The following is a 57671-nucleotide window of genomic DNA, read 5'->3' as shown; positions in this document are numbered from 1 at the left end:
ATCTCATTGGAGCTAAGACCGTTGAAGTCTATCGATGTACCTAAGTTTTCCACAACAATGATTTGCTGGACATTTGCATCCGTCGTAATGTTCAGAGAAACATTTTCTGTTGATGCGTCGTAATCGGCTTGAATGTGCGCAAGTAAATCATCAATACCTGCCGTTGGGTCATTCAAATCAGCGATCACGTCTTTGAGGTCAATGGTGTCCTCATTAACGCTAAAGTCAGTGATGGTGTCAATCGCACCATTATCCACCGTGTCTTCTGTCCATTTAAAGATATCGCTACCCGCACCACCAGTCAGAATATCAGAGCCTAGTCCGCCAATAAGCACGTCATCTCCATCTCCTCCTAGGATATAATCATCTCCCGTACCTGCTGCTAAAGTAATGCCTGCATCACTACCAATAAGATAGCTGTCTTCACTTTCAGCTGACTGATCAATATCTTGACTATTTAGTGTAACGTTTAGATTAATGTCTAATGGCGTTGAATACGCTTGGTCACCATTTGATGCAGTAGAAACCGCAGTCAATGTAATATCGTAATCTCCCGGGATCGCATTATTGATATGTAGCGTATCAATTTCATCTTCTGGAACAGTCCATGTTGTACCATCAAAGCTGATATTCGATGTTGTAGCTTCACTCGTGATAGTGGCTCCTCTTGGCACGCCAGTGAGCTCTAAGGCCAGTACTTCATCGACATCGGTCAACGCCGCCATAATACCCACTAGCGCGATGCCTTGACGGCTTGCACTTTGACTCGCACTAATTCTTTGAATGTAACTAAAGTTCTGATCAATGGCCAAGTTTGGTACGTCAGCGACAGGCGTTACGTTAATATCAAACGTTTCTGATGTTTGTAGTGAGGCACCCGTTAAGTTGTCATAGAAGATACCGTTGTCATCAGCGGTAACGGTAAGCGCAATAGAATTGCTGTTCACGTCACTGGCATCAATAAATACACCGACATCCGGATCCGTCGAAGCGAAAAGACTATTAAGCTGAGACAAAGTCCCCATCAGTACAGTTTCACCAGCTAAACCAACGCCTTGAGTAATGCCACTCCCCGCCGAGACAACGACACTTATATCACCCTCATCGATGCTGAGTGACACCGTCATGATTTCATTCTCATGAATACCTGCAAAATCAACATCGGTAATTTCGATACCTGAGATTTTTTGATCCGATGACTCCACAATCGTATTTGTGACCATTGAGCCATCAATCTCCGGAGCATCGTTAATCGCCTGCACTGTCATCACGGCTGAGCCACTGACGGTCTTCGGATCCGAGACGCCATTGGTCATGCCATCATCCGTAATATCGTAATTAAAGCTTACATCCCCGTAAAAATCAGGAGCAGGTTCAAAGCTCCACTCCGTTGAGCTCAGTTGAGTAAGCGTCCCTGCTGCAGGGTCGACAAGCGTAACATTGCTAACGGTTAAATTGTCCGACTCAATATCAACCGCATTAACCAGCAAGTCTGCTGCGGTCATAATAACAGCGCCGCTGTCTTCATCAATACTTGTCAAGGTCACTTCCGATGTTGTTGGCGCATCATTCACCTCTGTGACTTCAATTACAAATTGGCTGCTATTTGAATTGAGTGTTTCATCGACACCGCTAATCACAATCCCTTCGTTGCCTTGGTCATCGACAGAGATGTCGACATTGACGTTACCAAAGAAGTTAAGCGCTGGGTTAAACTCCACTAAACCATCAGCGATAGCGGCGTTAAGGTCAGATACGGTTCCTTTCAGTTCAATTGAACCCGTGCCGTCTCCAGAAACCGTCAATCCGTAATTGGCAATAATCGATGGATTGAGCGCCAAGTAACCGCTATCGACAGCAATATTCAAGACATACTCTGCGGTAGGATCATCAAGTACCGCATCCACATCCGAAATACCAAATGTATCCAGCAGGATAGCGTTGTCTTCTGGTGTTTCAACGTCAATGACATTCGCGAACTCCGGTCGATCATTCACCGCTTCAACATCAACAGCTACGTCAAACTCCTCGGCTGAACCTAAACTTTGGCGACCATCGAGCCCGGTATCAACCGCTTGCACTTTGAAATGCAGTGACCCACCCCATGAGTTATCGTTGCGATCACCAGAATTAAAGACCACTTGATCCAAATCTTGAGCATCGATTTCTAATACGAAGACGCCATTTCCTTGGTCAGTAAACAGCGTTCCATCAGGTAATGAAACACTCGCCCCATCAGGGACATTTGAAATCTCAACTCTCAGCGTCTCTGGATCATTTTCCTGGTAGGTTGCGCCATCTCCGATGGACTCTTTGTTATCAACCACCAACGCATTGACGTTGATAACAATATCTTCTCCCTCATTCCCCGCAGCTGAAGTATCAGGATTCACATCAACATCATCGCCAATAGGATTCACAACCAGCGTAAAGTTATTAGTTCGCTCAGTTGGTACTTGTAACAATTCTTCTTGGATGAACACGGTAATGCCAATCTCTGCCTCACCACTGAAGTTTTTCGGCGGTTTGATTTGGATGTCACTCAAATCAACGGATGTCTGAGTAAGGTCTTTTAGCTGAATACTCCATTCTCCTCCGCCGTTGTTCTTAACAACATAATCAGAGGAATTGGATTGCACGACAAAGTCATCAGGGATCCCTGTTAACTTGAGTGAAACGAAACTTTCAGAGCCATCATTATCGTTTAAGCTGATCGAAACCCCTGAGCCCGATTGATTCAACGAAATTAAAGTATCTTCGTCACCAACCACGGTAATTGGCTTCGTAGGATCGGCACCTGTAATCGTAATATCGTCCACCACTGGCGTAACTTCGAATGTCACGTCATCAGTAAAAGTTCTTATGTCGATATTATCGCCAAGGTTATTTAGGATAGACTGATCAAATACAGCCTCGTCCGTGATCTCTCCTTCGATATTAATCTTGACGGTGTTTTGTCCCCCACCTACGGGATAATTTTCTTTCGGCTTAAACAGAACATTATCAAGCGCACCCGCTAAAATCTCTGCTTCATTAAACTCAATACTTGTCCCTAAGCTATTGCCATTTGCGTCAACAAACTCCCCCAGTGTTGTGTCATCGAGCTCTAACTTGATATTCGTTAGCGTTTCCTGACCACCTTGGATATTGTTATAACGGTCGGCAAAATCGACATTCAGATTAAGTTGGATTAAACCATCTTCATAACCCACACCATCCGCCGTTGGTACATCGTTATTTAGGTCATCAACGGGTTGTTTGTTCGCGTCTAAACCGAGAGTACCTGTGATATCCACTGTCACATTTGGTGTAACATCACCATCTAGTGGCTGATCACCCGCCGAACTCGGAACATCTGCAATCGGTAAAACCTGAACTGGAATTCGCACGTTGTTTTCTTTTTCGTCGCCAGACTCTGTGTCTTTGGTGACAAACCTCACAGGCAATTCAAAATCACCAGCGTAATCTTCCGCCAAGTGCATCGTTAAACCGTCCAAACCTGTGATATTGCCACTAGCATCAATATCTGCTTGGAAAACGTATTTACCATTGACAAAATCGATATCAGTGCCTGTTATCACCAAGCCTGGAGGAATACCGGGTGCGGATGGATCAATAACAACAGTCAAAACATCTTCCACACCATCCGCATTAATCGCATCGACTTTCGACGTCAATTGAGTGCCAAGGTCGATCGCATTATCTTCCGATGCTTCAATTTGGACGTCATCAGCCACCTGAATTTCAGCTGCAACACTTGTTTGCGACGTGAGAACCGTCGGAAACTCAAGTGTCACGTCAGTTTCTCTTACTACTGTTGCGTCTTTTTCAACGGCATCTTCACCTAAATCGTTGACCTCGGCATAGATGGTTAACCCAATTTGAGATAGACCGCCGTTGTCACCATCATCGCTGTCGTTGTTTGGCGTTAAATCAAGACCTGAAGGTGCTTTAATCGAGAAGTTTTCTTCGTCAATGACTGTCCATCGACCGCCGCCTTCGTTCAATGCACCAACAATGACCAATTGATTGAGAATCTCAGGGTCGACATTGTGGAACTGAACAACAAGCTGAGTCACCACTTCATCTGAAGAGGCGTCAAACTCTTGGTATTTGATGATATTCGCACCAGACTCCCCACCCGTTGAAGTATTGATCGTAAAATCAATGTTCCCTTGACCGTCTGACTTCACGATGTCAGTGACAACGCCAGTGCTTTCAGTAACAAGCAAACGTGTCTGGGCGTCTAACGATCCTGTTGTATTTTCTGGCTCAACGATTGGATTGACTTGGACATGCACCATGCCATTGATGTTTTTTTCTGCAATTCCCTGTCCTGGATTAGAAGCATCGACATATTCGTGGTCTATCTCTTTCACCGTCACCGTAGTATTCAAATCAAAGTCAGTACTGGAGTCTTGCTCTAATTGCACCTGGACATAACCACTTTGAGAGATTCGAGCAGAGAAGTCTTGCTCCGACTCGTTCGCTAGTGGCGAAAGTGTTAATGTTCCAGAAACCAATGTTTGTGCTACGCCATCGACATAAACTGTGCTGCCTGGAGGAAATCCAGAAATCGTCACATCACTAAAGAACTCGTCTGTATCAGGGCTTTGAGCCAACGTTGGCTTCCAATCAATATTAAAGCGTGTATCTTCATCACCTTCTGATTGAACCGTGTAGTTATCTTGCGCATCAATGACAGGAGCGACAATAATTCGGATCTCACTCGATGAGGTTCGACTGTGACCATCATTCTCTGTGACGATCGTCGTCGCTGTAATATGAATGTTCTCCGTCGATGACGCTTCCGGTTTAATAACAATTCCAGAATTAATATTCGCCGTGGTGATATTGGCTTCATAGATTGGCTGATTTTGCGCGTCATAACCTACAAAGGTTAGATCGACGGATGCACCATCGCTATCAAATACCTCAACACCTGCCGGAATATTGGACAACAGAACCGTAACCGACTCTGAGTGATCATTCGGGTTATCTGGTAACTCGCCAGAGATGACACTAAAGCCCAACTCTACTTGACCATTCTCATCGATATTAGTCTCAATACCTCTTACATTGCCGTCATTAAACTCATGCCAGATCCCTGATTTATCATTCAGCTCAATAAATGGTATGTCAGCTACGCCTTTCACACCGACGATCACTGTTTTGCTGCCTAGTGACAAAATATCTTCGGCAACTCCATTAGATAACGATGCCGTGTCTTTGACGATACCTTCAACGTTGAAAGTAAAGTCATCATTGCTGTGCAACGGAGGAAGCACTTCGACGTTGGCTAACTCAGATTCTGGCACTTCGTAATAGAGTACATTGCCGCTTGAATCGGTCACTTCCACGATTTGGCTTGGGTTTGCTGAATCAAGCCACACTAACTTAACGCCATCAATTGAGAAGTCAGAAATACGCACAAACAGTGCTTCAGAACCATCTAAATCCGCAGACGGCTTCATGGTAATCACTTCACTTAACTGAAGTGGATCATGATCCGTGACAGGATTGACGGTGTCTTGAGTTCGAGCGTTATCCTCAAAGACATTGATTCGGTTGACCGTAAAACTACCTGGGTCCGCGATTGGGTTAACATCAATGATGATAGTTTCTGTCTCTGAACGTGCCGTTTCCTTCCCTGATAACGGATTATTGTTTTCTGTTGTAATCGCGGTTACATCAATCTTGATTTCGCCCGAGAAATTATCGATTGGATCAATTTGAACGTCACCAATTCGGCTGGCATCTACGAGATAAACACCACCAGATTTTAGTATCGCACTACCATCTGAATAGACTAACTCTGCGTTATCTTCCCCTTGTGTAAAGACGAGTTCGTACACAATTCCTTCAGGGTTACTAGTATCTTGAGTTTCAGCCGTGATGTTAAGTGCGACGTTGTTTCCGTCTTCATCGACAGAATAGTTAAACTCGCTGCTCGTCGTCCAAGTCGCAATATCTGCAACGGCAGCAACTTCAATGTCTAAACGACCATTAATCGTATGATCTGGCGTACCATTGTTAAGAATTTCCACACGGATACGAGGATCGATACCAGAAGCATCGGTTGATGTATGACGATCTGGTACGAAGTACAAGTTATCTAACGAGACAAACTCACCATTGAATGACTGCTCGACATTTGATGCGTCGAGAACAACCGTATTGCCCACAGATGTTAATTCAATGTAGTTGCCACTACCGTCTCGGTAGTAGAACGTACCGTTGTGAGTATCAGCATCTCGAATAGTGATGTCACCTAAGCTCTCGTTACGGTCGATATCATGTAAATTGATAACCAAGTCGACTTTCGCCGGCGTCACATCCAGCGTCGACAAGTTGTCCTGAGTATTTGCAGAGTCAACGCCCACAACGACACCATCACGCCCTTGGTCCTCGAACGCAGTAACGGTAGACGTGTCAATTTGCGCATTACGGTCTCTTATCGAGATATCCACATCGGCATCAGCAATGTCGCCATCACCATCGGTTGCAACAACGTTGATGGTGAAATCAATCGAATCTGTTTCTGTGTGGTCAAGATCGTCATTCGGACGGAAAGACACGCGGCCGTCAGTTCGTACAATCAAACGACCGATTTCGGTATCCACTCCGTCAAGAACCTTGTGAACGAACACAACTTGGTTGCTGCCGTTTAAATCAACAGAGTCCGAGTCAACACCGTTTTGCTTGAAGTAAATACCCGAATCATCAGCCGAGAATGACGTCACTTGTGCGCCGTCGGCACCAAGATCATCATCACCTTCTACAGGGTCTCGGAATAAGCGAACCGTGCGGTTTCCTTGTCCCTCAATGCGTGAAATAGACGCATCGTGTAGAGTCGGAACATCATCGGTAATCGTCACTGGTAAGTTAATATCGGCTGTATCGCCATCGACATCGGTCGCGAAGACTGGAAGATCGAGTATGAGTGTATCTTCGCCTTGGGTTGAGTGGTCTAGCGCACCCTCAAGCGTAAACTTGTAAGAGCCGTCAGCGTTCAAAACTAGCGTGAACACTGAGTTACCATCAGGTGTTTGACCTTGATAAGTAAAGTTGTTGTTGCTTACCGCGGTTTGAACTAACGTTACCGCGAGACCACCTGAAGTGACTCCTGGGATCGGGTTAGAAGTAAGATCCAACTGGTAAGAGACAACTGTATCTGCCCCTTCTACCGTATCGAAATTGCCTGTTGCTTCTAGGCTGTCTTTGTTGGTTGCCTGAGAGCCATTAGCGAGATCATCCTCGTCAACAGCCAAAGCATCTGCTGATGTAATTTCAGGAATGTCATCAACAATGGTGATTGGAAGGTTCAGTGATGATGACGTATCACCATCAAAATCTGTCACTGTAATTGGGATATCAATGACAAGGTTGTTTTCACCTTGAACAGCGTCATGGTCGATTGGTCCCAATAGTTCAAATTGGTAACTGTCGTTATTCGCATCAAGAGACAACGTGAAGATCTTAGTTGATGTGCCAGTAATGACCGCTTCGTAACTGGTTACACCACCAACCGAGCTCACCACATTCAACTCGATGCTGTTGCCGTTCGAAGTTAAGCCAGACACAACGGCATTGAGGTCAGAAACTTGGTAACTGACAATCTCATCCGCACCATCAACGACTTCAAATCCACCAGTTAATACCGTTGAATCGCTACTTGTCGTGTCTGAGCCACCAGCAAGATCATCTTCATCGACTGTTTGTTGGCTAGTGTCTGTCACTTTCACAATCGCAGGAACATCGTCCACCACTGTGATCGGCAAGGTGATATTATTTGAAACATCGCCATCAAAATCAGTCGCGTTGACTGGGAAGTTAATGACTAACAAGTTTTCATCGTTACCCGCAGGATGATCAAGTGCACCCAACAGTTCAAATTCATAACTGTCGGCTGAACCATTTAGCGTCAGTTTAAAGACGGTGTCCGTCGTACCTTGTACATAAGCTCGGTACTCAATCACACCGTTTGAATTTGAAAACTCAACCAACTCAAGCGGTTGACCACCTGAGGTAAGGCCAGAAACAGGCGATGTTAAACTATCCAACTGGAAGCTAACGATAGAATCGGCACCATCAGTAACGTCAAAGTTGCCACCAATGATATTGGATTCTGGCGTGTCGTCCGAACCTTGGCTTGGAATATCATCCTCATCCACAGACAAGGTACTACCAGAGCTAATAGCATCAATGGTTGGTTTGTCATCTACGATCGTCACTGGCAAGGTCGCAGTGATGGTATCGTTGTCGCCATCCGTGATCTTCACAGGTAGATTCAACAAAATCTCATCAGAGTTAACCGCGTGATCTAACTGACCAGATAACTCAAAGTCGTATTTACCATCTTGATGAAGTGTCAACGTGAAGACCGTCACTCCACCCGGAGTTTGTCCCACGTAAACAAGTGCGTCAGCAGTTGAAGCGCCAACGTCTTGAGAAAGTGTTACCTCTTCTCCACCCGATTTCAGATTCGGGATAGGATTTGAGCTTAGATCCAATTCGAAAGCATCAATACCATCTGCGCTAGTGACTTCGAACTCACCTGATACCGTTAATGGCTCTTTCGTTCCATCAGAACCAAGAGGTAAGTCATCTTCGTCGACACGTAGACTTTCAATATTGGTAACAACTGGAACATCGTCCACAACGGTAATTGGCAATGTGAAGGCTGGTGAAGTATCACCATCATTATCTGTCGCCGTCACAGGGAGGTTAATAACAATCTCGTTTTGCTGATTACCATCTGGATGATCAAGCGGCTTCTGTAAATCGAACTCGTAGGTGTTGTTCGTTGCATCCAACGTCAGTTCGAACACCACTTCAGCAGGATTGCCAGCGACACCTTGGTATACGTTCACGCCGTTTGCGCTAGAAGACAGAACTAAGGTGATAGCGTCACCATCTGAAGTCAGCGACGCAACAGGCGTGGTCAGGTCACTTAGCTGAATAGAAGCAACTTGGTCAGCACCTTCGGTGATATCAAAAGTACCCGAAATAACAGTACCTTCTGCACTTGCAGCATCCGTACCTGCTGGTAGATCATCTTCATCAACAGTCTGTTCACTGCCTGCTAGTAAACCATCAATGGTCGGAACATCATCCACAACCGTAATTGGTAAGGTGATGTTGTTCGACACGTCTCCATCAAAATCAGTCGCGTTTATCGGCAAATTGATGATTAGTTCATTTTGGCCATCAGCATTTGGATGATCGAGAGGAGCAAGCAAATCGAACGTGTAGCTATCATCAGAGGCATCGAGGGTCACACGGAATACTGGTGTCGTCGTGCCATCAATACGAGCTTCGTAAACAGAAACGCCACCCGCGTTTGATACTTCAACCATAACCAGAGATTGACCACCAGAGGTCAGGCCTTGTACTGGCGTCGTTAGGTCAGAAACGCCATACTCCACAATGCCATCAGAGCCATCAGTCGCGATGAAGTTACCTGCAATGCTGTTCGACTGCGTACCATCGGATCCGATTGTTGGGATATCGTCCTCATCAACCGTTTGCACACTTGTGGCTTCGATGCCACCAAGTGTCGGCTTGTCATCAACGATCTTGACAGGAATTGTCTCAGCAGAGGTATCGCCATCAAAGTCGGTCGCGATGATTGGGAAGTTGAGCGTTAACTCATCGCTATCAACAGCATGGTCGATTGGACCTTCAAGCGTGAAGTTATAAGAGCCATCGGTATTCACTGTCAGCGTAAAGACCGCTTCAGCCCCCGCTGTCGCTTCGTAAGTAAAGCTACCATCGCCGTTTCCGGTTTCCGTCAGTGTGACTGCCACGCCTTGTGATGTGAGTCCAGCTAGTGGTGTTGCAGAAGCATCGAGCTGATAGCTCACCACTCGGTCCGAGCCTTGTGTGGTGGTGAAGTTGCCATCGATTGAAATTGGGTCAGTTTGGTCTGAGCCAATCGTACCTAAATCATCCTCATCAACGGTAATCGCATCAACATCGGTAATGGTTGGCTTATCGTCCACGATGGTGACTGGGATCGTTTCTGTGGTGGTATCACCATCAAAATCCGTTGCGATGATTGGGAAGTTCAGCGTCAGCTCATCACTACCTGTTGCATGGTCAATTGGACCTTCAAGCGTGAAGTTGTAACTGCCGTCGCTGTTCACCGTCAAGGTAAATACGGCTTCTGATCCTGCGGTAGCGGTATAGGTGAAACTGCCATCCGCATTCGCGCTTTCCGTCATTGTCACCACTACCCCGTGTGAGGTTAAGCCATTAATAGGGTTAGAGGACGCGTCTAACTGATAACTCACAACATGATCTGAACCCATCGTGACAAAGTGACCATCAATCGACACGGACTCGTTTTGATCAGAGCCAATCGTAGCCAAGTCATCTTCATCCACGCTGATCGCATCAACATTAGTGATGCTTGGCTGATCATCAACAATAGTGACAGGCAGTATTTTAGTTGAAGTGTCGCCATCAAAGTCTGTTGCGATAATCGGGAAATCGATTTGTAGGCTGTCGCTATTCATCGCATGGTCTAGTGGACCTAGCAGAGTAAAGGTGTAGCTGCCATCTGGCTTCAGCACTAATTCAAATACGGCATTGCCATCCGCTGTAGCAGTGTAAGTAAAGCTACCATCACCGTTTGCCGTCTCAGCAAGCACGACAGATTCACCATGAGAGGTCAACCCTGCTACTGGATCTGCTGTTGCATCAAGCTGGTATTTAACAACACTGTCCGAACCTTCAGTTGTGCTGAAAGAACCCGACATAAACGCATCATCGTTTTGGTCTGAGCCAATTGAGGCGAGATCATCTTCGTCTACTGTCAGTGGAACAACGTTGTCGATGCTTGGAACGTCATCAGTAATGGTTACAGGAATGGTCGCAGTAGTCGTATCACCATCAAAATCCGTCGCAATGATTGGGAAGTTCAGAACTAATTCATCGCTGTTTAACGCATGGTCGACCGGCCCTTCCAGACGGAAGTTGTATGTACCGTCTGCATTCACATTCATGGTGAATACAGGGTTACCATCCGCGGTAGCAACGTAAGTAAAGCTGCCATCGGCATTCGCAGTCTCTACCAGAGTAACAGGCTCACCTTGAGAGGTTAAACCTGCAACAGGATCAGCCGTTGAATCAAGTTGGTAGCTCACCACACGGTCTGAGCCTTGAGTGGTCGTGAACGCACCTTCTACATAAACAGCGTCACTTTGGTCTGAGCCAATACCTGAGAGATCATCTTCATCCACAGCCAGCGGCACGACGTTATCGATGACTGGTGCATCATCCGTGATCGTGACTGGAATAGTTGCCGTGGCCGTATCACCATCAAAATCGGTGGCAATAATCGGGAAATCAATGGTTAGGCTGTCGCTGTTGGCCGCATGGTCGATTGGTCCTTGAAGCGTAAAATCGTACGTACCATCTATTGCGACGTTTAACGTGAAAACAGGATTGCCGTCAGCGGTCGCCACATAGGTAAAGCTGCCGTCACCATTAGCGGTTTCCACCAAGGTAATCGCCTCACCTTGAGATGTCAGCCCCGCAACAGGATCAGCGGTTGAATCCAGTTGATAGCTCACCACTCGGTCAGAGCCTTGAGTAGTTGTAAACGCGCCTTCAACAAACAGATCGCCGCCTGGGTCGGAACCCACACCGCTAAGGTCATCTTCATCGACACTCAACGCATCAACCGCTGTAATAGTCGGTACATCATCAACAATCGTGACTGGAATGGATTCAGTGACGGTGTCGCCATCAAAGTCGGTGGCTATAACTGGGAAGTTCAGTGTCAACTCATCACTATCAACCGCGTGATCAATTGGACCTTCTAACGTGAAGTTGTAAGAACCATCAGTGTTCACTGTCAGCGTAAAGACCGATTCAGTACCCGCTGTCGCCTCGTAAGTAAAGCTGCCATCACCATTTGCAGTTTCAGTTAGCGTGACCACTACACCTTGCGACGTTAAACCGTCAACTGGTGTTGATGAAGCATCGAGTTGGTAGCTCACCACACGGTCTGAGCCTTGCGTGGTGGTGAAGCTGCCATCAATAGAAATTGGATTGCTTTGGTCTGAACCGATTGATGCTAGATCATCTTCATCAACCGTAATGACATCTACGTCAGTGATAACTGGCTTATCGTCCACGATCGTCACAGGGATCGTGGCGTTTGTGGTATCACCATCAAAGTCGGTCGCGATGATTGGGAAGTTGAGCGTCAACTCGTCGCTATCGACAGCATGATCAATTGGCCCTTCTAGCGTAAAGTTATAGCTACCATCAGTATTCACTGTTAGCGTAAAGACCGCTTCAGTACCCGCTGTTGCTTTATAAGTAAAGCTGCCATCACCGTTTGCGGTTTCAGTCAGCGTGACTGCCACGCCTTGCGATGTAAGGCCGTCAACTGGTGTTGCAGAAGCATCAAGCTGATAGCTCATCACTCGATCAGAGCCTTGTGTGGTGGTGAAGTTGCCATCAATTGAAATCGGTTCAGTCTGGTCTGAGCCAATTGTTGCTAAGTCATCTTCATCAACGGTAATCGCATCAACATCGGTAATAGTCGGTTTATCATCCACGATGGTGACTGGCAACACGATTTGGCTTGTATCACCATCGAAGTCTGTCGCAATAACGCTAAAATCAAGGGTTAAGCTGTCGCGATCTGCCGCATGGTCGATTGGACCTTGCAGCTCAAAACTGTACGAGCCGTCGGTATTCAAAATTAATGTGAAGACTGCGCTGCCATTTGCCGTTGCGCTGTAGGTGTAGCTGCCGTCTGCATTTTGCGTTTCGGCGATGGAGACGGTTTGCCCTTGAGATTGTAGACCATTTAAAGGATCTGCATTTACATCCAACTGATACTGTACGACGCCATCAGAACCCTGAGTCGTCGTGAACTGACCTTCAACCAACGTTGGCTGTGATTGGTCAGAGCCTACCGAACTTAAGTCATCTTCATCGACGGTAAGAGCAACAACGTCGTTAATGGTTGGCACATCATCTGTAATGGTTACCGGTAGAACAAGTGAACTGGTGTCACCGTCAAAGTCCGTTGCGACAATAGTGAAGTCTAGAGTTAAGCTATCGCTACCCACAGCATGATCGATTGGACCTTCAAGAGTAAATGAATAAGAACCGTCAGAGTTCACTTGTAAGGTGAAGATAGCGTCCCCTTCTGCCGTTGCAGAATAGGTAAAGCTACCATCGGAGTTGACAGTTTCCGTCAGAGAGATAGATCGACCCTGTGATTCCAACCCATTGAGTGGATCAGTGCCGCTCTCTAATTGATAACTTACAACACGGTCTGAGCCCTGAGTCGTCGTGAAACTACCTTGCGCGAGCACAGAGTCGCTTTGATCAGAGCCGATACTTGATAAATCGTCTTCATCGACGGCTAGCGCATCAACGCCATCAATCGAAGGAACGTCATCTTGAACTTGAATGACAATTTGCGCTGCTTCTGGTGTGTTCGAACCGTCGGTAATCGAGGAGCGGTCACCATCCGCATCTACCGCGTAAACTGGCAGTGAGAAAGTAAGCGAGCCATCGTTAGCACCCGTATGGTCGAGTTGTTCATACAAGTTGAATTGGTATTCGCCCAATACAGGGGCATCAATCGCCACATCAAATACTGTGATACGCACGCCATCCAGCTCGATGAAACCCTCGTAAGTACGCACGCCGTTACTCTCGGACGCTAATTCTAGTTGAACAACCTGCCCTTGAGATTGGAGTTCTCCACCAACATTAAACTCTGTAGGTTCCAACTCATAATGGTCAATGATGTCACTACCGACCGCTGTCGTAATCGACCCAGAGCCACTTGTTACTACCGCGCCTTCCTGTGAACCTTGGTCAACACCCGCTTCGTCTAAAGACAATCCCGTCACGGTTTCAATCACTGGATTATCGCCATCAAGGATGTTTAACGTAAAGGTGTTGCTTGCCGTATCTTGGTCGAAATCGACGATTGTGGTTGGCAAAGAGAGCTCAATCGTATCTTCACCGTTTGTTTGTTCTAACGGCTTAAATTGCTCAAATTGGTAGGTACCATCAGTGTTAAGACTGATAGTTAAAACGGTTTCATTAGAGCCCGCAATGGACAAGGTGATAGTACTGCCGTCTTCAGAGAGTACCGCCTCTGTTGCCTGATTATCACTCAGTAGGCCATCGAACTGACTAAGCCCTTCTTGATTAAACGTGACCGTTGCCAATTGATCACTACCAATATCAACAAAGGTGCCAGTAATTGGTGTAGAAGAAGATTCAACGTTTTCAAAAGTAACGTTTTGCGGCGAAGGATCATCGCCATCAATAACGGTTGTCGTAAAATCAATAGGGGCTTGAATACTGTTACCACCAATATCTGCGCCTGTAATATCAAAAGCAATATTGATTTGATCACCGACGATCGATACTTGGCCATCAGCAACAGACGCGACATGGTCGATACCCTGGCTAATCGTGGTAACGACCTCTAACTCTAAATTACGGCCTAAAGATGTCGCTTCGATCTCTATACGAAGCACTTCGTTACCTTCTTGAGTGCCGATAATGGCATTTTGCGCTTCGTCATAAACGAACGCCACTGGCTGACCAGCAGAGGTAATATCACTATTTAGCTCGGTTAACAGAGACTCTAATGAGGACGTTTCAGGTACAAATGAAGCGGTATCAAGTGCGAGATCCCCTGCTTCAACCAGCACACTAGAAGAAATGGTTTTCGGATAGCTTGATAGAGAAATTGAGCCTTCTGTTACGCTAGATTGCAATGATTGTCCGCCATCGGCAAAAATAGTGACATCTAAATCATCAGCTTCATCGCGTTCTTCTACACCGCTACGAGTCGCTGACGTCTCAAAAAAGGTGGAGGCAAGTACTTCCGGATTATTATATTCAACCGTCACGTAGCCAGCATTAGCCGAGCCTTCAGCACCTGCGCCAGCAGCTGTTGCTTCTAAGATAGCGGTAGGGTCAGCTCCGTCTAAAATAGCTTGCTGGATAGCGGCAATATCGTTGGCGTCGAAGTCAGCACTTCCAATAGCCGTTGGGTCAAAAGTCACCAAGCCATTAACTGGAGATTGTACCAATACTGGTTCTAACGGTTCAGAAGAAGGCACAGGAAGACAAGCAAGACAATTTGCATCGACCAGATAAAGCTCATTATTTATCTGTACGTCGAGAGAAGCATTATTTTCTGTGATAACAATCTCGCCAGGTCTTAACTCATCCCCCGCTTTTATGACCTTAACGTTTCCATCCAGGCCCAAAACCAAAACGTCACCTTTGACAGCATTTACAATCGCGCTCTGCGGTACCGTGTGCATACTCATCTGACCTCCACTAATGGCTTACGTTTCCCATTAACCTTTTTAGATAATTTCTTATTAATTTAGTGCGGCATACTGCACACCTTTATACGATTAAACTAAGTATTGAATCATTAAACAATCGATAAATACCCTACTACCGAGCAACATAAGTAAAACTTACTCGTAGTCACAGAAATGTGACACATGTGCTGACGCGTAGATATCGAATAATTATATGAAATTGATACCTTATTCTGATTAAGTGTAGTTGTTTTAAGAAAAGAAGAGAGATGAAATCATTCAGCTAAACGCCAGACTGCCGGTTGCGATCAATAATGGAAGAAAAGCAATGAGAATGTTGTATACACCGGAGCGTGATGACAGCTTAATCAATATTGGTGACGAGAAAAACGTGACGATTAAATATTGAATGACATAAATCGTTGGACAAAATATAACCATGAAAATGTGGCTCACAATATGAATTACCGAGCACCACGAATTCGGCTTTGTCCTGATATACAGTAAAAAAAATACGAGCAAGCTAATAAGAAAATACATAAACATCACACTTGAAAATAATTATCATTTTCAATCATATGTAAATATTCCCCCACTTTCAATGATGTGAGAGCTATTAATACCATCGTTATTATCAATCAACACAATAAGTAAAATTATCAGTAATTCCCGACCTAAACGTTTGCGTAATCGCTAACCTTCTCTTAACCTTGATTTGAGGCTTTTATCACGGTTTTTCCATTGATATAGTGCGTCCATACAACAAAAAAAGACCATTCGAGGCATGGAGCTTCCTCATTAATCTCAAGATGAGAAGAATTGGTACCGACAAAATTCGGCAGATTTTAAGAGGGTCAAAAAATGGACATGAATATGGTTGAGATTTTAGGTTATGCAGCTTCAATCATGGTCGCTATTTCGCTAACTATGAAAGATATTGTTAAGCTTCGTATCCTTAACTTTATTGGTTGTGCGCTATTTACTGCTTACGGACTAATGATTGATTCTTGGCCTGTAGTATTAACTAACGGCTTTATTGCTTGCGTTAATATCTACTTCCTAGCAAAAATGCAACAGGAAAAAAAAAGCCTAGAATCTAGAGCCTAAAAAGCAATAGCATTCGAACAATAAAAGCCCGCGAATGATAAGATCGCGGGCTTTTTGCTTTTAATGCGCTCTCATTTTCTGCACATTCATCAATAGCTCTAGCGAACCCAGTTAAGTGCTAATGTTTCTCTACGAGAGAACATGTCTACATGCGATGAGATGATCGCCTTCACTTTGCCCAGTTTCTCTTCGGAATCCGCCTCACAAATAATGGTCAAGCTAGACTCACCAAGAGCAAACTCCGCTTTTCCCGTCGGAAATGTCACCAAACCGCTGTTTTCATTCCAAGTAGCAGGAACCTTTCGTCCAAAATGCCGACAAAGTGTCACTAAGTATTTGTCAGCGTGTTCGCTATCTATTCGGGTGCTTTCTTTAATCATGAATTTACTCGTGTTTTGAAGCGCCCCCTCTCGGGAGCCCTATTAGAATTGATAAGCAGCAGAAAGTTTGAAGTTGCGACCCGGCTCGTAGTCATCAAGCGTGAAGCCACGTGCCGTACCCGAACGAGACGCATGAGAGCTGTATAACTCGTCAAATACATTATCAATACCAAAGGTCACCGACAGTCCATCAATATTAGACGGCACCCATTGAGCATATAGATTATGTACATCATAACTTGCTTTCTTTGGCTGACCATCAAAGACGTTGTCTTCCTCTAGAACAAACATTGAGTTCCACCCGAAGATCGTTTCTAAAGCGTCTGACTGGTAATCCAAAGTTAGAGCAATACTATCACCCATATCAATGCTACGCCCATTACCCCCAGCAACAGGGCCACCGGTATTCTTGTTTTTGGTGTCCAACTTAGAGTAAGAAAGTTTGCTGTTAAACTTGTCGTAGCCATAAGAAGCACTTGCCTCAAAGCCTTTAATCTCGACATCACCTAAGTTGTAAATCAGGTAAGTTTGAGTCGCGTTTTGGTACTGGTCTGCAATGTAATCATCAATTTCCGTTTGGAATGCCGTAATATTCGCTCCAAAGAAATGCTTATCAAAGGTTTTATCAAAACGGACACCACCCTGTGTGTTCAACCCCGTTTCTGGCTTTAGTCCATCCTCTAAAAATGCAACGTCTTGGTAAGCAATAAAGGTTTCCATCAGCTCAGGGCCTTTGAATAGAGAGCGTGCGCTCGCAAACAGCGTCCAATCCTGAGTGACTGCCCATTCTGCCGCTAGGGCCCAGGTCACATCATCATAGTTACTCGTCCCCGTTTCAGCTTCACGTTTGTAATCATCAAAACGCATACCTGCGGTAACAAAGAAAGCATCAGAGAAGAAGAACTGGTCTTCTACAAACAGTGCGGTTGAAATGGCCGATTCATCCATGAACTTACGGCTACCGTAGTAACTTGAAGATGTCTTATCCATGTAGTCGAAACCATAGGTGATTCGATTATCAAACTCACCTAACATAACATCCGACTGGAACTTACCATTCAAACCAAAGTTTTGGTTTTTAGCGGTGTTCTTCGATAAACGGTTCGAAGGCCAGCGAGGAGCCATAACGCTCTCATCCCGTTTAATTTCCGTCTCGGTATTATAAAGTGTGACGTTACCTTGATGTTGTTCGCCTCGCAGCTCGTAACTCAAGGTAACGGTATCTCGGTCATAATCCGTAGGAATAAGTAACGTGCTCGATAAGCCATTGTTCGCACTCCCCGACATATCAGGACGCGGACTGTAATCACCACTGTCTCGGTACATGTCATAAGAGAGCTCAAAACGATGGATGTCGTTTAGTTCATACCCCAACTTAGCCAGAATGTTGTAAACATCACCCGCAGCGCCATAGGTTTTGTTGCCGTCACCATCTTCAAAGTCATCGCGCGCAACGTAATGGCCATAAACCATCGCATCAATGTTTTCGGACAAAAGCCCGTACAGTGTCAACGAGCCTTGTAGGTTGTCGTTGGATGCATAACCGCCATAAACACGAGCGCCAAACGTTTCATCGTAACGAAGTAAATCGCGAGCGTCTTTCGTTTCAAAATAAACCGAGCCGCCTAAGCCATTTTGAGTCACAGAATTATTACCCACCTGGATATCGGCAGATTTGAGAATGTCAGGGTTTAGCGTCAAGTTACCAATGTGATGGAACATGCTCGCATGCTGAGAAGCACCATCAAGACGAATGTCCAAATCGGTTTCGCTCAAACCACGAATGGTAATACGTTGATTCACAGAGTGTGTTCCACCAACATCCACACCGGGAATATCGCGCAGTAAATCAGACATATGATCCGCTTGCTTCAGTGACATGTCGTCCGCAAACATCGACTCAGTATTGCTAGAAACTTTTGTTCCCCATACAACGACTTCTTCAAAATGTGACTCGGTATCTTGAGCTAAAACAGGGTTTGATAGCGCCATTCCCACTGCAAGGCAAAGGCTTGAAAGCTTGATAGATGAACAAGCAGGGCTTTCCATAACTTCATTCCTAAATATTAATGATAATAATTCTCAGGTATAATAAGCATGAGTTTTATAAATACAAAGGCGATTTGATTATGCGAAATCGCACAAGTGTTATGAGGAAGTGTCAAATGCAGGAAGTCACACCAAAACGAACTAGAATTGCCAAGATCGCTTTAACCCAAAAACTGGAAGCCACAGAAAAGCAGTGGATCGTCACTCAAGGTCAACCTTGTCAAACTCAACTGGCAGAAGGCAAATTCCTATCATATCAGTACAATGATCAAATCTTTGTTCATGGAGGACGTTGCCTAGAGCTTGTTGATTCACATATTGTTTCTACTGCCCACGCCTCACTGTTGGTCACTATTCTTTTAGAAGGTAAGCTCTCATTTGGCTACGACGATTTGCAATTTGATTTAGACGCAAGCGACGGCCCTAAAGGTGTCGTGGTGAACCTACTCAAACCTGCAAACTTTCGTCGTTCACTGCTCAAAGATAACCTCATTAATAAGATCAACATATTGGTTAAGCCCCAGTGGCTAGAGGCTCGCCTTGACCAAACCTGTCGTCATCGGTCCTTTTTTAACTCTCATCAGGCGTTTCATCCTCTAGAGCTTAACCAGGCGTTATGCGAACTAGCTGAAACGCTGACAAGCCGAGAAACACCACAAGAATTCCAAGATAAGTTGGAAGTTGAAAGCTTGATCTATCAAATTTTGCATCAAGCGACTGAACAAATCCCCAAGCACTTCTGTGCTGATAAAAATAACCTTGAACGGCACACAGATGGTCGAATAGAGGATATTGTTAGCTATATAGAAACTCACCTTGAGCAAGAACTAGGCTTAGAAAAGTTGGCAAGCGTGTTTTCAATGAGCGTTTCAAACCTGCAGCGCCGATTTAAACAATCACTCAATATGACCGTAAATGGTTATATTCGCTTTCGTCGCCTTGAGATTGCGAGGCAACACTTGGAACGTGGCCTAGTGACGATCACAGAAGCTGCTTATGAAGCCGGATACCACCACCCTTCCAACTTCACCTGCGCTTTCAAAAAGGCATTTGGTGTACCACCGCATGAAGTGATAAAAGAGTAAAGAGGCCCCAGGTAACTGACTGTTATTTAGGAGTGTCTTATCCACAACATCGGTATATACTCGCCTTAAACGTTATGGAGGTTAAACATGAATATTGGTGCTGTCGCAAAGCTTACTGGGCTTTCATCTAAGTCGATTCGATTGTATGAAGACAAAGGGATCATATCTCCACCAGCGCGCAGTGACTCTGGCTATCGCGAATATTCAGATAATCATATTCAAGAGCTTAACTTAGTATCACGCGCAAAAAACGCAGGCTTTTCATTGCAAGAATGCAAAGAGTTTGTGCAACTTGCCCATAATCCCAACCGAAAAAGCAGCGAAGTAAAAGCAAGAACCATGGATAAGCTGAGAGAGGTTGAAGAAAAAATCGCGCACCTCATGGAGATCAAAACGCAACTTGAGGGTTGGGTTTCTTCTTGTCCGGGAGACGCTGAAAGCCGATGCCCAATCATAGACGAGCTCACCAAGTAAACTCGCCTATCTATCCTCATTGAGGAATCGCTTTCATTAAGCCCTGAGGTTGGATTAGTGGTAAGTACACATGCGCTTGCCGTTTAATTCGATAATATTAAACGGCGTTTCGTAGATATCCTCTAGCGTAGACGCCTGAATCACCTCTTCCACCGCACCACTTGCCACAACTTTGCCTTGCTTAAGCGCCAATATGACATCCGAGTAGCACGCTGCGAAATTAATATCATGAATTACCACCACCATGGCTTTGTTCATGTCATGAGCTAACCGCTGCACGACTTTCATGATCTGAAGAGAGTGTTTGATATCTAGATTGTTAAGTGGTTCATCAAGAAAAACGTAGTCTGTATCTTGTGCAATCACCATGGCAATAAACGCAAGCTGTCGCTGACCACCACTTAATTCATCCAAATATTTGTCTTGTATACCTTGTAAATCTAGATAGTCGATCGCTTGTTCAATCACCGCATGATCTTCTTTGGTCAGATTTCCTTTGGAGTATGGGAAACGGCCAAAAGAGACCAACTCCTTCACGGTAAATCGCATGGTAATAGAGTTGGCTTGACGAAGTACCGCCAGCTTTTTCGCTAACTCTTTAGTGTCCCATTCCGCAATTTCCTTACAATCAATGATAACACTACCACCATCCCGCTCCGTTAAGCGCGAAGCCATAGATAACAGCGTGCTCTTTCCCGCGCCATTCGGGCCAATAATGGACGTCACTTTGCCCTTTTCAAACTGAGTATTGGCCTCATCAACCACTTTATTTGAACCGAAGGCCTTCGTTAATTTGTCTATCACTATCATATTTATACAACTTTGTTTTTCAGTAGTAGGTATAAGAAATACGCACCACCAATAAAGTTAATAACGACACTCAACGTCGTCTCAAAACTGAACACGTTCTCGATAATCCATTGCCCAGCCAGTAACGAGCTGATGGAGAGAAACGAACAACCAACCAATAGCGTTTTGTGTTGGTAACTTCGGAACATTTCTCGGCTTAAGTTGGTCACCAGCAAACCAAAGAACATAATTGGTCCCACTAGAGCCGTAGAAATAGCAATCAGAACCGCCGAGATAATGAATACATTTCGCGTCACCTTAGGTACGTCGACGCCCAAACTTTTCGCATTGTCTTGGTCGAGCCAAAACACATCTAAAGTGCGATGCATACTAAATAGCAACCAACATGCAAACATCAAAGCTGGTGCACTAAAGTAAACCAAATTCACTTTGACATTATTAAAGCTGGCGTAAAGTTTCGATTGAACGATTGCAAACGTATTTGGGTCCATCAGCAAAGAGAAAAATGACGCCGCATTGGAAAATAGCTGACCAAAGATCAAGCCGACCAATAGCAACGTAATCAAGTTCTTGCTTCCTTTAGAAAAGTAAAAACCAAACAACAATAACGAAAACGACACCATTACAATTACGGCAATCGTGAAATTGACGTACAAGTTAAGAACTAAAGTACTCAAACCACCAAAAATCAGCACGATCAAAATTTGCGTCAACACATACAGCGCATCAAACCCCATGATACTTGGCGTTAAAATTCGGTTGTGCGTAATGGTTTGAAATACAAGTGAAGACTGAGCAATAGCCACACCCGCTAGCACTATCGCCAATACTTTAGGAACTCTACGAGATAAAAAATACTGGTAGTTGTCAGCCGTTAGCCCAATACCAATAAACAAACATGCAAAAAGTACCGCAATGCCACCTAGCAGTAGGATTTTCGTTGAATCACGCATGTTGCTTACCTCGCAACAACATCGCGATGAATACCACACCACCCAATATGCTGATCACGATAGAGATTGGCATTTCATGAGGGAAGATAATCAAACGACTCACCAAGTCGCAACACAGCACTAAAGTCGCCCCATACATGGCCGTAAGCGGAATGTTCTTTTTGAGGTTATCACCATAAAAGTGACTAACGAGGTTCGGCACAATCAGACCAAGGAATGGCAGCTGCCCCACAATCATCACGACACTTGCTGACATGATTGACACCAATAGAACGCCAATCGTGACAACCTGCTGATAATTTAACCCCAAGTTAACCGCGAAATCTTTTCCGATACCCACGGCTGAAATCCGTGCGGCAAAAAGATAGCTGAGAATAGCCATTGGTACCGCGATGTACAGCAGTTCAAAATCACCACGCAAGATGTTGGCGAAGTTTGCAACTGTCCAAGCATTCAGACTTTGAAGTGCATCGTATTTGTAAGCGATAAACGTGGTCATGGATTGGATGACATTGCCGAAAATAATTCCGACAAGTGGCACAAAGACCACACTCTTAAATTGAATGCGTTGAATAAAGAAAATAAATGCTAACGTCCCGAACACCGAGATACCAAAGACAAGCCATAGGTGGTTGTCGTTTCCAAAGAAAACCACGCTCAGTACGTAGCCCAGCATGGCGCATTCGATCGTACCGGTTGTAGAAGGTGCAGCAAATCGGTTCTGGCTGATTTGCTGCATGACAAGACCCGCAATACTCAAGCCAGCACCAGCGAGTAATATGGCAAATAAACGTGGTATACGGCTGGTAAAGAAAAGCTCCAACGCTTTCTCATCACCCGAAAATAACTGTTGGGGCGTCATGTTTGCCACCCCAACAAACAACGAAACCGTGCTTAAAACCACAAGGGTTAGCAATAACTTTTTCAAAGTTAACCTCTGCTATCTTGGATTACAGTTCAACGGTTTGCTTGATCTCACTGACCATTTTTTCTGTTGCAGTCACACCAGACATCGACAAGTACCACGCGTCCACATCTAAATAAGTGATTTTGTGATTCTTATATGCCGCGGTTGCTTTGACTAAGTCATTATCCATGGACTTACGAATATCGTTATCTGGCGTGCCTTTTAGCGAATTGCGGTCAACTACGAGTATATTTTTCGGGTTAGCTTCACGAATAAATTCATAAGAAATAACATCTCCGTGAGTGCCCGTTTTCACGTGTTCAACCGTTTCCAAGAAACCGAAATCGTTATAAATCACACCAAATCGTGATTGAGCACCAAACGCACTGATGTTGTCACCCATGCTTAAAATCGTTAACGCATCATTGTTATTTGATTGGTTGTAGTCACGGATTGCTTTGAATTGAGCATCTAGCGCTTCAATTTTCTGCTCTACTTTTTCTTCGATATTGAAGATTTTACCAATATTGCGCCACTGTGCTTGCGTACCTTCCCAGTAACCTTGATTCTCTTTCGCAGCAAAAACGACCGTAGGAGCAATTTCACTCAGCTCTTCATATTTCGCAGACGCTCGCGGACCAACCAATATCAAATCTGGTTTTTGCATGTAAATGGTTTCAAAGTCAGGTTCAAACAAACTACCCGCAGAGGTGTAGTTATCTTTGCTGTATTTTGAAAGGTAGCTAGGCAGATTAGAAGAGTTAGAGACTGCAACAGGATCGATACCAAAGTTGTCCAGCGCATCTAGCGGTCCAAAGCCAATCACAACCACGCGTTCTGGTGATTGTTCTAGCTCGGTTTGCCCCATGTAATGGTCAATCACAACCTTAGCAGCGAAAGAAGGAGAAACAGTAAATAGCGACAGCATAGCCGCACCGACGAATTTTTTCATTTTGTTAAGCCTTAATGAGATCTATTATCATGCGCGTTCGCAATATAACGTTACTCTTTACTGCATTCAACAAAATTTAAGGTACTTTACATTAGTTACGCTTATTCGAGCTCCAACTATATCAAAGACTTATAAAAACCATTCATTGCAATATCTAGGTGTATCATTCATGCGCTTCGATAAATGCTTTGAGTGCAAGCTCATCAATAATCTCCAACCCGTTTTCCGTTTTTGCAATCAATCCCTTTTCAATCAAATCTTTAACTGCACGTCGATAAACACGACCAGAAGTACCAAATCGCTCAGCTTCTTGATTCACTTTGTCAAAGCCACCGAGCAATGTGTTGGTTTGATTACGGACGAAAAGATCATACGCAATATTATAAGTAATGGGATGCAATAACCGATTGGTATAGATATCCATAGAGTCTTGATAATCTTCGGCCAACGCTGAAGCAAAGAACACCATCATTTCTGGATGCTTTTGTAGCGCTTCAGTTAGTTTTTGGATGCAGATGACATCAACCTGCATGTGCTCATCTGCAATCACATTCCATTGGCAAGGAGTCTGAGTGAAGTACTCCATTTCACCATAGATATGGTAGTCGCAGTTTGCCTCTCCTAATTGAAAGCGTCGCCCATTCGCGGCCAATATGCTCATTGACACTCGACCTACTGGCACAACATATAAGTGCTGAAGTTGCTCACCTTGACGGAGAATTTCTTCCCCAGCATCAAAGTAACGCGTACTAATTTGACACTGATAGATCATCTCACGAAAGGCAACGCTCTTTTTTTCAAGGTATGTTTTGAAGCGGCCAGTTGGATACGGGCTGATTTTCATTCTCTGCTCTCTCAGAAAAGTTACTGATAACTATCTCAGGTGGATTGTACCCCGTAACACCAAATAAAAAAGCGACAGTGGCCTGTCGCTTTACATTCATTGATTTATAAGAGTTACTGAAGTTCGTACGGACTAGCTCTGAGCGATCAGCGCTTCTAACGCCGTCGTTGCAGCAAACTTCTCACCTTGCATCATTACTTTCGCTTCATCAACGTACTGACTAACCCCTTCTTTCACATCTTGTTGGTACAGAACGACGTTATTTAAGATCGAAGCCACATGAAGACCACGTAATCGGCCAACGGCAAACAAAGCTGAGGTTTCCATATCGGCACCTAAGACGCCCTTCTTGTTCCAGTATTGGCATATCGCATCTTCGTCATCGGTATAGAAACTGTCGTGAGAACGTACCACACCAAAATGATAATGTGCCTCTTGTACTGACAGGTAACGCTCAACTTCCTTTAATAAGGAAAAGCTTGCGTACGCCGGATAAGCCGAATCCACATACGCTTTGGAGCCGCCTTCATCTCTTACCGCACCTTCGGCAATGATTAGCTCGCCAAGCTGAATGCCTGATTGCATCGCACCGGCCGATCCAACACGCACTACATGAGTGACACCGCACTGTTTTAGCTCTTCAACTGCGATGATCATCGATGGGGCGCCGATGCCTGTGCTGCATACTGAAACAGGCTGGTCTTTGTATTTGCCAGTAAAAACACGGTACTCGCGATTTTCCGAGATCATTTCTGCATCATCCAGTAATGCGGCAATACGATTAGCTCGGTCTGGCTCACCACATACAATGACGAGAGGAGCGACTTGTGTTTCATCAACACCAATATGAGGTTGTTTAGCCATTTTTCGTTCCTTATGCTGCAGCTTGAGCTAAGGTTTTATCGCCATTGCGCTTGGCGCTACGGGCCCATTCACGCGTACCATTGGCAGCAATGAACATCAAAATCGCATACTGAACGGACATCGCATAAACACCCTGTGTCGCGTAAATGCCAACACTGATGATGTTAATCACAACCCAAAGGATCCAGTTTTCCACATATTTACGTGTCATCAGAATTTGTGCAACAACAGAAAGTACTGTCATGGTTGCATCCCAAAACGGGAACGCATCAGGTTCAAGTACCGGATCAGCCAAACCTGCACCAAAGAGATTCAAGCTATCAACAGCAATGTTTGCTAATGCAAAGAAAAAAGGGTCGATGTAGATGGTTAACAACGCGATAGACACAACGCTAATAGAAGCAGTGGCGATGAGTTTCTGTTTGTTTAACCAGCGTACTTCCAGCGTTTCACCTTCCGCGTTTGGACGAGTCCACGCATACCAACCGTAAATGTTCGCACAGAAGAAAAACAGTTGAAGAAGTAATAATCCGTATAACTGAATTTGGAAAAAGATAACGGCAAAAAGAGTGACATTCAGCAAACCGAATAAGTAGTTGATGGTTTTTTCTTGGCTAGCAAACCAAATGCAGAGCAACCCAAAAACCGTACCGAAAGCTTCGATCCAACTCATTGCGTAACCGCCGCCAATTGGAATGTTAACCAGGGTGTTGTTTATATCGAGTAAGGCAAGTAGGTCCATGTCGATGTCCTTTATTATTTTGTTTGGGAATATGCCTATATTAGGGCGTGACACCTAACAAAAAGGAGGACATTTGTCCCCCTCTTGATGCACTCGATCATAATTCAGTTCAATATTTGCTTGAAAGCGCCTATTTATCTCAACCATTCATTCCAAATGAACTAGGACTCGTGTCCTAGGTAGCGCTTTTTGAACGTAGATGCTGACGCGAACAGTAAAGTCGAAGCAAATGTAAACACCACGCCAGCCAAGTATACATACTCTTCATTAGCAAGTAGCTCATAAACACTCACGACAAACACCGTTAATACTAGTGAAATATTGAAACGGTGAAACCACGGCCTCTTTACTGAATACTGTGCATATCTCTTAACTAACATAAAGATTTTCCATTCATCTCAATAATTTATAAATCTAATTATAGACTTTATTAATAATAAGCTTTTTAAGCACTATCTACACGAAATCTTTCGAGTTACTCGCAAAAAATCACACTTTTCAAATATTGAGTTAATAAATTCGAACATCTGTTTTGCATGCTTATTTATTTTTAGCCCATTCTTTATAAATTATATGCACTAAATTTGTTAACCATACGTTTGTTTTTAATTAAGAGAAATTCGTCACACTGTTGCGTACAACCAATGCTGGTTCCAGTTGAACGACTTGAGCTTCGTTAGATTTGTCGTCCAGTCTTCGGACAAGAGTTTCGACGGCGGCTTGGCCGAGTCGATATTTGGGTTGGTGGATGGTCGTTAAGGAAGGCGACATGAACTTCGCGATATGTATGTCATCGTAACCGATGATTGAAATCTGTTCCGGGACTTTAATATTGAGCTCATTTGCGGCGTTAATCACACCCATCGCCATCATATCATTGGAAACGAAAATCGAACTGGGTAAGGCGCCTCGCTGCGCCATTTTCATAAATGCTTGATATCCGCCTTCACATTCGAAGTCCGATTCAATTATCCAGTTGGCATTAAATTCCAAGCCTGCTTCGTTCATCGCACGTTTGTAACCTTCGTATCGCATTTGCGCTTGGTGTTTAATCAAAGGGCCGGTGATACATCCTATTTCTGTGTGGCCACAATCAATCAGGTATTTCGCCGCTAGGTAACCGCCACGAAGCGAGTTATCTTGAATTTTGTCGCTCGTAAACAGCATCGGCCCCCAATCCATCACCACGACAGGGATATCAGGATAACGCTCAAATACATCAATACGCTCTCCCTCTAGCGAGGAGCACATCAAGATCAAACCATCGACACGCTTTTGCAAAAGCGTATTAATGGATTGGCGCATGCGTTCATTATCACCTTCTGTGTTACATAGAATGAGACTATAGCCTTTGTGATAGCAACTGCGTTCGACGCCTTTTACGACTTCGCCAAAGAATGGGTTGGTTGAAGTTGTCACTAGCATACCAATGGTTTTGGTACGGTTGACTTTGAGGCTACGCGCCAAAGCTGATGGCGCATAGTAGTTGAGTTCTTTTGCGGCATTATTGACGCGTTCGGAGATCTCTTCACTCACAAAACGCGTCTTGTTAATAACATGGCTCACTGTTGAAGTGGAAACCCCTGCCAGTTTTGCGATGTCTTTCATCGTCGCCATGTTATTACTCCTAATTGATGAGGCGTTTAAGCCCTATTGTGCAGCGAGAAACGCGTCCACCTCTTCGCGAGTTGGGATCGACGTCTGCGCGCCAAAGCGGGTCACAGAAATTGCAGCCGCCGCATGTGCAAACTTAATTGCTGATTCTAAAGGTAAACCCTCTAACAGGCCAGTGACGAATGCCCCATTAAACGTATCCCCTGCTGCGGTGGTATCGGTCGCGTCAACACGGAACCCCGGGATGAGCTCACCTCTACCATTTTGACTTAACCAAACACCCTTCGCACCGAGAGTGATCATGACAATTTCGATACCTTTGCTATGAAGCACATTCGCCGCTTCTTGCGCGCTGTCATTATCCGTTACCGTTACCCCCGTCAACACTTCAGCTTCGGTTTCATTTGGTGTAATGACATCAATACAAGCAAGCAGTTCGTCTGACAGTTCACGAGCAGGGGCAGGGTTTAAAATGACGTTAGTTTTTGCATCTTTCGCCACTCGCGCGGCTTTCTCAATGCCGCACATCGGCGTTTCCAATTGCATCAGCAGGTACTCCGCTTGGCGAATGCGTTCTAAATCTGGCTCAATCGCTTCTGCTGTCAATTTGGCATTCGCTTCTGCTGAAATACAAATGCTGTTTTCACCACTATCCGACACTTGAATCATCGCAATGCCAGTTGGGCAGTTTGGTTGCATCTTCACACCTGTGATGTCGATGCCGTCCATATTGAAGTTTTCACGAATATTGATGCCGAACGAGTCATCGCCTACACAAGCAATAAAGCCAATATCAGCCTTGAGTCGAGCTGCAGCAACAGCTTGGTTGGCACCTTTGCCACCTGGGATAACTTGATAGTTGCGACCATGTAGCGTTTCGCCAGGGCGAGGGAAAGAAGGCACTTGAAGAACATGGTCAGCGTTTACACTACCTAACACCACTAACTTATTCATACGGTTATCCTCGGTTCTGAATGAACCCTTTTTTTGAAAAACTATTTTGGAAAATACATTAGATGACTTTAACTTCTCTTCTTAGCGAAGGAGTCACGATAAAAAGCCAAAGGCATCTATACCCTGCATTTTTAAGTCACTTGGGTATGTTTGCCCTCTCCTCCTAAACGACAGATATAAACGGAGGAGAGAGCAAAAATTAGGACGCTTTATTGAACGTCAAACTTATTTAGTCACTACTTTTAGTGGTACCGGAATGTATGCTTCTACTTTTTCACCTTTCAAGACTTTGTCAGCCGTTTCGACACCCAAAGCACCGATAAGATCTGGCTGCTGCGCGATGGTTGCTGCTAGTTTGCCACGGTTAACTGCGGCAATGCCGTCTTCCGTGCCATCAAAACCAACGATAACGACGTCTTTGCCAGAAGCTTGAACGGCGCGAAGTGCACCTAGCGCCATTTCATCATTCTGTGCGAACACCGCTTGTACATCAGGGTTAGCCGCGAGTAGGTTTTCCATCACGTTTAGGCCTTTAGTACGGTCAAAGTCTGCTGGCTGGCTGGCAAGAAGATCCATATCGCTGCCCTTCACGGCATTCATGAAACCTTCACCACGCTCGCGCGCCGCCGATGTGCCCGCAATACCTTCAAGCTGAATTACTTTTGCTTTTTCGCCAACTTTTTCCATGATGTAGTGGCCTGCCATTTCACCACCGATCACGTTGTCGGACGCGATGTGGCTCACGACTTCACCACGGCTTGCGCCACGGTCTAGTGTCAATACAGGGATCTTAGAACGGTTCGCCATACGAATCGCATTAGACACAGCATCAGAATCCGTTGGGTTGATAAGAATTGCTTTTACGCCGCGAATACTTAAATCCTCGATGTTCGACAGTTCTTTGCTCGGGTCATTTTGCGAGTCCAGTACAATTAAGTCGTACCCCAATTCTTTCGCTTTAGCTTCCGCACCGTCTTTCATCGTTACGAAGAACGGGTTGTTTAGCGTCGAAACCACAATCGCCATCGTATCTTGGGCTTGTGCCGCTACTGATACAGTGGAAGAAAGAAGTGCAGCAGAGATAAGAGTTGCAAGTTTTTTCATCGTTCTAGTCCTTTGTGTAGGGTGAGCCAGCACACGCCCACTGGCTCGGTTTGTATTCAGGATTTAATGGTTATGGATTATTTGTTTTTGTTATCTACCAGTACTGCGAGCAAGATAACCACTGCTTTGGCAATCATTTGGTAGTAAGAGGAAACGTCTAGTAGGTTAAGAGCGTTGTTTAAGAAACCGATGATCAGCGCACCAATTAGCGTACCCATGATGCGGCCTTTACCGCCCATCAAGCTGGTACCGCCAAGTACAACCGCAGCAATCGCATCTAACTCGTAACCCATACCCGCTGTTGGCTGCGCCGAAGACAGACGAGAAGTCACGATGATGCCTGCAAGCGCTGCCAGCATACCGCAGATAGCGTACACACCAATCTTCACTCGGTCTACATTGATACCAGATAGACGAGTCGCTGATTCGTTGCCACCTAGTGCATAAACGTAGCGACCAAAGCGAGTGTGGTTAAGTAGGTACCAAGCCGCAGCGAATACAACTACCATCAACCAAACAGGTACTGGAATACCTAGCGCGTAGCCGGTACCAAACCATGCAAACGCATCAGCTGTGTCAGTAAAACCTGTCGAGATTGGACGACCTTCGGTGTACACCATAGTCACACCGCGTAGTAACGTCATGGTAACCAGCGTAGCGATAAAGGCCTGTACTTTGCCCTTCGCAATGATGATGCCGCTAATTGCACCTAACGCTGCACCTGCGACTAAAGCAGTCGGAACCGCCACCAGCACCGGGACTTCAAGCGCAATCATGCTTGCCGCAAAGGCACCACATAGCGCCAGTACGGAACCAACACTCAAGTCGATGCCTGCGGTTAAAATAACCAGTGTCATACCTACCGCGATAATGGCATTCACTGAGGTTTGACGAAGAATGTTGAGAATGTTGTCGACCGTAAAGAAGTTCGGGTTCAAAAATGACACAACAACAATCAAAAAAATCAGTGCTATCAGTGATTTTTGCTCAATCAACCACTCTTTTGTGAACAACTTCTTGCTGCTAGCTTCGGTTGGTTTGCTCATGGTATTAGTACTCATGCTGCTTCCTCATTGATCTTTTTGCCTACGGCACAGGCGAGTAATTTTTCTTGATCGGCGTCTTTCGCATCGAATTTGCCAGTAATACGACCTTCATGCATAACCAGAATGCGGTCACTCATACCCAGCACTTCTGGCATCTCGGAAGACACCAAGATGATGCTCATGCCTTCGGCTTTGAACTTGTTGATGAGTTGATAAATTTCTTTTTTCGCACCGACATCGACGCCACGTGTTGGCTCATCGAGAATCAGAACTTTAGGTTTGGTCATTAACCCTTTCGCGATCGCCACTTTTTGCTGGTTACCGCCGGATAAGTTACCAATGATTTGGTCGCGCGTAGGGGTTTTGATATTAAATAGCTTGATAAAATCTTCCACGGCAATCACTTCGTCGCTATGTTGGATTTGGAAGCCTTTAGTCAAATGATTGAGAGAACAAAGTGACATATTCTCCTTAACCGAGAGACCTAACACCAAGCCATCGCCTTTGCGATCTTCAGAGATATAAGCGATGCCATTTGCTAAGCCATCTTGTGGGCTAACCGGGTTAATGGTTTTGTTATCGAGGTTGATAACACCATGCTCACTTGGCAACGCGCCGTAAATCACTTTCATCAGTTCGGTGCGGCCTGCCCCCATCAAACCAGAAATACCCAAAATCTCACCGCGTTTCAGCGTGAAGCTCACATCGTGAACGCCAGAGCCAGTCAGGCCAATCACTTCAAGGCAAGTTTCGCCATGTCGCACATCAATACGTGGGTATTGCTCTTCTAACTTACGACCAACCATCATTTCGATCAGGCCGTCTTCATCAGTTTCGGACACCTTGCACTCACCGATAAATTTACCGTCACGAAGCACCGTAATATCGTCACAGATTTCAAAGATTTCTTTAAGACGGTGTGAGATATAAACAATGCCGCAGCCCTGCTCTCGAAGCTCGTTGATCACTTTAAATAGTGACTCCGTCTCGGTATCAGTCAGCGCGTCAGTTGGCTCATCCATAATGATGACTTTCGATTCAAACGAAAGCGCTTTCGCGATCTCCACCATTTGCTGTTCACCTAAGCTCAAATCACCAAGCAACGTTTTCGATGAGTGCTTTACGTTAAGGCGTTGAAGCAACTTGTCTGCTTCTTCATACATCTTGCCCCACTGAATACGCCCCATCGTGCCGGTAAATTCACGACCTAGATAGATGTTTTCAGCAATCGTTAGTTCAGGGATCAAGTTCAATTCTTGGTGAATGATGCTGATGCCCGCTTCCTGTGAGTCACGCGGTCCTTTAAACGCGGCAGGTTGGCCTTGATATTGGATGCTACCCGCATCCATGTGATAGATGCCAGTCAGCACCTTCATCAATGTTGACTTGCCTGCTCCATTTTCTCCCATGAGCGCCATGACACGGCCTGGGTAAACATTCAGGCTCGCTTTGTCCAGTGCTTTCACGCCCGGGAAGGCTTTCTCAATGTCGCTCAGTTGTAGAATGGCTTGAGTCATAATCTGTCCTCAATATCTCTGGCTTAAAAAACCACGCCCGCTTGAAAGATAACGTTCGCGTATGGCGAGCATTCGCCAGTTCGAACGACAGCGCGGCTTTGTGCCGTGCGTGCTTTAAATGCTTCATGTGACACGTAGCTGATCTCGATAGATTTACCCGTTTCTTCGCTCTCTTTGCTCAGTTCGTTAAGCAATGCTTGATGCAAAACAGGGCTTACATCAGAAAACTCTTCCGCAATGATGACCCCTTCGATTTGCGACTCAGATAGAATCACGCGAACAGTATCAAGAAAACTTGGTACGCCATGCGTTAGCGCCAAATCAATTCGCTGTACATGCTCAGGGATTGGCAGACCAGCGTCACATATCGTGATCTCATCGGTGTGGCCTAGCGTCGCCACTAAGTAAGAAATATCTGAGTTAATTAGGGTACTTTTTTTCATCTCATCGACCTTTCGGTTACACGTTCATACAACCATGAGCGCCTGTTTTAAAGTGTTTTCGTTATTAACAGAAAACCCATCGAAACGTTTCGATGGAATAATAATTCGTTGTGGTAATTTGACCAGAGTGAGATCGATAAGGTGTGAGAATGATCCGTAATTAACGGGTCATCGAATAGTAAAAAGGTACATGAGTCACACTTTGCCATCGAAACGTTTCGATGACTGGTTTAATCGACACTTGAAGTGAGGTTTTTAAAGACAGTTGAAAAAGAGACACGTCCCATTACTGAGAAACACTCTAGTTAATGAGATGGAAACCTTACACATCATCACAGTTCTTGGATGGTTGTCTGATTTTGGAGAACGCTCACCTTACAATCTGGTTACAATTTGCAAAACACATCATCCGTTCAGTACCTTATATGGTATGCGACGTTTGTAGGGACACAAACGGAAACTAAAAGCCATAATGAAGTTAAGCAATCGAGTCATCTTGCTTGTCGCGCCAGTGATCTTATTAAGCGCGCTGGTATCAAGTTATATTATTTACAGCATTCAAAAAGTAACGCTCATCAAGCGAGAAGACAGCTATATCCAATTGCAAATGGAAAAGCTCGCAGGGCAGTTCCGACAAGCCAACATATTCCTCAATAGTTATGCATACACATTAAGCAAAAGTGATGTATTGCAAGACTACTTGGTGAATCATAGCAATCCGTATCGTGAGCGCGTGTTATTTAACCGACTCGATGAAACCGCAGATGTGTTAAGCCATGGCTATACAGGCGATGCAAGCATGGCGATTCTCGACGGGAAACAAAACCTTCTTTATTACACAGAAAATAAATACTACGAATCATCAGGTGTAGTCGACCCTAAGGTATTGGATTACATCTCGCGAAGCTTTAGTACGAGAGAAGCGTTTAACCATACTGGCTTTATTTACAATTCCAGCGGGCAAAGTATTCTTCTGCAATACGAACTGATCGACAAACGAACAGGGACACAACCTCTAAGTTTTGATCCGCAAAATGTCTTTTTCGTGGTGATATCGGTATCGCTCGAAGCCTTCAATGAGATCAAGCACGAAATCGAGTTCGACACGCATAGCGTGATAACTTTTGCCGACAAGCCTATTTATCTCGATATTCCTCTCGCTCAGACGATTGAACTATTGCCACACTTTTATGCGGTACTCTCCCCCGCTGAATATTTGATGTGGAATAAAGTCGATAAAGTGTGGCTAGAACTGGCCCTTTCCTTTGGTGTGGCAGCGTTTTGCACCATCACCTTAATTGTTTTGGTTTTGTATCGTTATGTATTACACCCCGTTTCTCGCCTCGATAAACAGCTACAAGAGCTGGAAACAAATCAACGCGGCAACATTGAAAAGCTAGAAACAAACGATGAAATAGGACGCTTATCCTCACGCTTTTTTGATATGTATGAAGAGCTCAACGTCATATATAAGAAGACAAAACGCCTGGCTGAAACGGATCACCTAACGCAACTCGCTAATCGCCATCGTTTCCATGAACTTGCAACTCGTGAACTCGTCTCCCCTTCGCAGCATTTGTGGGTCATTTATGTCGATCTCGATAACTTTAAGTACGTTAATGACAAATACGGGCATGAACTGGGAGACAACTTATTAAAGGTGTTTTCATCACACATCAAAAATGTCTGTCAAAAATTCTCGTACGACTACGATAGTCCCTGTTTTGCAGCAAGATTGTCTGGTGACGAATTTGCTATTTTATTGAGCTCAAATCAGGATGCACAACGCCTACCCGACTTGCTGGCCTCAGAGTTACTAAAACCGATTAGCAATCTCAGTCCATCTTGGAGTAATTCATTCCCCGTGACTGCGAGCGTAGGTATCGCTCAGTACCCTCAAGACGGTACAGACGTCGCGAAATTACTCTCCAGTGCCGATGCGGCAATGTATCAAGCCAAACGAGCCGGGAAAAACCAGTACGCTTATTACTCAGCAGCTCTCAATGTTGAGTCTCAAAGACGCAGTCAGCTTGAGCGAGCGCTCAGAAAAAGCAACGTGGAAGAAGAGTTCCATCTCGTTTTTCAACCCTATATGAATAATCGGGACAACGAGATTGAAGGACTAGAGGTATTATTGCGCTGGGAAGCGGAAGGCATTGGTCCCGTGCCTCCGAAAGAGTTTATCCCAATCGCGGAACAGGCGGGCTTATTTGATAAAATTGATCGCTGGGTTTTCGCCAACGCGACAGCGGAATATCACCAATTAAGAAATATTTTTGGCAAAGACATTGTCCTTTCGGTCAACCTCTCTTCAGCAGAACTTAACTCCATCGAAATGGCGAATTATATTCATGACCAAGCAAGCAAAAACGGTGTGAAGCCAGAATGTATTGAGTTAGAAATAACAGAAACCTTTGCCGCAGAACAACAAGGTACAGCATTACTTGATGAGCTGTCGAAGCGTGGCTATCGTCTCGCCATTGATGACTTTGGCTCTGGCTATACATCGCTGACTCAACTTGTTCAATATCCAGTTCAGAAGATCAAGTTTGACCGAGAGTTCCTCGTTACATTGATGAAAACCAACAACGGTCATGTGATCAAACCCATCATCGAGCTATGCCACGCTCAAAATAAAACGGTCACCGCAGAAGGTATTGAGCACAGTGTGATGCATGAGTGGTTATCGGCCTACCGCTGTGACTATATGCAAGGCTATTTATTTGGTAAGCCAATGAGTAAGGAACAACTGAATTTGTGGTGGCAGTCCGCAAATGACGATAGCCGCTTCGATGGTTCCATAATAGGTTCAATTACTGTTCAAGGGACATCTTATTAAAGATTAAGTACAGAAGCCATGTATGTGGCTGCTGTACTTATATAATATAGAAACAAGACTTTACCCTTAGTTTCAATAATATAAGCAACCACATAAGTTCGTACGTTAATTTTTGGTATTATTATTTTTCGATGAAATCTCTCAGTTATTTAAATATTTAATCAAAACGATAGAATTACTTTTTGGTAAGTTTAGTTCTGTTTTTACTTCTTTAATTGAAGACATAAGGAAATAAGTAAAAGCTGACAAACTTTACTTTTGTACTGCTGATCACCGACTTAAATGATTCGTGTAGAAGCTCATTTGTCGGCTCCACTTAGACTTAGCTTTATCACTTGTGAACAGGAAATGCCCTTCTTCTCGGTATTTCTCTACCTTTCTTATCCATCTTGTTGTTTACCCACTCACTTAAAATGCACTAACACACATAACGAGTTGACGTTACGATTTGTTACGAGTCAAATCACAAATCTAAACGCAGGCTGAATAGACGTACAAAAGACAAACACATTGAAATAAAAAGAGTTTCTAATCTAGAAAAAATAAAACATCGTTTTTATAAATTCGCCATCTCACAAATATCCTTAAACACAGTTTTATTAATTACGCATATCAGATATTATTTATGCCGTAGTTTATCGAAACAATCGATTAACTTCATAATTTATTTGAGTTTCAAACAGTTAGTTTTTAACTTAAAAACTTATCGTTAACCCAATATTAAGTACCTAAGCGTACAATAAGAAACATTGGGAATAGAATTATATTGATGTGCATGTTGTTTTAACGAATGCATGAAGCAATCGGTAAATTTGTAACACCATAGAGTTTTATTTAGCCAAGATGAAAAAGTTAATTTTATTATTTATATGGACATTTCTGTCTGCCTCTCCTTTTGCCTTTGCAAAACAAGCAGATAACGAAGTCAAAAGTCACATACCACAGAATCAAATTGAACAAGTGTTCAAACAAGCAAAGTTAGATGGCGTAGTAGACTTTAAATTGTTTCGTGACGCTTACATCGCGTACAAAAAAACACCCGATAGAAAGAAATCAGTACTAACCATCATCGACTATAGTAAACCATCGACTGAAAAACGCTTTTATGTGGTTGATTTAGATAAAAAGAAGCTTATCTACAATACTTATGTTTCTCACGGTGTGAACAGTGGAAAGAAAACAGCGACGCAGTTTTCAAACGTGGTGAACTCGCGTAAAACATCGCTGGGTACGTTTTTGACTGACACCACCTACTACGGATCAAATGGTTATTCACTTCGATTAGATGGTCTAAGCTCAGGGTTGAACGATAAAGCTCGTGAGCGTTATATCGTTGTGCACGGTGCCGACTATGCTAACCCTTCTTTTATCAAGAAGAATGGTTACCTTGGGCGCAGTTGGGGTTGCCCTGCACTGCCAAAGAAGTTGTCTCGTGAGATCATTGACACCATAAAAGGCGGCAGTGTTATTTATGCAAGCGCATAACACGGGTGCAAATCATGTGGGGAAGAATGCTCTATTTCTTCCCTAACAAATAATCGGATTGGCTCAAGCTTCCTTGTCTCATGACTCTCTTTACCTGTTTCTCCAGTTTTCGCTTGCTTCAACGCTAAAATTATTTAGGTATTAGCTTATACCCAAATAACATCAGAAAACTCTGTTCATCCCTCTTCCATCTCGTTAGTATACGCTGAGTTGGTCAGACACCGATTTTCATTGTTATCATAGTGTCACTAAGATTCCGTAGTCATAGTGATAGTCTATGACGTTATATGTTTAGGGTTACTTCTTGCGTTATCTACACCGTATATTATTGATGCTTTCATTGTCCCTATTTTCAGGGTTCATCGTTGCCTCATATGTGTATACGTATCACCACACTAAACATTACACCTCTGAACGCTTGCTTAAACTCGCGCAACAAGACGATTTTGAACTAGCACACAGCGAATTCCATACATTTGCCTCTCCAAGTTCTTGGGGCTCAGAAGGTTATTATCTGCACATAAAGCGCGAGTTGTTAGCACTGGTTTCCTGCCGCCGAACATCCGCCACTGATGGTGTTTTATCATCTGATTTTACTCCTGATTATTTTTTACTTGTTGCTTTCTCTTCCCCACCACTATTGGAACTGGCAAAACAAGCATCTCGCTTACCTCTTGATGGTTATGGCGGGCTGATGAGTAAACGCTCTCTCTATCGACTTTCAGGAAGAAAAGAAGCCAATTTAATGTACGTCTTTACTCATGGTCGCAACGCCTTCCCTGTTGTTTAACTTTTTATGACATACAGAGAACACGGAAATGTAACGATGAGGACCAATACGCTCATTGTTACTAGAACCAATTTGAGGTCCATATAATGACAAAATTCGCTACGACTATCGCACTAGCATTACTATTTGCAACGAGCTCTGCCTTCGCTAACACGGAAGCAAAACCAGAAGAAATGAGCAATGAGACTCTGCTAGAGTGTGCCAATGTTTCTAATGCACGTATTGCGGTTCCTGAACACAGAGCGATGTTCAGGCACTACCTAATGTCTGAAAGAAACTACAGTTTCAGTCAGTTATCTTCTGCTGAGCTTGAATTTAAAGCAGCAGATAAGAATGAATCCGAAGTAGAAACTATCTACAAATCTCAGTGTAAAGAGGTTGGCGAGTACCTATATAGCATTGGCTATTAAATTCGAAACCCTAACGACACTAAAAAAGAAAGGCGCATACATTGCGCCTTTCTTTTTACTGATAAAAACCAGCCGATTAGATGTCTAATCTATATACAAGCTTAAAAGTGCAAATCAAAGTAAACTTACTGGGAGAACTCTGACACATCCTTGGATTTACAGAACGCTCGACGTGCTTTAACAAACAAGAAACTAAGCACTCCCATCGCAAGAGTAATCATTGGAGCCGCCATTAATAGCATTGTGATCGCTTTGCTTATATTCTCTGGTAGCAAAGGAAGCAATAAACCAAAACCGCATAATATCAGCGTCCATAAAATCGCACTCAGCCACGCAAAGTAATGGAATTTACTAATACGTTTCACTCGCAACCCCATCATTAATGGCAATAGGGAACGAACAACCGGAATAAACCGCGCACAAAAAAGCGCAATCAATCCATGTTTACTGAGTAATGCGTCGACCTGTTCCAAACGCTTTTGAGGAACCGCGCTCACCCAGCCTTGGACCTTAGGTAAGCGATTTAGCCACTTGCCTTGTAAGTAAGCCGCCCAACTTCCCAATCCCGCACTAACAGCTATCACCAACATAATCATAATGGGATCAAGGACGCCAACCGCCGCCAGCGTACCGGATAATACGACGACACTGTCGCATGGGAATGGCGCAGCAGGAATAAAACCACTTTCCAAAAAGATAAGCGCAGCAACAACAAAATAAACCAATCCTGCACCGCCTGGCGCCATTAACGCCGTAAAATCTTGATGCCAAAAGGCACTCAAGACCTGAATTATCGAATCAAACATAAACCGCTCCTAAGCATAACTAACCAAAAATTGTAAAAACATGGAATGTGTTAGCGAGCATGTATAAAGCGGTATATGAGATTCGATTCTTTCCTCGCACCGATTCTGTATTTAGAATGAGTAAAAATACTTTCAACACAACGACCTAAAGCCTCATTGCCGATGCGTTTTAGCAGCCCCATCGAGTGAATTGCCGAACGATGTGTCCACCAAACTACAGCAAGCGTTTCAAACCATTCGAGTTCTACATCGTCGTTCGAGCTCGTTTCCTTAGAATGGCTAACCCTCAATATATTCCGGCTGTTTAAACTCGGATAGTCTTGTTGTATTGGAGAGGCAGGGTGTTCTGAAAAGTGCTTCGACTTAGCGTCAACAGCAATATTCTGGTTATGAAATGAAAGAAAATTTGGGTATGAGTGTGCCATACTCATGCTCGGAGCCAACAAGCAGAAAAGTAGTCCGAGTAAAGCAATCAGAGTCGTACGCACAAAGGTAACCAAAACCAAAATAATAAGTTCTTTTAACCCTGTGCGTAACGATTGGCAATTAGTATTCTTAATCGTTAAGAATACTAATTATTTTTCACCGTAAGGGTAGTTTTCAAACATTTTCGCAATTTCTTCTTCAATCAGAGATTCTCTTTTCTCAGAGCTCATAGACTCAGACAGTTTCCTGCTTGAAACACCTTTCCACACAACCTGATTAGCCTTTGCATCAACAAGCTCTACCACCAGTTTGCCATACTTACGTTCTTTGTATCGTTCCGGGCTTGAAGTGATCACGCCAAAGCTATTCCAACCATAACCGAAACTCACCGAAGACCCAGAAGAGACAAGCTCGGACTCTTCGACGATATCATGATGAACGTAAAGGTCCCCACCACTATTCACTTTAATTAGGCCCTTGTCTTCAAGCTGTTCAGCCAATCCTTGTTCAATACGTCGACCATCAATACTCGTAGGGGCTTCTGCTTGGGCACCGAAATCAAACGTTCTGTAAGCTGAAAAATCGGCTTGCTTATCAACATCCGTCGTTACGGTTGTACAAGCAGACACGAGCATCATCACCGCCCCTAATATCAAACCTTTCCACATGTTAAATCTCCTTTGGTTAAGCTGACTGTTTCAGCGGAATTACGCTAGTGCTATACATACGCTTCAGCAGTAAAAAGTAATCATTTCAATATCTAGTCTTGACCATGAAACCTGACTGTTCAATAAACGCGATTAACCTTTACACTGACAATCTTGAATATCATCAATGCCTAAACGCTAGTAGACAGTGTGTTTACCCCTAATTAGCAGCCATCGATTTTAGAAGCGGAATCGCTGACCCTCCTGAAAAACAGAGACAATGAACACTTTAACACCAAGACGCTACTTTTTTAGGCACCTGACAAACAATTGATGAGAAAAGACTTTTCTTTTTCGTTCAGTGTGGCATATTATCTGAGTCCTATCGATGCGCGGGCATCGTATAATGGCTATTACCTCAGCCTTCCAAGCTGATGATGCGGGTTCGATTCCCGCTGCCCGCTCCAATCTCTTTTATCTCAATCTACTCAAAAGAATCCGATGGCGGAGCAAATAGACAGCGCCAACGTTGTTTCCACGTTAAATTTGGTCGCGTTACGTCATAAAACATATCTTTCCATTCTGCAAACGTCACTCGAATGGGATTAAAACTGTTTACAGGTTTAGAAATTCCATACCTAACGGTTTCCACTTCTGGTTCAAACGTTCCAAACATCCGATCCCAGATAATCAACACTCCCGCGTAATTTTTGTCGATGTACTGACGGTTTATACCATGATGAACACGATGATGAGATGGCGTGTTAAATACCCACTCTAGCGGTCCAAGCGAGCGAATTGATTGAGTATGAACAAAAAACTGTAAGCCCAGATTAAACAGCACAACGAAGACGACCCACTTAGGATCAAAGCCAATAATCACCAAAGGCAACCAGAAAATCCACATCCCCGCTAACGGATACATCAAGCTTTGACGAAACGCGGTGCTGAAATTCATTCTCTCCGAGCTGTGATGGACCACGTGCGCAGCCCACATCCAACGAATACGGTGGCTAGCTCGATGAAACCAGTAATAGAAAAAATCTTGCAGGACGACAAGTAACAAAAACGCTGAAACGCTCATTTCGATATCAAACAATCGCCAATCAAACCACCACAAATATAACTGAGCAATCATTAAACCTGTGAGTATGTCTGTCGCTTGGTGTAAGCCCGCAAGCACAAAATTACATACAACTTCCGGAATATAATACATCGCGCTTTCAGGTAAACGTCCCCTTCGTTGTCCAAACCAGTACTCTGCAACCATACATAAAAAGAAAACTGGCGCCAAAATCATCAGAAGTAATTCAGGGCGTTCCATCAACTGTGTCCAATCCATTGTGTTTCTACCATTTTGCATAGTGATCTTCAGTAAGACCTATGACTTCTTCTAACTGATGTTTGATACCATTCCCATCAACGATGTAGCCAGAGAAATAGCCGATATATTGACGAAAATTGCTTTTGAGAAACCAAAAGTTCTTCTTTTCTGAACGTCGGTTTAAAGGCGTGAACACTAGGTCAATCCGTTTATCTTCCGACGTGATATGCCATCTTTGTCCTTCATCATTTCGTGAAAATTGAAACTGAACAGACTGTAAAAAATGCCGTTCACCATTAATCCAGAATACATTTTCACAGTAGCCCGTTTCATTGACGCCTGCAGCTAAGTTCAGCCCCAATCGTCTGCCGCTTTCAAAGCAATTAATACTCGCCCACCGCCAGCTTGTCTCCCGTCGCATGTACCCAGCGGAAAAGTCGTAACCAGCAGCCACTTCTGAGAGATCTTGTTCCTTTCCTAATATGAATAAATTGCCATCTACCGTTAACGCATTGTGCTTCTGCGTATAAGTCCAACCCGCATAACCGGTTGGCGTACATAACATTAATGGCAAACTCATACTTTCTGGACGTAAGTAGAGATCAGCATTGACAGACTTTGTCACAAAGTGGACGTGCCAAATACCATTCTGAATAGAAAACTGAATACTTTTGTCAGCAAGATGGGCATGACTAGACCAACTGGAAGGCTGAGTTTGATAATCAATATTAAAAGGCTTTAACCACTGCTGCTCCACTAACTCATTATTTTGAATGTCAAACAGATAGCAAAAACCAGATGCTAAATACCTAATATCCGCAATCGCAACCCCAATCACGTAGTTAGGTGTGACCAAATTAACGAACTGAAACTGCTTATAATCACAGTAACGGCGCCACTTAGACGCTGGCTTATCCATCTCATCAAGGTAGGTAAACTTATCTAACTGTAAAGATGTGGGAATCCCATCAAGATGGCCAAACACTGGTAGACCGTCTTGCTGCATAAACGAGTCCAGAGTCTTAAGCTCATGCATATTTTTATCTTTTTCGAGTCAACACGCTCAAATATTAACATCGAGTTAACAAAAACAGTTTGCGTGACAGCACAACAATATCGACTAATTTGGCTTCTGCTCGCTATATGTGAAACCGATCACTCAACCATCCAATCATGTCACTCACTTAATCTTCCTCATCAATACGACCAGAAGTTGGAAATTGAGCGTTCTCATCCGCAGGAAAGACCATTATAGCCATTGAGAATTGGTCAAAATCACTATTTAATGGGAATAAATTCATATAAACTGATTGCTTATTCACATCAAGGAAGAGATCTATGTCACACATACACGATACTATTGTTGCGTTGCAACACAGTAGCCCGGCTCAAAAAGAGTTTTACCAAGCCGTAGAAGAAGTATTAACTTCTCTCGCTCCAGTCATAGAAAGCAATAATAAATATAAAGAACAAGCGATTATCCAAAGAATCGTAGAACCAGAACGTCAAATCATGTTTCGAGTTCCTTGGGTCGATGACGCAGGGAATGTGCAAATAAACAAAGGCTACCGCGTCGAGTTTAACTCCGCGTTAGGTCCATACAAAGGCGGACTGAGGTTCCATCATTCAGTGAACGCGAGCATCATAAAGTTCCTCGGCTTTGAACAGATTTTTAAAAACGCGCTTACTGGCCTTCCAATTGGTGGCGGAAAAGGCGGTTCAAATTTCGATCCTAAAGGAAAATCTGACGGTGAAATCATGCGATTTTGCCAATCATTTATGAACGAGTTATACCGCCACATTGGTCCTGTTACCGATGTTCCTGCTGGCGATATCGGCGTCGGTGCGCGTGAAATTGGTTATATGTTTGGTCAATATAAGCGATTGACGGGCCGCTACGAAGGGGTACTTACAGGCAAGAGCCTTCTTTGGGGGGGCTCACTTGTTAGGAAAGAAGCAACGGGATATGGAACCGTATATTTTGCGGAATGCATGCTCAATGACCGTAATGATTCACTCAAAGGCAAAACTTGCCTCGTTTCTGGCGCAGGTAACGTCGCTATCTATGCAATTGAAAAGCTATACCACATGGGAGCAACCCCAGTAACATGCAGCGATTCTAGAGGCACGATCTATCATGAGCACGGTATTGACCTGCAGCTCCTCAAGCAACTTAAAGAAGTGAAAAGAACAAGTTTAGAAGAGTATTTAGACACTTACCCTGAAGCAGAGTATACGCCGTTGGGTGACTATCCTAATGAAGGGCATGCTGTATGGCGATATCAAGCTGACGCCGCATTCCCTTGCGCGACCCAAAATGAACTAACGTCAAACGATGCTCTTGCTCTTATCGATAATGGGTGTGTTTTGATTAGTGAAGGCGCAAACATGCCAACCACTCGTGATGCGGCCAATATCATCGTGGATTCCGAAATGGCTTATGGGCCAGCGAAAGCAGCCAATGCAGGCGGCGTTGCAACCAGTCAGCTTGAAATGGCACAAAATGCCAGCATGCAAAACTGGACCTTTGAGCAAGTCGATAGCCAGTTACAGACCATCATGAAAAACATCTTTATTAATGCAAACGAAACCAGTCGAGAGTTTGGTCAACCTGGTAATTTAGTTTTAGGTGCAAACATTGCCGGCTTTAGAAGAGTCGCTGATGCGATGATCGAGCAAGGCATCGTTTAGTTCACAATAGCCAGCAGCCTGACTGCTGGCTTAACACTATTCGGCGATACACTGCGCTTTGACAAAGAGCTTCATTTAATCTGCAATAAGCGTCGTCACTTCAGTTTTAACCGAATTGGCGATAAAACAATTCTCATGAGCCATGTGGTGCATTTTTTCTAATTGAGATCGTGTCGGTTGATTATCACCAGCAAATGTTATCTTAGGGTTTAGTGTTACCTTAGACACCCATTCTTTTCCATTTTCACCTTTTGTCAGCTCTCCTACTGCTTCATCTAGGTAGCGATCGACAACGTAACGTCGTTTCGCCGCAATAGAGAGAAAAACAAGCATGTGACAACTGGAAAGTGCCGCAACAAATGCTTCCTCCGGGTCAACGTTTTCTTCGACAGATAGCGGCAACAGCACTACGTGTGGAGATGGTGACGCAGGGACTTGCAACCCGCCATCAAACTTCCAAATGTGCGCGCGACTATACTGGTTATCACTGAATACTTCGTCAGCTTCGCGATGCCATTCGATTAAAGCGGAATGCTTACTCATTCTAACTCCCTGATTTTCTCATTGACGAATCAACCCATCCATTCACGTCATAGTAAACCACAACGAAACAAGGTAAGGAACGTATGAACTCAGAGAGGTTACAAAATTTGTTGAGGATCGACGTTTTTTTTCTGTATGTCATCCAGAAGTCGATTAGCCTGATGGATGTTGACTTGTAATCGGTTGATTAGCATCTGTAACCGCTCAATTTCAGGAGTTTGCTTCGCTTTGAGCGTGTTTTCTAGCGCCTCCGTTTGTCCAGCTAAAATCGGCAAACCAAGGTTCAATGCCATACCTTTTGTTTTATGCAACGTGTCTTCTAGAGACGCGAAATCTTCAGCCATAAAATAATCAATAAGTTCATCAACCGATGATTCAAAATCGACAATAATACTTTTTAGTAGCTCATCTATTGCTTCCGGCGCTTCTTGCAAAGAAATGAGCATCTCTGAACTGGATAACTCTTCTTCTGTCAGCCGTAACTTCTCTATTGGCTTGCGCTGCAACTGGAGAACGTTGTTGTCATTCGTTAATGGTAAATTCTCTTTTGGTTCGAGCCTCGCAGCAAACTGTTTAAGAGCGTCCGAAAAGCTCTCTTGCTGTAGCGGTTTTGTAAGCACATGATCCGCTCCGGCTTCAATAAAGCTATCATGCGCCTCACGAAATACATCTGCCGTATACGCAAAGAGTAATGTTTTGATACCTAACTCTTGTCGAATCACACGCGTCGCTTCAACACCATTCATCTCAGGCATGTGATTGTCCATTAGAATCAGGTCATATTCGTTATCTCTCGCCTTTTTAACCGCCACCAATCCGTTTTCAGCAACATCGACCTCATGTCCCAACTTTTCGCAAAACCCTTTCGCTACAATGGCGTTCACTCGATTATCTTCAGCAAGCAATATCTGCAAATTGTGTGTTTTCTTGCGCGTTTTTGGGGGCTCTTGTGCCTTTGGAAGTTCGCATTCAACCCAAGGAATGGGCAGCTCGACGATGAATTGACTTCCGACACCCTCCACACTTTTCAATGTAATCTTGCCATCCATCAAGCCAGTTAATTTTTTAACTATTGCCAAACCAAGCCCTGTGCCTCCAAATTTTCGGGTAGTTGAAGAATCGGCTTGCTCAAACGAGTTGAAAACATGTTCTTGCTTGTCTAGCGCGATACCAATACCAGTATCACTCACAATCATCACCAAGCAATGATTTACCTTATCAAGTTCCGTTCTGATTAACACATGCCCTTCACTGGTAAACTTCACCGCGTTGCCAGCAAGATTAAACAAGATCTGTCGTAAACGTGCGCAGTCTCCGGTAAATTCAACGTATTCAGGCACTTCATTTTCCACGATCAATTCGATATTTTTTTCATCGATGAGCGGTTTTATTGCGCTACACACAGGAGAAATGACTTGATCTAAATTGAACTTAGCCTGCTCAAATTCCAGTTTGTTTTCTTCAACTTTAGAGAAATCCAAAATATCGTTGAGAATCGTCATCAAGTGTTGGCCAGAATCAAGAATGACTTTCACGTACTCTTTAGTCGTCGGCTCTTTGGTTTCCTCTGCAATCATTTGAGAAAGGCCTAATACACCATTCATCGGCGTTCTTAATTCGTGACTCATTGCGGCGAGAAAACTTGATTTGGCTTTTGCTGCTCGCTCGGCTTTATTTCGCGCCTCCTCGATTTCGAGGTTCAATTGTTTCAAGTTGTACATTCGATATTGCGATTGATACAAGAATGCACTGACTAACAACATCACGGCAATAAAAACAAACAACCAAGTAAAACGCGCTTCACTTTGGGCAATATTGAGCAGCCGATGCTCCGCATCCTCGATAAAAACAAAGTATCCATGATCAAGCAGTTCATTCGTGAGTAGTTCTATCCTTTTATCGCTCGCTTGAAGCCGATCTAAGAAATTGGCTTCACTTTCACTCTCAACTACGTTTTGTGTCAAAAGCAGTTGGTTGAGAAACTCAAAATAGTGATGCCCACTCAACGTCTTTCCGGTATCGGTAGAAATATCTTGCTGATATAAGTTGAATAGCATTAATAACGCGTATTGATTCTCTACCTGAACGCCAATCAACATATCGAGCTTCAGCGTTGTATCAAGCACACGGTTTTTGAATAGATTGAGCGTATCCTCAACTTTTTTATGATTGGGCGTCACAGGGAACCAAACTGACTCCCTTGATGAATTTAGCAAGTTCTCAGCTGCGACTTCTATATCCACTAAAGATGTCGTCAGTTCATAGTTCTTCCTATCTTCAACCGCATATCGATTCACGATAACATCGCGCTCTTCAATCAACTTGTGCCCAATATCCGTCAACTCCGCGTGGAATTCTTGTGCACTTTTTGAATTCACATGTGACATGTACGCCAATACACAACACGTCAGCATGGCAATAAAAAAACAGAGATTAACCAGTTTGAATTTACTCATTTTCCAACACCTCTAAAATCACGGGTCTGGGTGCTGTCAAGGACTGTAAGAACGCTTCAATATCAGCGACACTTTCATCGCTCATCGTAATACCGAGTTGCGTTTTCGCCATAATCTGTATCGCCTCGGATAACTGGTCAACTCGCCCGTTATGAAAATAAGGGCTCGTTAGGGCGACATTACGTAAACTGGCGACTCTAAAATAGAATTGTTCTTCACTTTCCGTCGTAATCAGGTGCCGTCCCGAATCCTCTACTACTGGCTTATCTTTGAAATAGGCGAACCGTTGTATCATCGCTCCGCCAATATTTTTGCCCTGATGACACTGTACGCAACCTGAAGACTGAAATGTTTTCCACCCCCTAATTTGCTGCTCACTGAGGACATGGGTGTAACCCAGTAAGTAGGCATCGAATGGTGCACCTGGAGTTTGGAGCCCTTCGACAAACTCCACAATAGCAGACTTAATATTATTAATATTAATCGGTAGCTCACCATCACGACTAAATAGCGCTTGATAACGTTCGCTTCCTTTCACGTACTGCTCTATTGTTTGCCAGTTTGAGTCCATTTCTATTGGATTGTGGATTGGTCCATCAATCTGAGCCATCAAGGTGTTTTCGGTACCATCCCATAAAAAACGATAATTTAACGCCGCATTAAACACTGTGATGGAATTTCGAGTTCCATCACCTTTCACCCCTGTAGAAACTGGTGTATTTTCAGCGCCATTGGTTTGCAAGTTGTGGCACGTCGCACAACTGACGCTACCGTTTGAAGATAGCTGAGGATCACGAAAGAGATGCCAGCCAATTCTCGCCAGCTTAATATCTACGACAGGGTCACCTTCTATCGGCTGAACTAACGAAATATCACCTAGCACCTTAGCATTTCTTGCGATTGTTGCTTGGCTCAAAATGAGTGCCACAACAACTAATGTGATTACGCTGAATTGCCTCATCAACTGCATACCTTACACTTGCCATTAATATGAAGTTAGTTGCATTTTTAGGTTTTTTCCATTAATGGAAAACGGTTACCAGAGCTGCACGCGGAGGGACTTTTATTTAAAGCTCAGATAAGGATCAAATGACGAAGGCGAGTAACGAAGAATTGACTCGCTTCGTGGAGTTATGTGTGCATATTGAATTCTAGATTTAGCTTATAGAAGCCAACAACCTTTGAACCCAAGTAATCTCACCATAGGAGATGAGATCGAAGATAGTAAAGAAAATGGCACAGATAATGGCCAGTTTGACCAAGCGTTGAACAATAAACATCATAATTACCCATCATTTTTTCGCAGTTTACTATTACAAAAGAAGTTTAGATACAGAAGAAAAGCACTAGTTACACTAATAGACTGTTTTATAAAAAGATTTATACCTTTACTAGCTGCACGATTAAACCGTAATTTGAATGCGCGGTACGTTATTGAGCATTTTAATTGCAAACACGAAAATCTAGTAATTAGGGCAAACGTTTCACTTACCATATCAGCTCAGCAAATCCTTCATTTTATCTCTATAATTTGAATCTATATCAACAATTTCTGTTAGAACATGTCGTACACTTTCAGTGAATTAACATCTATAACTATTTTTTAATGAAAACACTTCGCTTGTTTAACTTGAATCTTCGCTATAAAACCGCCTTATACTTTTCATTAGGACTGCTGGGCATGGTCATCAGCTTCCTTTTTATTAGCCGTTATTTTTTCCTGTATAGCTTAGATGAGCTCGAAGACATGGAAATTAACCATGCGAATCAGCAAGCACTCGCTGTCATCGACATGATGGTGAGCCAGCAAGAAAGCGCCTCATACGATTGGGCGTACTGGGACGAAACATACGATCTGTTTGTTGATCGTGATATTGCGAAATATACCGAGCGAAACCTTTACACAGAGAGCATTGATGCGTTAAACCTCGATATGATGGCGTTTATCACGACTAATGGGCAAACCCTGCTCTCCTTAACTCGTGAGGATAACCCCGACACTTCTTCAGAACTCACCGCTAAAATGGCGAATCAACCTACTCTTCAAGATTACATCAAGTCCATGAATCACAAGCTTGATATCCATAGAGAGAGCATCTCAGGGTTGTTTAAAATCAACGATACTATTTGGGGTCTTAGCCTCAGCCCAGTTAGAAATAGTGAAGGCGACCGCCCTTCTAACGGATGGATGCTTTGGGGAAGAAACCTATCTTTGCGCTTTCCTGGAGACTTTAAATCCATTTTAACTGCGGAAAACTCATTAGAGACGCAGATGGTAAGTGGATCAGACAGTAGTGAGATGCGGGATATAGAGAAGACCTCGCGGTCAATAACAAAATGGGCCTCACTCTCTGATTTATCTGGTGAACCAATCGCATGGCTAAAAACGAAAACACAGCGAGAGCATTATGCGAAAGGTAATACGCTATTCATGTACCTGTTTGCAACGGTTGGCGTTGTGGCATCAATCATCGCTGCGGGTACCTACATCACGTTTAAAAATAAGGTCGCCACTCGCTTTAATCATTTTGCTGAAGGAATAAGCGAAATCGCCTCTCAATACCAGCTTGAAGGCTTGCATTCTGTAAAAGTAGACGAATTAGAGTTAGCGACAAAACTGGTACAAAAGCTCTCTGAAAATACATCGTTAACCCAACTGCAATTGAAAGACTCGATGGAAAAGTTTGGTGCTCTGTACCATAGCTCCTCACTAGGCATGCTAATTGTTATCGATCGTAAAATTGTCGATGTTAACCAACGAGCGTTAGATCTGTTGAGCTACAGCAAATCGCAATTGATAGATCGTCCTCTAGACACCTTGTGCCCATCTGAGGACGATGAATGTCGAGTTGACGCCATGTTCAGAGAGCTGAAAAACGGTAAAACACAATTCGAAGCGCAAGTGCTCGATAGCAATACCGAAGAAATCGACTGTTTGATAGAAGCCACGCTCATTCAACATCATGGTCAAAGTGCACTGATGTTGTTGCTTCAGGATATGAGAGAGACAAAACAGCAAGCAGAAATGATCCAAAAACTCACCGACTTTGATCCGGTATCCGGTTTCTGTAACCGTCCTGTCATTCTCAATGCACTGCACGAGCTCGTAGAGACACGGCCAAACCATTTTTCGTTTGTGTACATTAACAGTAAGACTCTCAAGCAAATTGCAGGGGTATACGGTCACCTCATTTTTGATGAAGTGATTCAATACATCGCATCCGCTATACGCGAGCAATTAGGGGCATTCCAAATAGGCCGAATTAGTGAGCATGAATTTATCGTTTTGATTCCAGATATCGAGCACCACCAAAAAGCGATAGATGCTACCAATCGATTACTGAATCATTTGTCACATAAGGTCCAGCTCTCTGGGATCATGATGTCATTAGACAGTAAAGCGGTGATGATGGATCTAAACATTACTCACCAGTCTGTCGAGCATTTACTGCTTGCAGCACGTTTCTCATCACAATCCGCTAAGGGTCGTCACTCTCACGAAGTATTAGTCATTGATGAAGAACTATCAGAGCAAGCGGAAACGTCTATGGTGATCAATCGCGATTTAGAAAATGCCATTAGACAAGATGCGATTAAACCTTTTTTCCAGCCTATCGTGGATGCTAAAACCACTGAAGTTATTAGCTTCGAAGCACTTGCTCGTTGGCAACATCCAACATTAGGGATGATTTCACCAGAAGTATTTATTCCGATGGCAGAACAAGGAAAACTTATCGTCGAATTGGGAGAGTCCATTCTCAAACAATCGTGCGAATTTATCAGTCGGCTCAATGGAGTTCGTCATGCGCAAGGTCTGTCGATGTTAAGCGTGCATGTGAACTTAAGCGCGCAGCACTTTTATCATTCCGGACTGATGCCCTACCTAAAAAAAGTGATGGCTCAATACAACCTCTCTGCGGGCCAGCTTGTGCTTGAAATTACCGAAAGTATGCTGATGGGCGGAGAAATAGAATCTATCCAAAGCATTCAAGACATCAAGCGACTTGGTGTTGGACTCGATTTGGATGATTTTGGTACTGGATACGCATCATTCAGTAGCGTATGTAATTTTCCATTGGATATTGTGAAGCTGGATAAATCTTATATCGACGAGATTGAAACCAATGACAGAGCGAAAACACTGGTAAGAAACATTGCCAACATGTCTCAAGAATTAGGGTTAACTATTGTCGCCGAAGGTGTTGAAACCGCGAGCCAAGTACGCAAGCTTAAAGTTTGGAATATTGATGAGTTGCAAGGGTTTTACTTCCACAAACCGATGCCTGCCGAGCAAGCACTCGTTCAATTTTCTCGCCACGTAAACAGTTAGTCTCTCTCCTCTAAAACACATTAGGAAGGCAAAGTGATTACCGTCACTTTGCCTTTTTGTTGAGCCTATTCACACCAGACGCCCCACGATTCGTGACTACCGATATTCATATCAAGGCCCGTAGCCTCAGATGTGCCATGATAAATGCTGATATGACTAATTCGAGTGATCAATTACTTATTTGCACTAGTATTACTGCGTATATACTTGAATTAGGTTTTCAAAAAGTCCCTGTGACCGCACAAGGAGGACTGCATGAAACGACTATGGATATGGGTCTTACCTTTACTATTGTTTGCTAGTCAAGCACTGGCCAATACTGTCTGGATTGTTCCCGTCAAAGGCGCTATAGGTCCTGCTACCAGCGACTATTTGTCTCGTGAGATAGAAGAGGCACAACTCAACGGTGTCAGTTTAGTGATCTTAGAGATGGACACTCCTGGCGGCTTAGACAGCGCAATGAGAGATATTATTCACGCGATTACCACCTCCTCCACTCCAGTTGCGACTTGGGTTGGCCCGTCAGGATCTAGAGCGGCTAGCGCAGGGACATACATTTTACTCGCCAGCCACGTTGCCGCAATGGCTGAAGCCACCAACCTTGGCGCGGCAACACCCGTCGCGTTAGGTGGTGCCCCTCAGCCCACTTCATCGGATGATGGCAAAGATCAAAACGCGGAAGAAACGTCAGAAGGAACCAACGAAAGCTCAGAGAAAGTTCCCGCGAAAACCGCAATGGAGAAAAAGGTGATTAATGATGCTAGAGCCTATATTAAAGGCTTAGCAAAGCTTCATGGCCGAAATGCAGAGTGGGCAGAGAAAGCAGTAAGTGAAGCAGCGAGTTTGGACGCCACAGAAGCATTAGAATTAAACGTTATTGATTATATAGCCAACTCCCCAGAGGATTTAGTCAAAGCCATTGATGGACAAACTGTTAAAGTTAACAATCGTGATGTGACATTGTCACTGGAAAATCCCGTATGGATTGAAAGAACACCCGATTGGCGAGCAGAAATGCTAGCCGTTATCACAAACCCAAACGTCGCCTACATCCTGATGCTCATTGGCATCTACGGTTTGCTTCTTGAGTTTTACAACCCGGGCATTGGCTTACCCGGCGTATTGGGTGGTATTTGTTTGCTCCTCGCCATGTATGCATTACAAATGATGCCTGTGAACTACGCAGGGCTTGGGCTGCTGTTACTCGGAATTGCACTGATGATCGCGGAAGCATTCAGTCCGAGCTTTGGCATTTTGGGCTTAGGTGGCGTTGTCGCCTTTGTGCTCGGTTCCATCTTCCTCATGGACAGTGAGTTACCAGGATTTCAGATCGCCCTTCCTTTAATTTTCGGTATTTCTATCTTTTCTGTCGCGCTGATCGTGTTGACGGTCGGCCTGCTGCTCAAAATACGCCGACGACGTGTGACAACAGGTTTAGAAACTTACCCTGGGAAAATCGCTGTCGTGCGCGATGACTTTATCGATGGCGAAGGGCGCGTTCAACTCGATGGTGCGCTATGGAGAGCCAAAACCAAAGACCATCAACAACTCAAACAAGGTGATCATGTCACCATTGTGAATGTGAAAGGGCTGACCTTAACCGTGATGCCTGATGACCGCCAAAATAAATAGGAGGCGCTTTATGATGCTCTATACTGTTGCGGTGATCGTGGTGCTGTTGTTCGCACTTGCGACCCAAATGTTTAAGGTTTTGAGAGAGTATGAACGTGGGGTTGTATTCTTTCTTGGTCGCTTTCAAGAAGTAAAAGGCCCTGGCTTAATCATTCTTATCCCATTTATCCAACAAATGGTACGGGTGGATTTACGTACTGTCGTTTTGGATGTTCCGACACAAGACTTGATAACCAAAGATAACGTGTCTGTGCGCGTCAATGCGGTTGTTTATTTTCGCGTAGTCGATCCTCAAATGGCAATTAACAACATCGAAAGTTACAGCGATGCCACCAGCCAGTTAGCGCAAACCACGCTGCGATCAGTATTAGGTCAACATGAACTGGATGAATTACTTTCAGAGCGCGAGCGTCTCAATAAGGATTTACAATCCATCCTCGATCAACAGACTGATGACTGGGGCATCAAGATTGCCACGGTTGAAGTCAAACATGTTGATTTAAATGACAGCATGGTCAGAGCGCTAGCGCGTCAGGCCGAAGCAGAACGTAACCGTCGTGCGAAAATCATTCACGCTACCGGTGAGCTAGAAGCTTCTAATAAATTAAAAGAGGCAGCTCAAATGCTCAACGAAGCGCCGAATGCGCTGCAATTGCGTTACATGCAGACCCTCACGGAAATCACGACAGACAAAACATCGACTATTATCTTCCCAATGCCGATCAATCTTGTCGAAGCCGTCAGTGATATCGCCGAAGCGGTAAAAAAGAATAAAGAGACACAAGATAAATAAAAACCATATTCAAGGAAGTAACAACCTTACACGTTACTTCCTTGCTTTAACTTGCTTGTTTTCGAAGAGTATTTAGTTTCTCTTTTAGTGTTTGGAGCACTCCCGCTTCATTACCGACAAACCTGTGTTAAAACAAGCTCTCCACGCTGTTTCGACATCATCGTCGTATTCAAAATCACACTCTTGGACCGTTTCGATAAGGCTTTCAAACCAAACATCAATATCCTGTGGTTCAATGCCAATATCGGAACTCGCATGCTTCTTACCATATTTCTCCACCATCTTGTGCGCCTCGTTAGAGGTATCGGCCATCATAAAAAACACGATAGATCCTCTAAGCATTCGCACCTGTTGGTGCATGTCGACACCATCAAACTTTTGTCTGAAGCTTGTACTTTTTGACCATAAATTCTTGTAAAACAAGTCGAAAAAGCCTTGGTTCGCGATACAACGTTCATAACTATCGTTGAAAACTTGAATCACGTTCATGTTGCTCTCCATCACTCTCTTAATATGAGTGTAATTTAATAATCATCAAAAGCATCTAAATGATGATGCCTAACCCTATGAAGCACGCCAATTTTCAATAAAAAGTAAAAAGTGATTCAAATAAACGCCCTCTTATCAATGAAAAAATATCCCGTATTATGAATCCATATTCGAGGTACGCATGGTTGTCGATGCTAAGCGCATCCTCATTTGTCACAAAAATAAAAAGGATACAAACGTGTCTCATCAAATCATTACTGATCTAAACAGCCGCTACACTGCTAAAAAATACGACGAAACCAAACGCGTTTCTCAAGAAGATATGGCAATCATCAAAGAAGCACTCCGTCTTTCAGCGTCTTCGATTAACTCGCAACCGTGGAAATTCATCGTGATTGAAAGTGATGAGGCCAAGCAACGTTTCCACAGTACGTTTGCAAATATGCACCAGTTTAACCAGCCACACGCTAAAGCCGCGTCACATACGATTCTTTTTGCGTACGATCCAAACTTCACCAAAGAGAAGTTCGCGAAACGTGTGGATGCCGAAGTAACGTCTGGCCACCTACCGGCGGAAATGTACAACAACTTTATGGGCGCCTACGCTTTTGCCGATGCAAATACGGATGAAAATGGCTTTAACGGGAACTGGACAAAAGCACAAGTCTATTTAGCGCTAGGCAATCTACTACACACCTTGGCTCGTCTGGGTATTGACTCAACGCCGATGGAAGGTGTAGATCCAACACTGATTGGAGAAGTATTCAAAGAAGAATTAGAAGGCCATGTCTGTGAAGTTGCACTGGCGATTGGCTATCACAAAGACGGGGAAGATTATAATCATGATCTACCAAAAGCTCGCCTTGCGATGGATGATGTAATTACAACTCTATAATCGACCGTTTCCTTAGCTTAACTATTTAACTCATTGTTTAAACCAAAAAGAGCCGCACTAATATGCGGCTCTTTTTTAGCTTGGCTTCAACTCTACTCTAACTTTATGCCACTTGCTCGGACTTAAAGTTACCAAGCAATGCATCGTAAAGCTCGTTGTCGCTTAACACACCAACTAACTGATTGTCCTCCACCATAAGCAGAGGCTGATTGCTGCGCTGCTTAAGCTCAATCGCTTCTCGCATACTGATTTCCGGGCTAACCTGAACCAGAGAATTTTCGTTTACCTCATCAAGGTTCGAAGAATCGCTCTTCCATTGAACCAACGACTTATCTGTACCCGCTAAGCTTAAGCCTTTGCTCTCTTGGGTCACCCAAATATCTTTGTCAGGGCAAATCAGAACACGCTCATCTTCACGAACTAAGTCGTCACGCATCAAAGAGCGTCCCTTAAGTACGTTCAATGGATTAGTGTGGGCTACAAAGTCAGCCACATAATCGTTTTCTGGAGCAAGAATGATCTGCTCGGGCTTGCCGTGTTGAATCAGTTTTCCTGATTCCATAATGGCGATGTTATTACCGATTTTTAACGCTTCATCCAAGTCGTGACTCACAAAAAGAATGGTTTTGTTTAGCTTTTCTTGAAGCAGAATCAATTCATCTTGAAGCTGAGCACGAATCAATGGGTCAAGCGCTGAAAACGGCTCATCCATTAACAAGATATCTGTGTCCATCGCGAACGCTCGCGCTAGGCCAACACGCTGCTGCATACCACCAGAAAGCTCGTGTGGAAATTTCGTTTCCCACTCAGACAAACCGACCATTTCAAGCTGTTCACGCGCTTTTTTACGGCGCTCTGCTTTGCCAATGCCTTGCATTTCTAGACCAAACGCAACGTTATCTAATACCGTTAACCATGGCATCAATGCAAACTTCTGAAACACCATGGATACGCGGTGAGTACGAAGGTGGCGCAACTTCTGTTCGTCACAGTTAGAGAGCTCAACCATGTCGTCGCCGTCTTTAATTTTCAGAGAGCCACGAGAAATTTCGTTCAACCCGTTAACTGTTCGCAGCAAACTTGATTTACCCGAGCCTGAAAGCCCCATCAAAACACAGATCTCACCCTGTTTCACGTTCAGCGAAACATTATCAACCCCAACCACTTGGCCAGTTTCGTCGATGATTTCTTGTCGAGACTTGCCTTGGTCTAGTAGTGCTAACGCTTGTGACTGCTGCTGACCAAAAACCACATCAAGATTTTGAATAGTAATAGCGTCCATGATTAAGCCTCCTTCTGGTTTGGTGCTTTACACAAGCGGTCAAGAATGATGGCGACGAGTACAATCGCTAAACCCGCTTCAAAACCTTGCGAGATGTTTACGGTATTCAGTGCACGTACGACTGGCTTACCAAGTCCATCAGCACCAACAAGTGCCGCAATGACCACCATAGAGAGAGACAACATAATACATTGCGTAACACCGGCCATAATACTTGGTAATGCCGCAGGTAATTCCACCTTAAACAGCAACTTCATGCGGCTTGCACCAAATGCTTTGCCCGCTTCAAGTAGCTCCTCCGGCACTTTAATAATACCGAGGTACGTCAATCGAATTGGCGCAGCGATAGCGAAAATGATGGTCGAGATTAGGCCAGGGACAATACCTAAGCCAAACAGAACCAAGGTTGGAATTAGGTAAACGAATGTCGGCACGGTCTGCATCAAATCTAGGATTGGTCGCAACAAGGTATATAACCAAGGACGGTGTGCCGCCATAATGCCCAACGGCACGCCAATTAATACGGAAATCGTTGTCGCTGCAAACACAAGGACAAAGGTTTCCAGCATTTCTTGCCAGTAACCAAGGTTGAGAATTGCGAGCAAGGCCAACACGATGAATACAACAAGCGGAATGCTGCGGTGTAAGAACCAAGC

At 44.0% G+C, this 57671-nt stretch carries 40 protein-coding genes and 1 tRNA gene (2 of these 41 cut by a window edge); 13 read left to right on the top strand and 28 right to left on the bottom strand.

The genetic code is table 11. The features are described 5' to 3' along the window. Positions 1-15332, bottom strand: partial view of a retention module-containing protein gene (locus tag D8S93_RS15905; RefSeq protein WP_152814208.1) — the 5' portion only. 43 nt of this gene lie to the left of the window's left edge; the window shows 15332 of its 15375 coding nt (coding positions 1-15332); its start codon is at positions 15330-15332; its stop codon lies off the left edge, out of view. A gap of 861 nt (positions 15333-16193) precedes the next feature. On the opposite strand from D8S93_RS15905, the gene D8S93_RS15900 reads away from it, so the two are divergent. Then, positions 16194-16439, top strand: coding sequence for a YgjV family protein (locus D8S93_RS15900; RefSeq protein ID WP_005397186.1), 246 nt, complete (start codon positions 16194-16196; stop codon positions 16437-16439). 98 nt (positions 16440-16537) lie between these two features. Here D8S93_RS15900 and D8S93_RS15895 read toward each other — a convergent pair whose 3' ends face one another. Together D8S93_RS15895 and D8S93_RS15890 are read right to left on the bottom strand one after the other, a co-directional pair. Then, positions 16538-16819, bottom strand: a complete 282-nt coding sequence (locus D8S93_RS15895) for a DUF2218 domain-containing protein (RefSeq protein ID WP_152814206.1) — start codon at positions 16817-16819, stop codon at positions 16538-16540. 42 nt (positions 16820-16861) lie between these two features. Further along, complete coding sequence (locus tag D8S93_RS15890; RefSeq protein ID WP_152814204.1) at positions 16862-18868, bottom strand: TonB-dependent siderophore receptor; 2007 nt, start codon at positions 18866-18868, stop codon at positions 16862-16864. A gap of 116 nt (positions 18869-18984) precedes the next feature. Here D8S93_RS15890 and D8S93_RS15885 point away from each other — a divergent pair, with 116 nt between their 5' ends. Beyond that, a complete protein-coding gene (locus tag D8S93_RS15885) occupies positions 18985-19953 on the top strand; it encodes a helix-turn-helix domain-containing protein (protein ID WP_193621625.1) in 969 nt (322 codons plus the stop codon). An 87-nt stretch (positions 19954-20040) separates the two neighbouring features. Next, positions 20041-20427: a Cu(I)-responsive transcriptional regulator gene (gene cueR, locus D8S93_RS15880; RefSeq protein ID WP_012842332.1), complete on the top strand. Its 387-nt coding sequence runs from the start codon at positions 20041-20043 to the stop codon at positions 20425-20427. Positions 20428-20481: 54 nt separating this feature from the next. Here the strand turns inward: cueR and vctC are convergent, their stop codons facing one another. From vctC to rbsD, 14 genes are all read right to left on the bottom strand, one after another. Next, complete coding sequence (vctC, locus tag D8S93_RS15875) at positions 20482-21237, bottom strand: iron chelate ABC transporter ATP-binding protein VctC (RefSeq protein ID WP_005397181.1); 756 nt, start codon at positions 21235-21237, stop codon at positions 20482-20484. Between the two features lie 2 nt (positions 21238-21239). Beyond that, positions 21240-22190 carry an iron chelate uptake ABC transporter permease subunit VctG gene (gene vctG, locus D8S93_RS15870; protein WP_012842333.1) on the bottom strand — a complete coding sequence of 317 codons (951 nt, stop codon included), beginning with the start codon at positions 22188-22190 and terminating at the stop codon, positions 21240-21242. Further along, positions 22183-23118, bottom strand: coding sequence for an iron chelate uptake ABC transporter permease subunit VctD (vctD, locus tag D8S93_RS15865; RefSeq protein ID WP_104972467.1), 936 nt, complete (start codon positions 23116-23118; stop codon positions 22183-22185). Before vctD ends, vctG begins: the two co-directional genes overlap by 8 nt. 22 nt (positions 23119-23140) lie before the next feature. Continuing rightward, positions 23141-24049, bottom strand: coding sequence for a siderophore ABC transporter substrate-binding protein (locus tag D8S93_RS15860; RefSeq protein WP_005397174.1), 909 nt, complete (start codon positions 24047-24049; stop codon positions 23141-23143). Positions 24050-24212: 163 nt separating this feature from the next. Then, the gene (locus D8S93_RS15855; protein ID WP_152814201.1) at positions 24213-24893 is read right to left on the bottom strand and encodes a Crp/Fnr family transcriptional regulator; all 681 of its coding nucleotides are present in this window, start codon (positions 24891-24893) and stop codon (positions 24213-24215) included. Between the two features lie 132 nt (positions 24894-25025). Next, positions 25026-25757: a nucleoside phosphorylase gene (locus tag D8S93_RS15850; protein ID WP_152814200.1), complete on the bottom strand. Its 732-nt coding sequence runs from the start codon at positions 25755-25757 to the stop codon at positions 25026-25028. A gap of 10 nt (positions 25758-25767) precedes the next feature. Next, complete coding sequence (gene pnuC, locus D8S93_RS15845) at positions 25768-26499, bottom strand: nicotinamide riboside transporter PnuC (protein WP_005397168.1); 732 nt, start codon at positions 26497-26499, stop codon at positions 25768-25770. A gap of 161 nt (positions 26500-26660) precedes the next feature. Beyond that, positions 26661-26879, bottom strand: coding sequence for a hypothetical protein (locus tag D8S93_RS25045; RefSeq protein ID WP_005499106.1), 219 nt, complete (start codon positions 26877-26879; stop codon positions 26661-26663). A 229-nt stretch (positions 26880-27108) separates the two neighbouring features. Then, positions 27109-28116 (bottom strand): substrate-binding domain-containing protein, encoded by a 1008-nt coding sequence (locus tag D8S93_RS15835; protein WP_152814198.1) that lies wholly within the window; start codon positions 28114-28116, stop codon positions 27109-27111. A gap of 33 nt (positions 28117-28149) precedes the next feature. After that, a complete protein-coding gene (gene rbsK, locus D8S93_RS15830; RefSeq protein WP_152814196.1) occupies positions 28150-29067 on the bottom strand; it encodes a ribokinase in 918 nt (305 codons plus the stop codon). 225 nt (positions 29068-29292) lie between these two features. Next, positions 29293-30171, bottom strand: a complete 879-nt coding sequence (gene rbsB / locus D8S93_RS15825; RefSeq protein ID WP_006741010.1) for a ribose ABC transporter substrate-binding protein RbsB — start codon at positions 30169-30171, stop codon at positions 29293-29295. 77 nt (positions 30172-30248) lie between these two features. Next, positions 30249-31232: a ribose ABC transporter permease gene (rbsC, locus tag D8S93_RS15820; protein WP_005397158.1), complete on the bottom strand. Its 984-nt coding sequence runs from the start codon at positions 31230-31232 to the stop codon at positions 30249-30251. Further along, a complete protein-coding gene (rbsA, locus tag D8S93_RS15815; RefSeq protein WP_085344714.1) occupies positions 31229-32734 on the bottom strand; it encodes a ribose ABC transporter ATP-binding protein RbsA in 1506 nt (501 codons plus the stop codon). Before rbsA ends, rbsC begins: the two co-directional genes overlap by 4 nt. A gap of 23 nt (positions 32735-32757) precedes the next feature. After that, positions 32758-33177 carry a D-ribose pyranase gene (rbsD, locus tag D8S93_RS15810; protein ID WP_005397153.1) on the bottom strand — a complete coding sequence of 140 codons (420 nt, stop codon included), beginning with the start codon at positions 33175-33177 and terminating at the stop codon, positions 32758-32760. Positions 33178-33649: 472 nt separating this feature from the next. Here rbsD and D8S93_RS15805 point away from each other — a divergent pair, with 472 nt between their 5' ends. The 4 genes from D8S93_RS15805 (at position 33650) to D8S93_RS15790 (ending at position 38701) form a co-directional block, all read left to right on the top strand. Next, positions 33650-36016, top strand: a complete 2367-nt coding sequence (locus D8S93_RS15805; RefSeq protein WP_152814194.1) for an EAL domain-containing protein — start codon at positions 33650-33652, stop codon at positions 36014-36016. Between the two features lie 843 nt (positions 36017-36859). Beyond that, positions 36860-37501, top strand: a complete 642-nt coding sequence (locus D8S93_RS15800) for a murein L,D-transpeptidase catalytic domain family protein (RefSeq protein ID WP_005397144.1) — start codon at positions 36860-36862, stop codon at positions 37499-37501. A gap of 331 nt (positions 37502-37832) precedes the next feature. Continuing rightward, a complete protein-coding gene (locus tag D8S93_RS15795) occupies positions 37833-38291 on the top strand; it encodes a hypothetical protein (protein WP_152814253.1) in 459 nt (152 codons plus the stop codon). 86 nt (positions 38292-38377) lie between these two features. Next, complete coding sequence (locus D8S93_RS15790) at positions 38378-38701, top strand: hypothetical protein (RefSeq protein WP_085344717.1); 324 nt, start codon at positions 38378-38380, stop codon at positions 38699-38701. 125 nt (positions 38702-38826) lie between these two features. Here D8S93_RS15790 and D8S93_RS15785 read toward each other — a convergent pair whose 3' ends face one another. The 3 genes from D8S93_RS15785 to D8S93_RS15775 form a co-directional block, all read right to left on the bottom strand. Beyond that, positions 38827-39507, bottom strand: coding sequence for a DedA family protein (locus D8S93_RS15785; RefSeq protein WP_152814192.1), 681 nt, complete (start codon positions 39505-39507; stop codon positions 38827-38829). A gap of 50 nt (positions 39508-39557) precedes the next feature. Further along, positions 39558-39938, bottom strand: a complete 381-nt coding sequence (locus tag D8S93_RS15780) for a hypothetical protein (RefSeq protein ID WP_227483997.1) — start codon at positions 39936-39938, stop codon at positions 39558-39560. A 144-nt stretch (positions 39939-40082) separates the two neighbouring features. Beyond that, positions 40083-40601, bottom strand: coding sequence for a DUF4136 domain-containing protein (locus tag D8S93_RS15775; RefSeq protein ID WP_005397138.1), 519 nt, complete (start codon positions 40599-40601; stop codon positions 40083-40085). Positions 40602-40972: 371 nt separating this feature from the next. Between D8S93_RS15775 and D8S93_RS15770 the strand changes: the two genes are divergently transcribed. Next, a tRNA-Gly gene (locus D8S93_RS15770) sits at positions 40973-41047 on the top strand. A 17-nt stretch (positions 41048-41064) separates the two neighbouring features. Here D8S93_RS15770 and D8S93_RS15765 read toward each other — a convergent pair. Both D8S93_RS15765 and D8S93_RS15760 read right to left on the bottom strand, forming a co-directional pair. Next, complete coding sequence (locus D8S93_RS15765; RefSeq protein WP_193621624.1) at positions 41065-41922, bottom strand: sterol desaturase family protein; 858 nt, start codon at positions 41920-41922, stop codon at positions 41065-41067. A gap of 7 nt (positions 41923-41929) precedes the next feature. Next, on the bottom strand, positions 41930-42940 hold the full coding sequence (locus tag D8S93_RS15760; protein WP_139060670.1) for a DUF2804 domain-containing protein: 1011 nt from the start codon (positions 42938-42940) through the stop codon (positions 41930-41932). A 302-nt stretch (positions 42941-43242) separates the two neighbouring features. Here D8S93_RS15760 and gdhA point away from each other — a divergent pair, with 302 nt between their 5' ends. Then, on the top strand, positions 43243-44595 hold the full coding sequence (gene gdhA / locus D8S93_RS15755) for an NADP-specific glutamate dehydrogenase (protein WP_152814188.1): 1353 nt from the start codon (positions 43243-43245) through the stop codon (positions 44593-44595). A gap of 75 nt (positions 44596-44670) precedes the next feature. Here gdhA and D8S93_RS15750 read toward each other — a convergent pair whose 3' ends face one another. The 3 genes from D8S93_RS15750 to D8S93_RS15740 form a co-directional block, all read right to left on the bottom strand. After that, positions 44671-45138 carry an OsmC family protein gene (locus D8S93_RS15750; protein ID WP_152814186.1) on the bottom strand — a complete coding sequence of 156 codons (468 nt, stop codon included), beginning with the start codon at positions 45136-45138 and terminating at the stop codon, positions 44671-44673. Between the two features lie 98 nt (positions 45139-45236). Then, positions 45237-47594, bottom strand: a complete 2358-nt coding sequence (locus D8S93_RS15745; RefSeq protein ID WP_152814184.1) for an ATP-binding protein — start codon at positions 47592-47594, stop codon at positions 45237-45239. Beyond that, positions 47587-48555, bottom strand: coding sequence for a cytochrome-c peroxidase (locus D8S93_RS15740; RefSeq protein ID WP_193621623.1), 969 nt, complete (start codon positions 48553-48555; stop codon positions 47587-47589). Before D8S93_RS15740 ends, D8S93_RS15745 begins: the two co-directional genes overlap by 8 nt. 720 nt (positions 48556-49275) lie before the next feature. Between D8S93_RS15740 and D8S93_RS15735 the strand changes: the two genes are divergently transcribed. The 3 genes from D8S93_RS15735 (at position 49276) to D8S93_RS15725 (ending at position 54349) form a co-directional block, all read left to right on the top strand. Next, entirely contained in the window at positions 49276-51924 is a 2649-nt protein-coding gene (locus tag D8S93_RS15735) for an EAL domain-containing protein (RefSeq protein WP_193621628.1), read from the top strand. A gap of 255 nt (positions 51925-52179) precedes the next feature. Further along, positions 52180-53556: an NfeD family protein gene (locus D8S93_RS15730; RefSeq protein WP_152814178.1), complete on the top strand. Its 1377-nt coding sequence runs from the start codon at positions 52180-52182 to the stop codon at positions 53554-53556. 10 nt (positions 53557-53566) lie between these two features. Continuing rightward, a complete protein-coding gene (locus tag D8S93_RS15725) occupies positions 53567-54349 on the top strand; it encodes a slipin family protein (protein ID WP_005373196.1) in 783 nt (260 codons plus the stop codon). An 84-nt stretch (positions 54350-54433) separates the two neighbouring features. Here D8S93_RS15725 and D8S93_RS15720 read toward each other — a convergent pair whose 3' ends face one another. Continuing rightward, positions 54434-54838, bottom strand: coding sequence for a globin (locus tag D8S93_RS15720; protein WP_005392547.1), 405 nt, complete (start codon positions 54836-54838; stop codon positions 54434-54436). A 238-nt stretch (positions 54839-55076) separates the two neighbouring features. On the opposite strand from D8S93_RS15720, the gene D8S93_RS15715 reads away from it, so the two are divergent. Further along, positions 55077-55733, top strand: coding sequence for an NAD(P)H-dependent oxidoreductase (locus D8S93_RS15715; protein WP_319803017.1), 657 nt, complete (start codon positions 55077-55079; stop codon positions 55731-55733). Between the two features lie 103 nt (positions 55734-55836). On the opposite strand, the gene choV is transcribed toward D8S93_RS15715, so the two are convergent. Beyond that, positions 55837-57015, bottom strand: coding sequence for a choline ABC transporter ATP-binding protein (choV, locus tag D8S93_RS15710; protein WP_005392551.1), 1179 nt, complete (start codon positions 57013-57015; stop codon positions 55837-55839). 2 nt (positions 57016-57017) lie between these two features. Next, positions 57018-57671, bottom strand: partial view of a choline ABC transporter permease subunit gene (choW, locus tag D8S93_RS15705; RefSeq protein ID WP_005392552.1) — the 3' portion only. 189 nt of this gene lie beyond the right edge of the window; only the last 654 of its 843 coding nucleotides appear in the window; its start codon lies off the right edge, out of view — the gene reads right to left on this strand; its stop codon occupies positions 57018-57020.

Origin of the sequence: Vibrio sp. VGrn 2 (assembly GCF_009361695.1) — a bacterium.
Taxonomy (GTDB): Bacteria; Pseudomonadota; Gammaproteobacteria; order Enterobacterales; family Vibrionaceae; genus Vibrio; species Vibrio diabolicus.
Note: the sequence above shows the minus strand (reverse complement) of the source record. Positions and strands in the feature narration are given on the sequence as shown.

Bases quoted from the DNA above. Each gene is read 5' to 3' on its own strand.
- D8S93_RS15900 (WP_005397186.1), top strand. From the start codon at position 16,194: ATGGACATGAATATGGTTGAGATTTTAGGTTATGCAGCTTCAATCATG.
- D8S93_RS15895 (WP_152814206.1), bottom strand. From the start codon at position 16,819: ATGATTAAAGAAAGCACCCGAATAGATAGCGAACACGCTGACAAATAC.
- D8S93_RS15890 (WP_152814204.1), bottom strand. From the start codon at position 18,868: ATGGAAAGCCCTGCTTGTTCATCTATCAAGCTTTCAAGCCTTTGCCTT.
- D8S93_RS15885 (WP_193621625.1), top strand. From the start codon at position 18,985: ATGCAGGAAGTCACACCAAAACGAACTAGAATTGCCAAGATCGCTTTA.
- cueR (WP_012842332.1), top strand. From the start codon at position 20,041: ATGAATATTGGTGCTGTCGCAAAGCTTACTGGGCTTTCATCTAAGTCG.
- vctC (WP_005397181.1), bottom strand. From the start codon at position 21,237: ATGATAGTGATAGACAAATTAACGAAGGCCTTCGGTTCAAATAAAGTG.
- vctG (WP_012842333.1), bottom strand. From the start codon at position 22,190: ATGCGTGATTCAACGAAAATCCTACTGCTAGGTGGCATTGCGGTACTT.
- D8S93_RS15860 (WP_005397174.1), bottom strand. From the start codon at position 24,049: ATGAAAAAATTCGTCGGTGCGGCTATGCTGTCGCTATTTACTGTTTCT.
- D8S93_RS15855 (WP_152814201.1), bottom strand. From the start codon at position 24,893: ATGAAAATCAGCCCGTATCCAACTGGCCGCTTCAAAACATACCTTGAA.
- D8S93_RS15850 (WP_152814200.1), bottom strand. From the start codon at position 25,757: ATGGCTAAACAACCTCATATTGGTGTTGATGAAACACAAGTCGCTCCT.
- pnuC (WP_005397168.1), bottom strand. From the start codon at position 26,499: ATGGACCTACTTGCCTTACTCGATATAAACAACACCCTGGTTAACATT.
- D8S93_RS25045 (WP_005499106.1), bottom strand. From the start codon at position 26,879: ATGTTAGTTAAGAGATATGCACAGTATTCAGTAAAGAGGCCGTGGTTT.
- D8S93_RS15835 (WP_152814198.1), bottom strand. From the start codon at position 28,116: ATGGCGACGATGAAAGACATCGCAAAACTGGCAGGGGTTTCCACTTCA.
- rbsK (WP_152814196.1), bottom strand. From the start codon at position 29,067: ATGAATAAGTTAGTGGTGTTAGGTAGTGTAAACGCTGACCATGTTCTT.
- rbsB (WP_006741010.1), bottom strand. From the start codon at position 30,171: ATGAAAAAACTTGCAACTCTTATCTCTGCTGCACTTCTTTCTTCCACT.
- rbsC (WP_005397158.1), bottom strand. From the start codon at position 31,232: ATGAGTACTAATACCATGAGCAAACCAACCGAAGCTAGCAGCAAGAAG.
- rbsA (WP_085344714.1), bottom strand. From the start codon at position 32,734: ATGACTCAAGCCATTCTACAACTGAGCGACATTGAGAAAGCCTTCCCG.
- rbsD (WP_005397153.1), bottom strand. From the start codon at position 33,177: ATGAAAAAAAGTACCCTAATTAACTCAGATATTTCTTACTTAGTGGCG.
- D8S93_RS15805 (WP_152814194.1), top strand. From the start codon at position 33,650: ATGAAGTTAAGCAATCGAGTCATCTTGCTTGTCGCGCCAGTGATCTTA.
- D8S93_RS15800 (WP_005397144.1), top strand. From the start codon at position 36,860: ATGAAAAAGTTAATTTTATTATTTATATGGACATTTCTGTCTGCCTCT.
- D8S93_RS15795 (WP_152814253.1), top strand. From the start codon at position 37,833: ATGCTTTCATTGTCCCTATTTTCAGGGTTCATCGTTGCCTCATATGTG.
- D8S93_RS15790 (WP_085344717.1), top strand. From the start codon at position 38,378: ATGACAAAATTCGCTACGACTATCGCACTAGCATTACTATTTGCAACG.
- D8S93_RS15785 (WP_152814192.1), bottom strand. From the start codon at position 39,507: ATGTTTGATTCGATAATTCAGGTCTTGAGTGCCTTTTGGCATCAAGAT.
- D8S93_RS15780 (WP_227483997.1), bottom strand. From the start codon at position 39,938: ATGAGTATGGCACACTCATACCCAAATTTTCTTTCATTTCATAACCAG.
- D8S93_RS15775 (WP_005397138.1), bottom strand. From the start codon at position 40,601: ATGTGGAAAGGTTTGATATTAGGGGCGGTGATGATGCTCGTGTCTGCT.
- D8S93_RS15765 (WP_193621624.1), bottom strand. From the start codon at position 41,922: ATGGATTGGACACAGTTGATGGAACGCCCTGAATTACTTCTGATGATT.
- D8S93_RS15760 (WP_139060670.1), bottom strand. From the start codon at position 42,940: ATGCATGAGCTTAAGACTCTGGACTCGTTTATGCAGCAAGACGGTCTA.
- gdhA (WP_152814188.1), top strand. From the start codon at position 43,243: ATGTCACACATACACGATACTATTGTTGCGTTGCAACACAGTAGCCCG.
- D8S93_RS15750 (WP_152814186.1), bottom strand. From the start codon at position 45,138: ATGAGTAAGCATTCCGCTTTAATCGAATGGCATCGCGAAGCTGACGAA.
- D8S93_RS15745 (WP_152814184.1), bottom strand. From the start codon at position 47,594: ATGAGTAAATTCAAACTGGTTAATCTCTGTTTTTTTATTGCCATGCTG.
- D8S93_RS15740 (WP_193621623.1), bottom strand. From the start codon at position 48,555: ATGAGGCAATTCAGCGTAATCACATTAGTTGTTGTGGCACTCATTTTG.
- D8S93_RS15735 (WP_193621628.1), top strand. From the start codon at position 49,276: ATGGTCATCAGCTTCCTTTTTATTAGCCGTTATTTTTTCCTGTATAGC.
- D8S93_RS15730 (WP_152814178.1), top strand. From the start codon at position 52,180: ATGAAACGACTATGGATATGGGTCTTACCTTTACTATTGTTTGCTAGT.
- D8S93_RS15725 (WP_005373196.1), top strand. From the start codon at position 53,567: ATGATGCTCTATACTGTTGCGGTGATCGTGGTGCTGTTGTTCGCACTT.
- D8S93_RS15720 (WP_005392547.1), bottom strand. From the start codon at position 54,838: ATGAACGTGATTCAAGTTTTCAACGATAGTTATGAACGTTGTATCGCG.
- choV (WP_005392551.1), bottom strand. From the start codon at position 57,015: ATGGACGCTATTACTATTCAAAATCTTGATGTGGTTTTTGGTCAGCAG.